We start from the raw sequence: 57,671 nt of genomic DNA on the forward strand, positions 1-57,671 counted from the left end.
TAAATGGTGGCAAAATCAGGGTAGCCGGAAAAGGGGCATTTACAGGTAAATTCGGGCAGGGTAATGCGAATCCAATAATGCCGACCGGGGCGAGGGTTGGGAAAGGTGAGCAGTTCCCCTTCCCGGATCAATCGCTCGCCGTAGGGTTCCGAGGTGGTGGTCATCGGGGCAAAAGGGCATAGACTTTATCACTATAACAATCCTGGGCAATGGATGGGAATATGGCAATCCGATTCGATGAACAAACAGAAATTTTTCAGAGTCAAATATGGGGACAACGCCCTTGTAACCCTTGATTTTTTAAGTATAAAATTTACTCACAATGCCAAGGAGTGAGAAGTGAGGAGTGAGAAGCGAGATTCCCCAGAACCAAGGCCGGGGGCGGTGCCCCTGTGACCCCTGTTCTAAACTCAGTTAGGATGGCTATATTGCGTAATCCATTGAAGATTGCTACAGGATTTCCATTAGTTCAATCGGTAACCCATCGTAGTCTTGAATAAACGCCACTCGATAATTTTTTTGCCCAATGGTTTGGGGTGTTGGTGCAAGTAATACTTTTGGTGGCTCGGGTAATTGTTCCCTCAGTTGGTTGAGAAGATTTTCCAAGTTTTCGACCCGAAAAGAAAGATGATAATAACCCACATAATGTTCATCCCCAAAGGCATCGGGAGCGGGACGGGGCAGGGGTACTTGCATCAATTCCAAACGGGTGCCCAGCCCTTCCAACCAACAGGCTAACGTGATCCCCGCCGTAAATCGCTCAATGACTGCAAACCCCAAGACTGTATAAAATTCCATCGCCCGATGAATATTGCCGGTGCGAATCGCAATATGATGATATTGGATTAACTTTGACATTACCAATCCCGCAAGGGTCACTAAAATCATTCCCGCCCACCATTATCCACCAGTTTATGGTGCCATGCGCTAGGGTGGATGGGAGTATCACGACCTGCGACCCATGACCGATGCTTTTGCCCGCCGCCATTTGGGGCTGACTTCTGAGGATCAAGCCATCATCCTGCGCTTTTTGGGCTGTCCTGACCTCGATACCTTGATTGACCAGGTAGTACCGGCACAGCTACGCACCCAAACACCCCTGCATACCCCAGCGGCACAGACGGAGTATCAAGCCCTGAAAACCCTCAAAGCCCTGGCACAACAGAACCAACTTTGGCAAAGTTTTCTGGGAATGGGTTATTACAATTGCATTACTCCGCCCGTCATTCAGCGCAACATTTTAGAACATCCGGGTTGGTACACGTCCTATACGCCCTATCAGGCGGAAATTGCCCAAGGTCGTCTGGAGGCGTTGTTCAATTTTCAAACCTTGATTACGGAATTGACGGGGTTAGAAATTGCCAATGCGTCCCTGTTGGATGAGGCAACGGCGGCGGCGGAAGCGATGATTTTGAGCTATCAGGTGCATCATCAACAACGGCGGGTCTTTTGGGTGGATCAGCACTGCTGGCCGCAAACGTTGGCGGTTCTGCAAACCCGTGCCACAGCCCTGGGTATGGATTTACGCATTGCCCCGCTGGCAGATTTTCATTTGGATGAAACCACCTGTGGTTGTTTGGTACAATATCCCAATTCCTATGGGGTTTTGGTTGATCCCCAGCCGGTTTTCGCTCAGGCGCAAGCAGTCGGGGCATTACGGATCATGGCCGCTGATGTGTTGAGTTTGGCACTGTTGAAACCACCGGGGGCTTGGGGAGCGGATATTGCGGTTGGCAGTACCCAACGGTTGGGCGTGCCCCTGGGCTATGGGGGCCCCCATGCGGCCTATTTTGCGACTCGCTCCATGTACAAACGGCAGGTGCCAGGACGGATGGTGGGTTTATCCAAGGATAGTCAGGGACGACCTGCGCTACGATTGGCTCTGCAAACCCGGGAACAACATATCCGCCGGGAGCGGGCGACCAGCAATATCTGTACAGCACAAGTACTGTTGGCGGTGGTGGCGAGTATGTACGGGGTCTATCACGGAGCCGAGGGGTTGCGGCGCATTGCCCAGCAAATTCATCATCAGGCGCAGGTGTTGGCGAAAGGCTGTGCCCAATTGGGTTATGCGGTGCGGTTGCAGGCATTTTTTGATACGGTTTTTTTGGAATTAAATTCTGCCCAACGTCAGGCACTTCAGGAACGCTTTTACCAGGCTCAAATTAATCTAAATTGGTTTTATCCTGAAGGGGTGGGAATCAGTTTGGATGAAACCACTGAATGGTCGGATGTGGAACGGTTACTGCGTCTATTGAACGGGGGTCAGGAATTGCCCTTTGCGTTTCAGGAATGGGTGGATCAGACGGCATATGAGTACCCAGAAATGTGGGCGCGAACCGGGGATTTTCTCACCCAGGAAGTGTTTCGGCAATATCATTCGGAAACAGAATTTTTACGCTACCTTTATCGCTTACAAAGTCGGGATTTGTCCCTCACAACCGCGATGATGCCCTTGGGTTCCTGCACCATGAAATTGAATGCCACGAGTGAAATGGTGCCGATTTCCTGGCCCGAATTTAATCAAATTCATCCCTTTGTGCCGTTGGAACAAACCCAGGGGTATCAACGCCTGTTTCGGGATTTGACCACCTGGTTGGCGGATATGACCGGTCTGCCGGGGGTGTCGTTGCAACCGAATGCGGGTTCCCAGGGGGAATTGACGGGGTTGTTAGTCATTCGTCAGTACCATCAACAGCGGGGAGAACCCCAACGCCGGGTGTGTCTGATTCCCCAGTCGGCGCATGGTACGAATCCAGCGAGTGCAGTGATGGCGGGGTTCCAGGTGGTGCCGATCGCCTGCGATAAACAGGGGAATGTGAATAGTGACGATTTACACACAAAAGCCAGCCAATATGCAGACGAATTAGCCGCATTGATGCTCACCTATCCCTCGACGCACGGGGTGTTTGAAACCGGGGTGCGGGAGTTGTGCCAGGTGGTGCATGCGTTTGGGGGGCAGGTGTATCTGGACGGGGCGAACCTGAATGCGCTGGTGGGCTTGTGTCGTCCGGGGGAATTGGGGTTTGATGTCTGCCATGTGAATTTGCATAAAACCTTCTGCATTCCGCATGGGGGGGGCGGGCCGGGGATGGGGCCGATTGTGGTGGCGGAGCATTTGCAAGCCTTTCTGCCCACTCATCCGCTGATCCCTACAGGCGGCGATCAGAGTATCGGGACAATTGCGGCGGCTCCCTGGAGTAGTGCCAGTATTTTGCCCATCTCTTGGATGTATATGGTACTGATGGGAGCAGAAGGTTTGACCCAGGCGACCCGTTTGGCGATTTTGAATGCGAATTACATTGCCCAACGCTTAGACCCCTATTTCCCGGTGCTGTATCGGGGCAAGTATGGCTGGGTGGCGCACGAGTGTATCTTGGATTTGCGCCCTTTGAAGGCTCAGACGGGGGTGGAGGTGGAGGATGTGGCGAAACGGTTGATGGATTACGGGTTTCATGCGCCGACCGTGTCCTGGCCGGTGGCGGGGACGATGATGGTGGAACCGACGGAAAGCGAATCCCTGCGGGAGTTGGACCGGTTTTGCGAGGCGATGATTGGTATTTACCACGAGGCGATGGCGATTGCCCAGGGGCAGGCGGACCCCCAGGATAATCTGCTCAAAAATGCCCCCCACCCGGCGGAAGTTGTCATTACAGATACCTGGCATCATCCCTACAGTCGGGAACAGGCTGCCTATCCGGTAGCGGGGTTACGGGCATATAAATTTTGGTCACCGGTGGCTCGGATTGACAATGCCTACGGGGATCGCCACCTGGTCTGTAGTTGTCCACCCCTACTGGATGACGACCATTAAGGAACTTTAAGGATGTCCGCCCCCTGGGTCGAGGTGCTGGTGGATGTCCCCGGCTCAACCGCAGTCCTGACCTATCAAGCGCTGGCGGGGGTCACCCCGGGGGATGTGGTGCAGGTGCCCCTGTCCGGTCGGTCGGTGGCGGGGTTGGTGCTGGGCTGGGCGGCGCAATTGCCCCCTGGGATAACGGCGGCGCAGGTGAAACCCATTACTGCCATTGTCCAGACCCAGTTATTCCCAGGCGATTACTTGCCGTTATTACAAAAGGTGGCGGATTACTACCAAACGTCCCTGGTCAATGTATTGCGTTTAGCATTACCGCCGGGGGTCTTTCGTCGCAGTCAAACCCGGATTAAGGTGACGGCAACCGAGGCTCCCCCTACCCTGTCAGCTAAGGCGCAAACGCTCTGGGAGGTGCTGAGTACCGGAAGCGGGGACTACAGCCGCCGGTATCTGGAGCAAAAGGTACCGGGTTGTGGGGCGGCACTGCGGGAATTGGCTCGGTATGGTTTAATTACAAGTTACTGCTATTTCCCCGGTTCCCCCCAGGCGCAGTACCGGAAGTTGGTGATGTTGGGGACGGGGGACACTACGACTTTGACCCCAGCCCAGCAACGGGTGGTGGAGGTTTTGCGGCACCGGGGGGGAGAACTCTGGTGGCATGAATTACAAAAGCAGGTCAAAACCAGTGCCAGCACCCTGGAAAAATTAGCCGAATTGGGGGTGGTGAGTTGCGAAAAACGGCAGTGGCTCCGGCGGGAGATGGGGGCGGTGACAGCGGATCAACCCCGCAGTTTGACCCCAGCCCAGCAACAGGCGGTGGCGCACATTACCCAGGCGATAGCGTCCCAACAATATACGGAAATATTACTGCACGGGATCACGGGTTCGGGCAAGACGGAAGTGTATTTACAGGTGATTGCCGGGGTGTTGGCGCAGGGAAAACAAGCCTTAGTCCTGATCCCGGAAATTGGTCTGACTCCCCAGTTGACGGAGCGGTTTCGGGCACGGTTTGGCGAGCGGGTGTGGGTGTATCACAGCGGGCTGTCGGAGGGGGAGCGGTACGATACCTGGCGGGCGGTTTGGCAGGGGTCAGCGGGGGTGGTGATTGGCACCCGGTCGGCGGTGTTTGCTCCGTTGCCCCGATTGGGGTTGGTGATTCTGGATGAGGAGCACGATGCCAGTTTCAAACAGAGCCAGATGACCCCTTGTTACCATGCCCGGACGGTAGCCCAGTGGCGGGCACAAGCCGTAGCCTGTCCGATGGTGTTGGGTTCGGCGACCCCCAGTGCAGAAACCTGGCAACGGTTGGCGGGGGGCATTCATTACCTATCCCTACCGGAGCGGGTGCCTGCTCGTCCCTTGCCGCCCATGCGGTTGGTGGATATGCGAGTGGAATTGGCGAAAAAAAATTTCTCCCTGTTCAGCCAACTGGTTCAGGAAAAACTCGGGCAATTGCGGGCGCAGGGGCAACAGGCGATTGTGTTTGTCCCCCGCCGGGGTCACAGTACGTTCGTATCCTGCCGTGCCTGTGGTTATGTCCTGCCCTGTCCCCGGTGCGATGTGTCCCTCACCTACCATCAGCCGGAAGCCAACCAGCAACCTTTATTATTTTGTCATTACTGCAATTGGCGGCAACTACAACCGCAACGCTGTCCCGCCTGTGGTTCCGCCTTTCTCAAACATTTTGGCTGTGGCACCCAGCGGGTGGTGCAGGAATTGGGGCGGTTGTACCCGGAGTTGCGGGTGTTGCGGTATGACCGGGACAGTACCACTACCAAAGGGGCGCATCAGGAAATCATGCAGGCGTTTCAGAACGGGGCGGCGGATGTGCTGGTGGGAACCCAGATGCTCACCAAGGGGCTGGATATGCCGAACGTGACCCTGGTGGTGGTGTTGGCGGCGGATGGGCTGTTGCACCTGGGGGATTACCGGGCGCAGGAGCGGGCGGCGCAAACCCTGGTGCAGGTGGCGGGGCGGGCGGGGCGGGGCGACCAACCCGGTGAGGTGATCATCCAAACCTATAGCTATGAACACCCAGTGCTATCCGCCGTTTGCCGCTATCAATACCCAGACTTTCTGGAGCAGGAATTGCAGTCCCGCCGGGAGTTGGGGTATCCCCCCTGGGGCAGGTTAATTCTCCTGCGCTTGAGTGGTCTGGACGCTGGCTTGGTTGAGCAAACCGCCCAGAAATTAGCATTACAATTGCAGGATGAAACCTGGGAATGTATTGGTCCAGCCCCCGCCTTTATCCCCCGCATCGCCAACCGCTACCGCTGGCAATTGTTATTAAAAAATACGGACAATTCCCCTCCGCCCAACCTCCAGCCCTTGCATCGCCTCTGTCCGCCGGGGGTGCAGTTGTTGATTGATGTGGACCCGCTGGAATTGCTGTAGCTGTCCTAGCCTTTAACAAAAAAATTGCCAATTTGCAATAAATTTATCTCGATGTGAAGCAAGGTATCAAATTGTTGCGGTCACGGGGCAGAGGGCAACGGCGGGGTGGGTTTTCGGTAAGAATACTCATAGACCAATTTGTGTGACAGCGACCTATGTTCACCTACGTCAAGCCTGCTATCCGTCAGTTAGAGCCAGAAAATGTGGAAAACCGTACTGTGATGCGGGTGGTGTATGTGTTATTGGAACCCCAATACCAAAGTACGTTGACGGCGGCGGCACGGGCAATCAACAGTCAGCCGGGGCATTTGGCGGTGCAATTGAGTGGTTATTTAATTGAGGAATTGCGTTCCCCGGAAAACTATCAACAATTTCAGGCGGATATTGCCCAGGCGGATGTGTTCATTGCGTCGTTAATTTTCGTAGAAGATTTGGCGCAAAAAATTGTCCAAGCGGTAACCCCTTACCGGGAAAAATTGCACGCCATTGTGGTGTTTCCTTCCCTGCCGGAGGTGATGCGGCTGAACAAGATGGGAACCTTTTCGATGGCGCAGTTGGGGCAGTCCAAAAGTGCCATTGCCCAGTTCATGCGGAAACGCAAAGAAGCCGCCGGGTCTTCCTTTCAAGATGGGATGTTGAAGCTGTTGCAAACCCTGCCCAAGGTGTTGAAATATCTGCCCCTGGATAAGGCGCAAGATGCCCGGAATTTCATGCTGAGTTTTCAGTATTGGTTGGGAGGGTCGCAGGAAAATATTCGCAATTTTCTGCTGATGTTGGCGGATAAATATCTGCCCCAGGTGGAACAAAAATTAACGTTTCAAGAGCCGGTAACCTATCCCGATATGGGGATTTGGCATCCCCTAGCCGACCGGATGTTTGAGTCTTTGCCTGAGTATTTACAATGGTACGATCAGCGGTGGGATATTAGGGAAGAATTGCGGGACCCCTTAGCCCCAACGGTGGGTTTGGTATTGCAAAGAACCCATTTGATCACCGGGGATGATGCCCATTATGTGGCGATGGTGCAGGAGTTGGAATGTTTGGGTGCCAGGGTAATTCCAGTATTTGCGGGAGGTTTAGATTTTTCCAAGCCCGTCGAAGCCTATTTTTATCATCCCAAACCCCCCCAAAAACCGCTGGTGGATGTGGTGGTTTCCTTAACTGGGTTTGCCCTAGTGGGGGGACCCGCCCGACAGGATCATCCCAAGGCGGTGGAAGCCCTGAAAAAACTCAATCGTCCCTACATTGTTTCCCTGCCCTTGGTGTTTCAAACCACCGAAGAGTGGCAGGCGAGCGATTTGGGATTGCACCCGATTCAAGTGGCACTACAAATTGCCATTCCTGAGTTGGATGGGGCGATTGAACCAATCATTTTATCCGGGCGGGATGGGGCAACGGGGAAAGCAATTGCCCTACAAGACCGGGTGGAATTATTAGCCAAACGGGTACTGCAATGGGCAAATTTGCGCCGAAAACCCAAATGCCAGAAAAAAATTGCCATTACCGTGTTTAGTTTTCCACCGGATAAGGGCAATGTGGGGACGGCGGCTTATTTGGATGTGTTTGGTTCCATTTATCGGGTATTAGAAGCTCTGCGTAATAATGGCTATCACGTTGAGGAAATGCCTGCGGATGCGGAAGCCCTGATGGAAGCGGTTTTACATGACCGGCAAGCCCTAATTGGTAGTCCGAATTTGAATATTGCCTACAAAATGTCCGTGCCGGAATATGAGCGGTTTACCCCTTACTATGAACGGATTGTGGAACAGTGGGGACCAGCGCCGGGGCAATTAAACAGTGATGGGCAGAATTTACTCATCTACGGGAAACATTTTGGGAATGTATTTATCGGGGTACAACCCACCTTTGGGTACGAGGGTGACCCGATGCGTTTGCTATTTTCCCGTTCGGCGAGTCCCCATCATGGTTTTGCCGCCTATTACACCTATTTGAATCACATTTGGCAGGCGGATGCGGTTCTGCATTTTGGGACGCATGGTTCCTTGGAATTTATGCCGGGGAAACAGATGGGTTTGTCGGGGGATTGTTACCCGGATAATTTGATTGGGGAATTGCCGAATTTCTATTACTATGCGGCGAATAATCCTTCCGAAGCTACGATTGCCAAGCGGCGGGGTTATGCGACCACCATTAGCTACCTCACCCCGGCGGCGGATCAGGCGGGGTTGTACAAGGGGTTGCGGGAATTAAAAGAACTGATCAGTTCCTATCAAACCCTCAAAGATTCCGGGCGCAGTGAGGCAATTATTAATAGCATCATGGAGCAATGTCGGCTGGTGAATTTAGACCAGGATGTGCCCTTACCCGATCAGGAGGCGGCGAGTTTAACACCAGCACAACGGGATGAATTGGTGGGGAAAATTTACCGGCAATTGATGGATATTGAGTCCCGTTTGTTGCCCTTTGGATTGCACGTGATTGGGCAACCCCCATCGGCACAGGAAGCGATTGCAACGTTGGTGAGCATTGCTAAAGTGGATCGCCCGGAGGATGGTTTAGAAAGTTTACCCCGAATTTTGGCACGTAGTTTGGGGCAGGATTTGGATGATATTTATCGCCTGAGCAACCAGGGCAATTTAGAGGCGGTCACACTACTCGAAAAACTGCAAAATCACACCCAAAAAGCGATTGAGACCCTGGTGCAAACCGTGACGGATCAGGAAGGGCGAATTGGGCGCACCTCTCGCTTTAATTTCTTTGGTTTGGGGGCGCAGGAACCCTGGTTTCAGGTGTTAAAAACCGATTACCCCCAATTGGAACAGGTGCAGTTGCAACCCTTGATGAATTATTTGGCGCAATGTTTGGAATTGATCGTCGCCGATAACGAATTGGGCGCATTATTAAAAGCCCTAGAAGGCGAATATATTGTCCCTGGTCCCGGCGGTGACCCGGTGCGTACCCCGGAGGTTTTGCCCACCGGGAAAAATATCCACGCCCTCGACCCCCAATCCATTCCTACGGCGGCAGCGGTGGCACAGGCGCAGGTGATTGTGAATCGGTTGTTGGACCGCTATCGTCAGGAGTCGGGGGGGGCATTCCCGGAGAGCATTGCCTGTACGTTGTGGGGCACGGATAATATCAAAACCTACGGGGAATCCCTGGCGCAAATTTTCTGGTTGGTGGGCGTAAAACCCCTGCCGGATGCCCTGGGGCGGATGAATAAATTGCACCTGATTCCCTTAGAAGAATTGGGGCGACCCCGGATTGATGTGGTGGTGAATTGTTCGGGCGTGTTCCGGGATTTGTTTTTGAATCAAATGTATTTGATTGACCAGGCGGTGAAATTAGCCGCTGAAGCGGAGGAACCCCTGGAATTGAATTTTGTCCGCAAACACGCTTTGGAACAGGCGCAAGAGTTAAATATTCCCCTACGGCAGGCGGCAACCCGGGTGTTTTCCAATGCGTCGGGTTCCTATGCGGCGAACGTGAATTTGGCGGTGGAAAATAGTACCTGGGAGCAAGAAAAAGACTTGCAAGAAATGTATCTAAGTCGCAAATCCTACGCCTTTGATGCAGATGCCCCAGGGACGATGCGCCAAAATGCCCAACTCTTTCAAAGCAGTTTGCAACGGGTGGATGTGACCCTGCAAAATTTGGATTCCTCGGAAATTTCCCTCACGGATGTGTCCCATTACTTTGATTCTGACCCGACCAAAGTTGTCGCTGGGTTACGCAAGGATGGCAAACTTCCCCAAGCCTATATCGCCGATTCCACCACGCCGGATGCCCGGGTGCGGAGTTTGAGCGAGACGGTGCGCCTGGATTCCCGGACTAAGTTGCTCAACCCCAAATGGTACGAGGGGTTATTACAACATGGGTACGAAGGGGTGCGGGAAATTGCCAAGCGGTTGAACAACACCCTGGGCTGGTCGGCGACGGCGGGGGCGGTGGACAATTGGATTTACGAGGATGCCAACAACACCTATATCAACGACCCCCAAATGCGGGAACGGTTGATGAACCTGAATCCCCACTCCTTCCGGCGGATGGTGGGCACCCTCTTGGAAGTGCATGGGCGGGGCTATTGGCAGACCAGCCCGGAAAATATCCAACGCTTACAACAGCTGTACCAGGACATCGAAGACCGGATCGAAGGGGTGTCCTAGTTGCGGTTTCTGGGGATTGACCTGGGCTGGAGTTCCGGCGCATCGGGTCTCTGCTGTCTCGCCTGGGAGGGTAATGCACTTGTCCTGCGGGATTTAGACCGTAAGCAAGCGACGGAAGCAATTTTATCTTGGGTGGACACCTGGGCACCCCCAGGGCAACCCGCAGCCATAGCGGTGGATGCGCCCACGGTGATTACGAATGGGACGGGGATGCGCTTGGCGGATCGGTTGACCCATCGCTATTTCCGTCGCTACCATGCGGGGTGCTACCCGGCGAATTTAAGCCGTCCGTTTGCCAGCCGTACGGTGGGGTTTGGGCAAGCTCTCGTTCAACGGCAGTTTCGGCATGGCACCCACATCATTCCCCAAAAGCCCGACCGTTGGCAGATCGAGGTGTTTCCCCACCCAGCCGTCGTGCATTTATTTGATTTAGAAAAAATCCTCAAGTACAAAAAAGGGGCAGTGGCGGAGCGGCAGAAGGAATTAAATAAATTACGCAATTTACTACTAACCTTAATTACCTCGGAACCCCCATTAAATCTATCAAGATCATTACCGGATATTCCCGACAAAACCACCCAATTAAAAATCCTGGAAGACCAACTGGATGCCCTGGTGTGCGCCTACGTGTGCGCCTACTGGTGGTACTGGGGGGAGGCGAAAAACCAGGTGTTGGGCAATGAACAGGAGGGGTACATTGTCGTACCCCATCGCCGTTGTCGCCCTGATGCCTAGCTCGCCAGGTATTCCCGGATGTTGACCCGCCGCCGCCGCAGGTGTTCGAGTGCCTGCTGTTCCAACTGGCGCACCCGCTCCCGGGACAGGTTCAACCGTTTGCCCACCTTAGACAGGGACAATTCCTTGCCGTCCTGCAGACCGAAGCGCAGGCTGATCACCTCCCGCTGCTGGGGCGTGAGTTCCGCCATCAACCGCTCCAAATCCCCCCGCAGGGCTTCCCGGGTGGTGAAATCCTCCGGCGAAATCCCCCGGTCCTCCAGCAATTCCCCCAGTTCCGTGTCCTGGTTGTCCCCGATGCGTAAATCCATCGAGATGGGCTGGCGGGACATGAGCAGGTATTCCCGAATCTGGGCTGGTTCCAACTCCAGGGCTTGGGCAATCTCTGAGGGCGTCGCCGACCGCCCCAACTGCTGGGACAACTCCCGCTGGGTTTTTTTGATCTTGTTCAGCTTTTCGGTGATGTGAATCGGCAAACGGATGGTGCGGGCTTGCTGGGCAATCGCCCGGGTGATGGCTTGGCGAATCCACCAATAGGCATAGGTGGAGAATTTGTAGCCCCGGGTCGGGTCAAACTTTTCCACCCCCCGCTCCAAGCCCAGGGTGCCCTCCTGGATCAAATCCAGCAGTTCCAGGTTGCGTTTCTGATACTTTTTGGCAATCGAGACCACCAAGCGCAAATTCGCTTCGATCATCCGTTGTTTTGCCCGTTGCCCCCGGCGCAGGGTGTCTTGCAGAGCCGTCACCGTCATCCCGGCTTTTTCCGCCCAGAGTTCCATATCCGGGGTTTGCCCGGTTTCGGCGGCAATTTTATCCCGCAGTTCCAGCAACTGCATCATCTGTTGCACCTGCTTGCCAAAGACAATTTCCTGCTCATGGGTCAACAGCGGCACCCGCCCAATCTCCTGCAGGTAGGTGCGAACCATATCCGGGGTCACCGCTCCCCGCCGCCCACCCGTCGGTTCCAAGTCACCGGGGGAAGTCAGGGGGCTGTCCAAATCAGTGAGGGCTTCGGTGTAGTCAGTCATGGGTTCAATCATAGTTGGGGCATTCAGGGGCGAGGTGGATGAAAACTTTTCCCAGGGGTCGCGGTTCAGTTGAGCCAATCAGCAATAGGTTCCCGTCGCAGAAACGAGCAAATAGACCAAGAACCAGGAATCCCAATAGGTCTCTAGGAACGGGAGCACCACAGGGGAATGGGGACGGTAGCAGTAAGTGTTTCTATTAACATGGTAAACCAAATGTATCCTTATGTAAACTGATACGTTGGGCGGGAGCGGTTGGATTGAGTCCCAGACGAAGTTTAACCCTTCTCATCCTTCAGTATCTCAGAAATGCATAGTCACCTGGGGGGTGGGTTCCCACACCTAGTCTTTTAAGAAACGTTCTCCCAGGGGCAAAAGTTCCCTAGAAGCCCAAATCCCGGCGGGCGGACTGGGCACGGGCAAGGATTTTGTCCCGATCCCGTTGGGTATCCAGGTACCCCAATTCCTGGTAAAAGGTCATGTCGTAGGGGCGAGTCTGCACCACCACCGGCATGGGCACCGCATGACCCAGCACCAGTGCCTGTTGTTTGGAATCTAATTTCGCCAGCACCGAACGCAGTCCCTGACCGCCGGAAACCCCGGTAAAAATCGCATCAATGTCCTTTTCATCATTTAATAACGCCGTGATCCGGGTGCCAATCTGGGACATCACCTCGTTGTCAATCCCAGAAGGGCGTTGATCCACCACCAACAACGTGACAAAATACTTCCGCATTTCCCGGGCGATGGTGCCAAAAATGGTCTGGTGTGCCACCCCTGGGTTCAAAAACCGGTGCGCCTCCTCAATGGTGATCACCAACTGCCGGGGACGGTCGCTGGGGTCTTTACTTTGCAGAAATTTCTCCGCTTTTTTCACATAGGAACTGTGAATCCGGCGGGTAATGATATTGGTCGCCAACATATAAGCCAACAGGTTAGACTGGGAGCCAAATTCCACCACCACATGGTGCCCGGCATCTAGGTCCCGCAGGATTTGGTTCACGTAATTGTTCGCCGAACCGGAACGGATATAGGTGAGATTTTCCAACCGTTGGAGTTTGCGTTGTAGTGCCATGATTGCCGCCGGACTGCCCCGTTTGGTCTGGCAAAATTCCTGAATGTCATCGTTCGACATTTGCAGTAACTGGGCAATCCATTGCTTATTAAATTCCGCCCGCAGAATGTTGGCATTTTCCAAACTGGCTTCGGAAAGATTTAACACCTCCCGCAGAAGTTCCAAATCCTCTACTTCAATTTGGTCTAAACTAATCCACAATTCCTGGGCATGGCGCACCCCCCGCCGTTGGGTCGAAGCCGGGTCAAGGGTGTAGATTTTAATCTGGTCAGGAAATAACTGCTGTAACCCCTTCACCATCGAGACATCTTTACCTTCTTTCATCGCCTCCCAGCCGTACTCCGAGTGCATATCAAAAATCAAGTTCACCGCCGCCTGTTTGTGAATAATGCCGCAGAGTAATAGGCGGGTCAAAAAGGATTTCCCCGTCCCCGATTTCCCAAAAATGCCATTGCTCCGCTCCACAAACCGGTCTAGATCAATACAGATGGGCACATCCATATCCAGGGGGCGACCGATGGCAAAATTGCGCCGGTGCGGGTCATCCTCCCACCCAAAAACCGAGCGAAAATCCTGCTCCGAAGCATCATAAACCTGGCTGAAATGGCTGGGTACGGTTTTCACCGGTAGAAGTTCCATTGGCTGATCCCCATCCCCGGTAATCAGGGTCAACATGGGGCTAAGATTCACCGTCGAATAGGTGCCCGTCCCCGCCAAAACCTGAGTGAGGAATTGATTGTGGGGTGCGGGGGGATCGGCGAGAATCCGGGGGCTGGCGGTGCCCAAGACCACATCCGTGAGCATACAAAAAAACCGTGCCCTGCGTCCTTGCACCACCAAAAATTTGCCCACCCGTAAATCCTCAACGGAAATATCAGGATGTAACCGCACTTCTAAACCTTGGGTGAGTGACCCTTGAATGACAGAACCGAGCGGAGGCATGGTGGTCATAAATTCTTTTCGTACCCAGAATAAATTGGTTCTATACTAATCCGAATTGCCCTCTTTTGGGGATAATTCAACCCAAAGTAACCCCAATTTACCAAAATTTTTTTGTTACCCCCAGGTAACTAAGCGGGGAAACGGCTTCTGCTATGGTAAGGATGCAGTGACCCAGGAGGGCAAAATGGCAGTCCTAGAGCGTGTACCGGATGTGGTGTTCAAGACCCGGGTGCGGGATGAGTCGGTGGGTGGTCCCAACCCCTTTCGGTGGCAAGACCTGACCACCCAGGATATTTTTGGCGGCAAAAAGGTAGTTTTATTCGCCCTACCGGGAGCCTTTACCCCCACCTGTTCCAGCACCCATTTACCCCGCTATGAAGAACTTTACGATGAGTTTCGTGCCCTGGGGATTGATGCGGTGATTTGCCTGTCGGTGAATGATGCCTTTGTCATGTACCAATGGGGCAAACAACAGGGGGTGAAAAATGTATTTTTATTGCCCGATGGTTCCGGGGAATTTACCCGCAAGATGGGAATGTTAGTACGCAAGGATAATCTGGGGTTTGGGATGCGTTCCTGGCGTTATTCCATGTATGTGAATGATGGGGTGATTGAAAAAATGTTCATCGAACCCAACTTTAGCGATGATTGCCCGATTGACCCCTTTGAAGTCTCCGATGCGGATACCATGTTGAATTATCTCAAATCCCTAAAATCCTAAGGCAATGGGCTGGCAAGGGGGATTTTATTTATGAACTTAGCATGATGAAATTCCCCTAGCCCTGCTTGTAAAATCTTGCCTAATACCGCATTATCTTGGGGGATAAAATTCATGCTCAATACCCTCTACGAAACTGATTTTTACGCCTGGACGCAGGAACAAGCTACTCTGCTCAAACAGGGTAAATTTGAATGTTTGGATGTTGGTAATCTTATCGAGGAAATCGAGTCCTTGGGCAAACAACAGCGGCGGGAATTAAAAAATCGGCTGGGTATTTTAATCGGGCATTTACTCAAATGGCATTTCCAACCCAAAAACCGGAGCAAAAGTTGGCGGGTAACCATTCGGAATCAACGCCGGGAAATCATGGACATTCTGGCAGAAAATCCCAGCCTCCAATCCTATTTACCTGAAGTTATCCCTAAAGCTCATCAGATGGGTTTAGACTTGGTGGTTTTAGAAACACCCTTAGACTATGCCGACTTGCCCGCAACCCCCATCTACACCGTCACCCAACTGCTTGACCCCAATTTCCCCGAGGATTTACATCCCCACCCAACCTGCCCTTAAAATCCTATCCTATACTTGTATCGAACCATAATTGATTCCCCATGAAACTCACCAGCAAAAACCTCGACCAACGTTTGGATACCCTCTACGATGCCGTGATTGCGGGGGGGGGAGCCGGGGGGCTGTCGGCGGCAATTTATCTGGCTCGCTACGGGTTGAAATGCTTGGTGATTGAAAAGGGCAAAGGACGCTCGCTCTGGATGCAAGAATTGCGGAATTATGTGGGACTTGACCCCCACACGCCGGGGCGGGATTTGCTCAAACATGGGACGGATACGGCTTTGCATTGGGGAGCAGACCACCTGCGGGCATTTGTGGATGGGGTAAAAGACCAGGGAGACTATTTAGAAATCCAGGTAAAAGTGGGGAAAACCAATCCCATGTATGTGACCTTTAAGGCTAAATATCTGGTCGCCGCTACCGGAATTATTGACATTCTGCCCCAACTTGAAGATATGCAAAATGTCTATGATTATGCGGGCTATACTTTGCACGTCTGTATGATTTGTGATGGGTTTGATATGTGGGATCAAAAAGCGATTTTAATTGCCGGTAAAGAATCGCAAATTGAAGCCGCCTTTGTTCTGAATTGGTTTACCCCTTACATCACCGTATTAACCAATGGTAAATTCCCGGTTAGTGAAGCGATGAAAACCCGTTTGCGGGAACATGGTTATCCCCTGATTGAAACCCCGATTGCCCGCTTTTTGGGGGAAAATCATCAACTCCAAGGGGTAGAATTTACCGATGGGAGCCGGATTGCAGTGACCACCGGCTTGATTAATATGGGTTCGATTTATCACAACCATTACTTAAAATCTATTCCCGAACTCACCTGGGATGGGGAAAATTTGGTCACGGATGAATTTTGCCAGACCACTCACCCCCGGATTTTTGCGATTGGGGATTTGAAAAAAGGGGTCAATCAGGTGGCGGTGGCGGTAGCGGATGGCTGTTTGGCGGCGACCAAAATCTGGCGACTGATCCGCCGTACCCATCCCCCCCGGGTGTGGACAGAACGGGTGGTTGCCCCTGAACCCCTACCAGCAGGTTAAAAGCTGATATTTTATAATACAGCAGATGTAGTGTAAATGAACATACAAAAGCAACTTGAAGTATTGCAGGACTGGTTCCAACCTTGGGAGCGGGTGGTGGTCGCTTACTCCGGCGGGGTGGATAGCAGTTTGGTTGCTAAAATTGCCTACGATGTGCTGGGGGAAAACGCCCTCGCCGTAACTGCCGTATCCCCTTCCCTGCTGCCGGAGGATTTGGCGACAGCCCAGGAACAAGCCCAGTACATTGGCATTACCCATGAATTGCTTTTTACCAATGAATTAGCGAATCCCAACTATGCCGCCAATCCGGTCAACCGCTGTTATTTTTGCAAAAGTGAACTGCATGAGCGGCTCAAAGTTTTAATACAAAATTACGCTTCAGGGCAGATTGTAGATGGGGTGAATGCGGATGATGAACGGGATTATCGCCCGGGGATTCAGGCGGCGAGGGAACGGGGGGTGCGCTCGCCCTTGAGTGAATTAAATATCAGTAAATTGGCAGTACGGGAACTGTCTCGCCATCTGGGGCTACCCTGGTGGGACAAACCGGCGCAACCTTGCCTGAGTTCCCGATTTCCGGCGGGGGAGGCGATTGATGCGGCAAAACTCTACCGGGTGGGACGGGCGGAACAATACCTGCGGCAGTTGGGCTGGCGGGTGGTGCGGGTGCGCTCGCTGGGGGAAACCGCCCGGATTGAAATTCCCGCTGAGCAGATTGTCCCCTTTGTGCAGACGATGGATCTGCCCGCCCTGGTCAGCTATTTCCAGGAGTTGGGATTTCGCTGGGTAACTCTGGATTTGGAGGGGTTTCGCAGTGGCAAATTAAACCCACCTCACCCGGTGAATATAACTGATTGAAAACTCGTATTACGTTTTATTAATTCTGTAAAAAATTAAATAAAGTAATTGCCCGTAAGTCCGGTGAAGTGGGGATTTTTGTGGAAAATGTAGTCTAAGTCACCTGCAACCGTGTGGGGAATTTTTTAGTATGGGTTATAGGTTAAACAGTGGGGTTTATCTACTTGTATGCCCCATTGTAATCCGCATTTTTTACCCGCATGGGTGGTTTCGGAAGTAGTCATGGCTTGCTTCTCACCCCATGTTCTTCTATGTGAGGTTGTCCATGCCTGTGGATTCTTGGTTGAAGCTGTGGATGCCTGTGAAACGTTGGCTGAATGGGTTGGAAATTCATGACCCCCAAATGGCGCACCGTCTCTGCCGTTGGATTCCGGCTCAGTGTCCCTTCGAGCGGGAAATCTGGTTCCGGGGGCGGCGGATATTGCGGATTCCGGCACTGTGTCATTTGAATCCGGTGTACGGGGAACTGATGCAATTACGCTGGCGGGCGTTGTGTTTTTTGGCGGATCAGTGCGGGGAGGATGTGAGTTGTTATTGCCATTGATTATTGATTACTGATTCATAAGGACGGGCGATGGCAACAGGGGTGATTCCCCCGGGATTTACTTTTCCAAAAATATTTGTATAATGGGTGTCTCTATAGAACCTGTTTGCAATTATACTGGGAGAAAGAAATTACAGGTAGAGCAATGACATACACAACCAATTTAAGCGCATCACAATTTGAGATTTTAGACCAATATCTACCAAAGAGTAAGACAAAAAAGCATGTAGTTTCAAGGCATGCCATCGTGAATGCCATCATGTATCAGCTCAAAAATGGCTGTCAATGGCGAGACTTACCTCGAGATTTCCCCAAGTGGCAGACTGTGTACTCTCAGTTTCGGCGATGGCAAAATAATGGTACTTGGGAAAGGGTATTGGTAGCATTGGAGAAAATTGAAAGAGAGAGATTAAAAAAAAGAATATCCTAGCTTGCTCATAGGGGACTCTATGTGTGTGAAGAACACAGATACAGCAGGCATTGAAACGAAAGGATTTTGTCACTATAAATGCACTAACGGAATCAAACGGCATTTATTGGTGGATACTTTAGGGAATCCCTACTTTATCTTATGTAGTAAAGCAAGCCTGAGCGACAATCATGGATTATTAGAAATAATAAGAGAGCATAAACAATTCTTTTTAGAACTGCCTCAAGAGGTAACAATTTTACTAGATAACGGCTATCAAAAAAGATATTTAGAAGAAGAGATAGAAAAAATGGAACCACTTTTGCGGAATAAGATAATCATTGAGATATCAAAAAAAATTACACCGGAACAGAAAGCCAAATCGAAGAAAGAGAATCCACAGAAGCAAGGATTTGTGGTGATTGCGAAGCGATGGATAGTAGAAAGAACCAATGCGTGGATAAATCAATGCAGAGTATTATGGAAAAACTGTGAAGGCTTAATCAAGACAAGTCAAACAAAAATCAGAATTTGTGCCATACGCTTAATCCTACGTAGAATCGCTTAAAATGATTGCAAACAGGTTCTATAAATTCAAAGTTAGCGGTCGCAGGGGGGAACCCCCCGCCCTTGGTTCTGGGGAATTTCTGTTTGCCAATTCAGGAGGATTGCTATAAATATAGATTTATTTCCACTAACTGCATAGGAGTATTACAGATTGACTTAGCCTGACGGATTGTAAATATTTTGTCATTTCTCTAGGATTATTCCTAGAATCAAGGTTGTAGCATAGTTCTAGGTATAATTATCCAATCGCCATGTCCCTGATGCCCTTGTTTTGCTCCTGTTTTTGGTGATGTTCATGACAGAATATGATCAGACCCATGTGTTGCCCTCCGGGGCGGTGAACACCTCTCCCCAACCTATGCAACCAAAAGTGCCTTTTCCGCCGGAAGTGCGGGAACTAATTGCCAGTTTGAAATTTCATTTCCGCAAAAGTTTAACCGAGATGCCCTTAGAAGTAGCTTTGCTGGCGATGCGGGAGGCTTGGAAGGGATGTAATGGGGAACAGGATGCCCCTCCACCGCCACCCATGCGTCGTTAAATCATGGCATTAGCATTTACGGACATGACCGCTCTACCAACCCTCGCCGAGGTGGATATTTTGGTGGTCGGGGGGGGAACCGCAGGGGCTGTAGCGGGGATTGCGGCGGGGCGCACGGGGTATCGGACGCTGGTGGTGGAGCAGTTGGGGTATGTGGGGGGAACCCAGACCGGGGCGTTGGTGACACCGATGATGCCCAATCAGGTGGAGGGGGTGCCGCTCAACGGGGGGATTGATGCGGAAATTAACCGGCGCATGAATGATTTGTACGAATCAGGGGTCTGGTCGGACGGCAACCGGGGCTGGTTTAACCCGGAGTCCCTGAAGTGGGTGTTGGAGGAAATGCTGTTGGCGAGTGGGGCACAGCTTTTGTATTACAGTTTTTTTGAGGATGTGATTCTCGCTGAGGGGCAGGTGGTGGGGATTGTGGTTACCAATAAGGCGGGGCGGGTGGCAATTTTCGCTCAGCGTACCATTGATGCCACCGGGGATGGGGATGTGGCGGTTCGGGCGGGGGTGCCCTTTGCCAGTGGCGACCCGGAGACGGGGGTGAATCAGCCGTTTTCGGTGCGGTTTCACCTGGGGAATGTGGATTTACAGCGGTTGGCGGCGTTTTTGCGTTCCCTGGGGCGGTCGGAAATTCTCCCGGAGGCGGAGGGTTCCCAGGTGCCTTTGCTCCATACGGCGATGGTGTGGGGGCGGGGCTGGACTTTGGAGCCGTTGTTTCAGCAGGCGGTGGCAGAAGGGGTGCTCCTGCCGGAGGATGGGGAGTATTTCCAGGTGTTTACGATGGCGGGTCGTCCGGGGGAGTTGGCGTTTAATTGCCCTCGCATCAGTGGGCAGGTGGATGGGACGAATCCCTGGCATTTGACCCAGGCGCAAATTTTGGGGCGGCGGGCGATGCGGCGGTATTTGGCGTTTTGTCGGCGGTATTTGCCGGGGTGTGAAAACGCTTATCTGGTGCTGAGTGCGCCCTTGGTGGGGGTGCGGGAGTCCCGGCGGATGGTGGGGGAATACGTGTTGACGGAGGCGGATGTGTTGGGGGCACGGAAGTTTCCCGATGGCATTGCCCGCAACAATTACCCGATTGATATTCACCGTCCCACCAAGGATCAGCGTCCGGGGTTGACCCGTCTGCCGCCGGGGGAGTACCACGAAATTCCCTACCGCTGTCTGGTGCCCCTGGGGGTGGAGCAGTTGTTGGTGGCGGGGCGGTGTCTGTCGGCGACCTTTGCGGCCCAGGGGTCGGTGCGGGTGCAGTCCAACTGTCGGGCGATGGGGGAAGCGGCGGCGGTGGCGATGGGAATGTCCTTGGATGCTCAAATTCCACCCCGGCAGGTGGATGGGGTGCAGTTACGCCAGAAATTGATTGCCCAAGGAGCGTGTTTGTAAATGCCACGTTATTATCAAGTAATTATTCACGACCGGCAAAAAAATGCCATCTATCGGGCGCAGGTGCCTGGGGATCAGTATTTATTGACGAGTTTAGAAGCCCAGGGGATTGCCCTGCCCTTTGCCTGTCGCAATGGCTGTTGTACCACCTGTGGGGTGCGAGTGTTACAGGGGGAGGTGTACCAACCGGAGGCATTGGGGATTTCGTCAGCACTGCGGGCGCAGGGGTATGCCCTGACCTGTGTGGGCTATGCCCGGTCGGATTTGGAGTTAGTGACCCAGGACGAGGACGAATTATACGAGTTGCAGTTTGGGCAGTATTTTGGCAAAGGGCGGGTGCGGGTGGGGTTGCCTTTGGAAGAGGAATAGGCGTTGCATCATGGGCGCATGAATTGGGATGAGCAGAAGGTTTATCCTAACAAGTACTTAAAACGCCACTTATAGCCGATTTCAATGGAATAGGGGTGGCAGGGGCACCGTCCCCGTCCTTGGTTCTGGAGAATTCTTGTTTGTTAATCAAGTAGGATCGCTATAGTTGTTATTTGGTGATCCTGCATCACATGGGCACCGTTTCATTCAGCAATTCCAAATGCTCCTGGATGGCTTCCAAGATTAGCACTCGCACTTCATCTTCAGATTCAGCAACGGCTACGCATCCCGGCAATTCGGGAACGTATGCACCCCAACTGGTTTCCCCTTGCTCAATCACATAGTCGTACATGGTGTTAATCCTCTTAGAATGCGACACTTTTTAGGTATTTGCAATCGTCCTATCCCCTTCTAAGACAGGGTTTACAGGTAAAGGCGAATGTCGCAAACTTGTTTGAAATTACTATGATTTTCCCGCCACCATCACCAGTCCTGCTTTAGTCGGATGTCGGAAGTGCCTATGGCTCCCCTTCGTTCGCACCTGATACCAGCCATCTGCTTCTAAACGCGCGATCACCTCCCTAACTTTCATAGTCAGGCATTCGCACCTTGGATACCAAGTGCCCGTAGGTTTGACTCACCATGCGTAAATTGGCGTGATCCGCTACCGCCGCCGCCTGCGCTAAACTCCATTCCCCTGATCCAATTTTTAGCCAGTTTTTATACTCCCAACATACCCTAACACCACCCAAACTGATCCTAACTCAGACTATGTGTACTAATGGGATGACGGTGGAATGCGGTGTCTGGCGGGTGAAAGAGGCTTTTAATGCCTATCGGAGCGGCGGGATTTGAACCCACGACCCCCACTACCCCAAAGTGGTGCGCTACCAAGCTGCGCTACGCCCCGAAACTAGCTTCATCATCATAACCTAAATCTATCCCTTGCCGCCGTCTCCCCCTACCCCTTATACTGTTATTCATAGTCGTTATGAGTTTGAATTAGCATGGATACCCCAAGGGTGGAAAATGTGGTGATTATTGGTTCGGGACCGGCGGGTTACACGGCGGCGATCTATGCGGGACGGGCCAACCTCAAGCCGGTGGTCTTTACGGGGGTCGAGCGGGGCGGACCGGCGGGGGGGCAGTTGATGACCACGACGGAGGTGGAAAATTTCCCCGGTTTTCCCGAGGGGTTGACGGGGCCGGAACTGATGGAACGGATGCGGGCGCAGGCGGTGCGCTGGGGAGCGGAGTTGATCCCGGAGGATGTGCTGGCGGTGGATTTGCAACAGCGACCCTTTGTCCTGCGGTCGGCGGAGCGGGAGGTGCGTGCCCATGCGGTGATTATTGCCACGGGGGCGACGGCGAAACGGTTGCACTTGCCCTCGGAGGAGAAGTTTTGGAATTTGGGCATTTCCGCCTGTGCGATTTGCGATGGGGCTTCGCCGCTGTTTCGGGGGGTGGATGTGGCGGTGATTGGCGGGGGGGATACGGCCTGCGAGGAGGCGGTTTATCTCACCAAGTTTGCCCGCCATGTGCATTTGTTGGTGCGTTCGGAGCGACTGCGGGCGAGTAAAACCATGCAGGAACGGGTGTTGCGCCACCCCAAAATTACGGTGCATTGGCACACGGAGGCGGTGGATGTGTATGGGAATGGCACCTTGCAGGGGGTGCGGGTGAAAAATAACCAAACCCAACAAGAGCAGGATTTGCCGGTGGGGGGCTTGTTTTACGCCATCGGGCACACCCCCAATACGGATTTGTTCCAGGGGCAGTTGGCCTTGGATGCGGCGGGTTATATTGTCACCGAACCGGGTACGGTGGCGACGAGTGTGCCGGGGGTGTTTGCCTGTGGGGATGTGCAGGACCATGAGTACCGGCAGGCAATTACGGCGGCGGGCACGGGCTGTATGGCGGCATTGTTGGCGGAACGGTGGTTGACGGAGCAGGATTTAGCCCAGGAGTTTGCCAGTGCCCCAGCAACCGCAACGGCTACCCCAGCGGCACCAGCCCCATCGGTTGCCCCGGCATCCCCATTTGACCCGCACCAGCCGATCCAAACCGGCAGTTATGCCCTGCGGAAGCTGTACCACGAAACGGACAAACCCCTGTTGGTGATGTACAAGGCTCCCGGTTGTGGTCCCTGCCGTTCGTTGAAACCGATTCTGGAAAAGCTGGCTGGGGAATTGGCTGACCAGATGTACCTGGTGATCATTGATATTGAAGAGGACCCGGAAATTGCCCAAGCTGCTGGCGTGACTGGGACGCCCACGGTGCAACTGTTCCACCGCAAGGAACGGCTCCAGGAATGGCGGGGGGTCAAGCCCAAAAGCGAGTACCGGGAGGCAATTCAGCGGTGTCTGTCCGTCACATCGGGGTAAAATGGGGGCATTTCCTTGCGTGGGGGGCTTATGGCGGCAACGCTGGCGCAGATTGTCAGCTATCTGGATGGGATTGGTTGGGCATACGATGTGAGGACGGAGGAGGGTCGGGTCGTCACGGGTGTCCAGGCAACCCATTTGGAAAATTTACTCATCGTGATTGCCCTGGAGGAGGCGGGGGAATTTTTCAAAATTTATGCCCCCCAGGTGCTCAGTGGGTTAAAAAATCATCCCCATTTGGGGGCGGCTTTGCAGACCCTCCTGACGATTTCCTGGGAAACCAAAATGGTGCAGTGGGAATACGACCCCAGCGACGGGGAAGTGCGCGCCATGATTGAATTTCCTTTGGAGGATTCCTTGCTCACCCAACGGCAGTTCTTGCGCTGTTTGGATGCCCTGGTGAGGATTGTGGATGAAAAAGCCTTTCCCCGGTTGCAAAAAACCCTGCTCACCGGTCAAGACCCCGGGGATGAGGCGGACGATGAACGGTTCTTGCTGGAATTTGAACAGCATTTGCCGGGGGTCGCCGAACGGATTTACCGGGCGGTCAGCCGTCGCAAACAACGGATTCAGAGTTTTCCCCCTGGGGAAGATTAACCCGCTAACCAATCCAAAAGTAGGGGATTGACCAACTCCGGGGCTTCATCCTGGGGACAATGCCCCACCCCAGGCAGGGTGACAAAGGGGTGAATTTGGGGAAATTGCTCAGCCAAACGTTTGCCCAACGCCAACGGCTCCCAGGGGTCTGCTTCCCCCCAAACCAGCAGTACCGGGCAGGTGACCTGGGGCAATAAATCTTCCAGCAATGGTCCATCGCTGTAGCGCACAAACGCCAAAAATACCTGCGCCGCCCCTGGGTCTTGGGAGGGTTTGTACAGCATTTGGACTAAATCATCCGTAATGGCTTCCCGGCGGGCATAGGCTTGCTGGAGAATGCGGCGAATCACCTGGGGTTGCGCCAACCGCTGGAAAAACCAAACCCCAAACGGCTCCCAGCCCAGGAGATTTTGGAATACGGGTGCCCCCCACCGGCGATACCAGGGCAGTTGTGCCCGTTTGCGCCGATGCAGTAACCGCAAAGAGGGGTTGAGCAGTGCCACCCGCGTCACCCATGCCGGAGCCTGTACCGCCGTCTGCAGTGCCACGATCCCGCCGATGGAATTGCCCACCACCGCCGCCGGTTCCCCCACCACTTCCCGGATAAAATCCGCCACCAACGCCCCCCAAGTTTCAAAGGTGTAGGCAATTTCTGCCCCTGGCGCGGGTTTCGCCGACCCCCCAAACCCCAGCAAATCCAGGGCAAACCCCCGATGCCCTTGCCCCAACACCCCCAAATTCTGCCGCCAATGGTCGCTGGAAGCCCCAAACCCATGCACCAACACCACCGGCGACCCCTGTGCCCCCGCCCGCTGGTAACGAATCCGCTGCCCCCGCCAAAAATATTCCATGATAACTGATGTAAATAAACTGTCATATCTTTTATAAAGTTTACTAAAGAAATTTATGTTTATGTAAATGCGAGTAAAGTTCCTGTGGGATGGGTATCGCAGGCATTGATGTAAGTACAAATTAAGTAGGGCACTGGGAATGAATTTATCTCCTGTCGGGGGTAAATGCGCGCAAAAGTCCCTATTTGATGGGGTTTATCGCCCGCCCCGGGGTGAACCGAATTGCCCCAGGATTACGAAGTTTTCTTAATGCCCTCTTTAGATTGTGCCAAGATGAAGGGTAGGGGGATAACCCCAATTCATTACATTGCAGGTACAGACCATGATGAAGTCAGTGGTGAACCTGAATGAGCAGTTGATCATCAGCGAAGTGGAAGCGGTGTTGGATAGCTATCCCCACCATCCCTATCAACAGGCGTTTGCCATTCCGGCGTTGCGGCAGGAGTTGGTCGCCTATGTGCTCAACCATCTGCCCGGTGCGGGGATGTATGTGGCGCAGGATCGGGATTGGGATGGGCGGCAATCCTGTACGGCACGGCGCTTGGAGATTGAAAAATTGCTCCACCAGGGGATTCAAGAAATACTGCAACAGCGGGGGGATTGGATCAGCCACCACATTCCCAGTGTGGCGGAAGCGGGTCGGGAACCCTCCCATTGGTTTGGTTAATTTCGGGCTGGTTGGATGAGTTAGTGGAAGTGCTTTAATTTCGCTCATCCGGTTTAATTTCCTGCCCCACCCGATGCAGATGCAGAATATCGCTGATTTTGCGGACGTGGCTGAGGGCGGTCTCCAACTGGGCGACGTTGTGGACATCCACCCGGAGGGTAATCACCGCCGTTTGGTTGGCACGGGTGGTCATGTGGACATCGCTGACATTGATCCGCTGGTCGCTCAACCGGCTGAGAATGTCTTTGAGTACCCCCACCCGGTCAATTACCGTGACTTGGATCACCGCCGGATAGGTTTGGTACTGCTGGCTGGTCTCGACCCCGGACCAGTTCACAGGCAACAGCCGTTCCACCGGGATGGCTTTCAAATTGGCACAGTCCTGGCGATGGATGGAAATCCCCCGTCCCCCCAGGGTGACCACACCGATAATCGGTTCGCCGGGGATGGGATGGCAACACTGCGCCAGATGGTGCGCCAACCCGTGTAATCCCGCCACTTCATGGGTACTGGTGGATTTCCCCAGGGCGGGAATGCTCTCTGGCTCCGGGGTTTGGGTTTGTTGTTGCACAACCTCCTGCCAGCGACCCACCACCTGCTTCAGACTCACCTCCCCATAGCCCAAAGCCGCCAGCAGGTCTTCCACCTGGGGATAATTGCACCGTTGGGCGACGGTTGCCATCACCTCGGATTTCAGCAAATTATCCAAGCCACTGCGCCCCAATTCCGCCTCCAGTAGCGCTTTCCCCTGGGCAATGTGGTCTTCCCGGTTGAGTTTTTTGTACCATTGGCGGATGCGATTGCGTGCCGTATTGGTGACCACAAAATTCAACCAATCCAAACTGGGGCGGGCGTTTTCCCGGGTGAGAATGTCCACGATGTCCCCATTCCGCAGAGGCGTATGCAAAGGCACCAACCGCCCATTCACCCGTGCCCCCCAGCAGTGGTTGCCCACCTCCGTATGAATCCGATAGGCAAAATCCACCGGCGTTGCCCCCGCCGTCAAGTCCACCACATCCCCCTTGGGGGTAAAGACATACACTTCCTGGTCGAAAAAATTATCCCGAACATTGTCCACGTATTCCTGGGCATCCTTCAGGTCGTGTTGCCACTCCAACAACTGCCGCAACCAGGTAAACCGTTCATCCGCCGGTTTGATTTTGGCACCACTGCCCGCTTCCTTATACTTCCAATGGGCGGCAATCCCGTATTCCGCCACATAGTGCATCGCCAGGGTACGGATTTGCACCTCCAAGGGTTTCCCCTGGGGGCCGATCACCACCGTATGCAGAGACTGGTAATGGTTGGGCTTGGGCAGACCCACATAATCCTTAAACCGCCCCGGCACCGGCGTAAAACTGTTATGCACCACCGCCAACGCCCGGTAACATTCATCAATCGTATTCACAATAATCCGCACGGCAGCCACATCCATAATTTCGTGGAATTCCTTTTGTTGCCGTTGCATTTTTTGAAAAATACCGTACAGATGTTTGGGTCGCCCGGTAATTTCCTGAAACCCAATCCCCATTTCCCGCAAACGCCCCCCCAACTGCCCCACCACCTGTTCAATTTGCTGTTCCCGATTCGCCCGTTTTTCCGTCACATACTGTTGCATCTGCCGGTAGGATTCCGGTTCCAGGTACTTAAACGCCAAATCCTCCAATTCCCACTTAAACCGCCAGATCCCCAACCGATTCGCCAAGGGAGCAAAAATATCCAACGTCTCCCGGGCAATCCGCCACTGCGCCTCCGGGGATAGATATTCTAATGTCCGCATATTGTGCAGACGGTCGGCGAGTTTGACCACGATCACCCGAATATCCTGCGCCATTGCCAAAAACATCCGGCGAAAACTCTCCGCCTGCCGCTCCGTCTTGCTGGAAAAACTAAATTTAGAAAGTTTCGTCACCCCCTCCACCAGGCGGGTCACCTCCGCACCAAATTCCTGGGTCAGGGTCTCCGCCGTCACCTGGGTATCTTCCAAAATGTCATGCAAAAAACCGGCAGCCACCATCTGGGCATCCCCCCCCAAATCCCAGAGCAGACCCGCCACCGCCACCGGATGGACAATATAATCTTCGCCGGATTTACGCTTTTGCCCCCGATGCAGTCGTTCCGCAAAGGTAAACGCCTTAGTCATCAAAATACTGTCCGCAGTCGGATGCTGGTTTAATGCCTGTAACCACGGAGGACAATCAACGGGTTGGGAAATCGTTGCTACCGCATCCACTCAAGCTATCCACCCAGATGAACTTATGTAAATTTTATTTTAACCGATCCCGACGAATTTGTTCCCTTTGCCGTTGACCCTTGCGCTGTTCCCACCGCCAGAGCCAGGTCATCGCCCCCACCAGCCCCAGTTGCAACAGGAGGTTCACCCCAGTGCGAAGATTCCCATCCCCAGCCAGGAGGTCGGTGGCAAAAATGAACGCCCCCGCCAACCCGGACAGGGCAAACGCCAGATAGACAAACTGCCTGAGACCCCGGTAGGGCGCCTGCGCCTCTGCTTGTAACCGGAGGAACTGCTCCTCGTCTCGGTTCGCCATAGGTTTTGCCGGTAAATTTCGGTGAAGTTTGATATTCTTATATTTTAAGTGCCGGTGTAGCTCAGTGGTAGAGCACTCGATTCGTAATCGAGCGGCCGTGAGTTCAAATCTCATCACCGGCTTACCCCTAATATAGCCCAAATACCCATAAACACGGCACTACAGGCGCTGTATTAACACTGTAAACAGTTGGGGCGATTTAGCCTAAACTTGGCATAAAAAGTGGTATGGCCATCTCAGACAGTTTGTGTACTTATTGGCTACCTAAGTGAATAATTAATGGACACCTCTAAAAATAGGTCGCAGGGGCACCGCCCCCGTGCTTGGTTCTGGAAACTTTTTGTTTATAAATCAAGGGACTTTTAGCTCTCTGAGTTGGATGATGTAACCCGTATGAGAAAATACTTTAATGGGGGTGCTGAATAGTCGGACTCCTGCTCGCCTGAACGCTGGCAAAATAATTGTTTGCCATCATTATTAAATCTCAGAACAAATGTGCCTCCTGTCTTTACGTTGACAGTAAAAAGCCCTAGCCTTCACGACTAGAGCCGACATTCCACAGGGAGTAACTAACATGGCGTATCGTAACCTATTTTAGAGGAAAGTGCCAGACTCATTCGTAACATTTCGCACCCAGTGCCAAAAACTGGGCTTGCGCCTTGTGCAGGGCTTCCCACCACTCCCGCTCCGGGTCGCTGTCGCTGACAATCCCGGCTCCCACTTGCCCCCAGGCGACCCCCGTTCCCGCCGGAAACAGCAAGGTGCGAATCAGGATATTCCAATCCATCCGCCCGTGTTGGCTCCAATACCCGCAGGAACCATAAAATAAATTGCGGGGATCGGGTTCCAATGTATGTAAAATCTCCATACATCGTACTTTGGGACAGCCGGTGATCGTGCCTCCGGGGAAAACGGCTTTTAGCACATCGGTTACCGTACACTCTGGGCGCAGGGTGCCGGTAATGCGGCTGACCAGGTGCATGACATGGCTGTAAAATTCTAGGGTCAAGAGTTCGGGGACCTGCACGGAACCCCATTGGCAGACCCGCCCCAGATCATTCCGCTCTAAATCTACCAACATAATGTGTTCCGCCCGTTCCTTGGGATGGTGGCGCAATTCCTCGGCAAGCATTTGATCCGCTGTGGGGGTGCGACCTCGGGGGCGAGTCCCAGCAATCGGTCGGGTTTCAATGTAGTTATCTTGTACTAAAACCAGGCGTTCTGGAGAACAGCTAACCACATGACCCCAAGGGGTTTGCCAATAACAGGCGAAGGGGGAGGGATTCAACTGGGTTAAATTTTGATATACCCGCCAGGGGTGGATGGGGGTGGGCACCCCAAAGCGCAGGGAGAGATTGGCTTGGAAAATGTCCCCCGCTTGGATGTGTTTTTGCACCTGCTGTACCCGCTGTTGGTACGCCTGGGGAGAAAGTTGCCATTGGACAGGGGCAAGGGGGGTTGGGTCGGGGACAGGGTCAGGGCAGGGGGTGTTGAGTTGGTGTATTAATTTTTGCAGTATATCATTAGCACTAGCCCCCAGGGAGAGTCGGTGCTGTTGATGATCCAAAATGGCGCACCAGTCGGGTTGAAACCAAAAGGCGACGGGAAAGGGGAGGGGGTCAGGGGCAAGGGGGGGCAACCGTTCCCATGCCCAGACAGCTTCGTAAGCCAGCCAGCCCCACCAACCGCCGGTGAAGGGGAGGGGAGGATCGGGGTTCGCACCCGGTTGGGGCACCAGATTTTGGGTCATCCAGGGCAGGAGTTCCGCCAAAGAGGGTGTCACCCAGCGGCTTCCAGCGGCACAGAGGGAATAGCGTCCACCGCTCCCAGGGGGGCTTTCCAGCAGGGCGGCGAGGGGTTCTGCCCAGGCGAGGTGGCGAAAGAGGTCACTGCCTGTGCGTCCGTTGCGGGGGAAATGCGCCCAAACCCAGTCAGTCCCAGCCATAGACCAGGCGCAGACCGCACAAACCCGCCAAACCCAATAGGGCAAGGCTATCTGCCCACCGCCAGCGGGAGGGATACCAATTCAGGGGGGGGGGTTGGGTCGGGGCATACCCCCGGGCCACCATTGCCACTGCCACCTGCTCCGCCCGCAGAAACAGGTTTAGGAGCAACCGGTCGGCTACCAGCAACCACAGGCGCACCACCTGCCGCAGTTTGAGCTTTGACCAGCGAATCCCCCGCATTTGCACCGACCGCACCAGATTTTGCACTTCTTCCAGCACCAGGGGGATAAATCGTAAGGACAGGGTTAAACATAAACTGATTTCGCCCACCGGCAAGCCCCAGCGTTTGAGGGGCTGTAAACACCAGGTCATGGCGGCGGCAATCGCTTCACTGGGGGTTGTCAATAGATATAAATGGGTGGCATAGACCAGGGTAAAAAACAAACTGCCCAGCCGGAGCGCCAACTGCCAGGAGCGTTGGGTGATGGTGAACCAGTGCCATTGCCAGAGAATGTAATGGTAATTGGTGGGGGGGGTGGCACCCTCGGGGGGCAGGCGGGGTTGGCTGGTCACGGAGAGTCCATCGGGAGCTAGGGCAATAATCACCAGCAGGAGCAGGGAAAAAATGCCCAAGCCCAGCAGTTGTTTCCCCCAGACCCGCCGGGGCAGACCGGCAATCAGGGTCAAAACCAGCAAAACCACCACCAGCATCCCCCGCCAAAAATTATTCGCCAGGATGGGGGTCAACAGTAACGCCATCAGCCAGCCCAGTTTCACCCGGGCATCCAGGCGGTGTACCCAGGTTTGGGGGGATTCTAAATACAACCCCAGGGGCAGGGAGCGCATTAAATCCATTGGTTCCCTCGCTCAAGGGCGGGTGACAAGAATGGTCATCTGGCGTTCAAAACCTTGGAGGGTTTCGCTGAGGCTCCGCAATTCCTGGAGTTGCTGTTGGTTGTGAATGTCAAACGTGCGGAGTTGGTTTTGCAATTGTTGCAGTATGCCTGCGGTATTTTGGATTAATGTCATCAGGGCGGTGACTTGGGCGATACAGGTATCCTGCCCCATCTGGGCATATTGAATATTGCGGACTAAGGTGGCTTCCAGTTGATCCAACTGTGCCCCCGCCAACTGACCGACCCGGCGTTTTTGCCTGCGTACCTGCGCCAGTTGTTTTTCCAAATCCTCCACCGAAAGCACCCCATCGAAGCGGGTTTGGTACAGCCGTTGCACCCGCTGATCCACCGCTTGGGGGAGGGTTTGCACCTGGTTGCAGACTTCCTGCACCGCCACCAGCAAATCCAAATCCGGGGCATCCACCAGCAACCGGGATGCCTGTGCCTGTACCTTTTGCGCCGCCTGTACCAAAAATCCGACCTGTTGCCGCAGTTCCCGAATCTCCCTGGACAAAGCCCCATCATCCAGGGGTGACTGTTGGCGTTCCCGCCAGTGCAAAACCCAACTGCCCCCCAGGGCAATCACCACCGCCACCGCTAACATCAACCAACGGGGCAACCAGAATACCCGTACCCCCACCACCAGCACCAGGGCGGCAGTGAAGATCGCCGTAGGATAATGGAGGGGATTGATCAGCGGCACGGAATTGACAGAAGTGAGCATTACTTTCCAGATTAAACGGTTGAGGCACTAGACTGGTACAGAGGATTCATTTACTGGTTTATGTCCCCGCTCAAAAAAAACCTTGCCCCCCTGGTGCGGAACACGTTGCTGGGATTCACGGCGGCAACGGCGGTTTTGGTGGTGGGTAGTGCGGTATTTTACCAAAGTTTACGGGCACAGCAACGTTCCGAAATGTGGGTGCGTCATACGGGCGAGGTGCTGAACCAGTTGACCCAAATTGAGGCTAAACTTGCCACCCTGAGAGTCCAACACCGGAGTTATTTACTCCTGGGGGACGTGACCTATTGGCAACGCTATGACCTGGCGCGCACGGAATTGCGGTTGGCACTGGATGAACTGCGGCGGTTGGTGCAGGATAACCCCGAGCAATTGACCCGCTGGGGGCGTTTGGACACTTTGATAACGAATAAACTGCTGTATCTTGACCAGAATATTCGGATTTATCAACAACAGGGGCAAAAGGCTAGTGTCAAAGCCCTGGGTTCCCAGGTAAATCGGAGTTTGGAGGATAGCCTCCGCAATCAGTTGGATTTGATGAAACAGACGGAGCGGTTTCTCCTGCGGGAGCGGCTGGATAACGTCACCCGCTTTAGTCGGCAGGCGCAGGGAATTTTTATTTTGGGTTTGGGCAACAATATCTTAATTCTGCTGGCAACGGCGCTGGTGGTGGTGCGGCAAATTCAAGCCCGTCAGATCGCCCAGCAGACGGCAAGTCAGGAAACCAGTTTTACCGAAGCGATTTTCCAGACCACCCAAGCCTTGATCCTGGCACTGGATGGGGATGGGCGGATCGTGCGCTGGAATCAGTTTTGTGAAACCCTGAGTGGGTACACCCTGGCGGAGGTGAATCCGCAACCTTTTTGGGAAATGCTGGTGCCGGTGGAGGAGCAAGCCCACCTGCGGGAGTGCTTTGCGAGAATTTTGCAGGGAACGGCAATCGGGGTACAGGAACACCACTGGCTGACCCGCACCGGGGAACGACGGCTGATCCGCTGGGTGAATACCCTGCTCACGGACCACCAGCAGGAGACGGAATATGTGATTGCCACCGGCATTGATGTCACGGAGGAACAGGAAGCCCGAGCCGCCTTGAGTGCCAGCGAAGCCCGCTATCGGGATTTGTTTGAAAATGCCCACGACCTGATCCAAAGTGTGGATATGCAGGGGCGGTTTCTCTACGTCAATCGGGCTTGGAAACGGGCGTTGGGGTATCAGGATGAGGAGGTCAAAAGTTTAACCCTCTGGGACATTATTCACCCGGACTCCCTAGAGCAGTGTCGGCAAAAATTCCAAACCCTGATCGCCACTGGCAGTCTGCCCTTTGTGGAAGTCAAATTTCGCACCCGGGATGGGGATACCCTGCTGTTGGAGGGCAGTACCAGTTGTTCCTACGATGACCAGGGGCGACCGGTGGCGACCCGGGGCATTTTTCGGGATGTAACTGAGCGCAAACGCACGGAGGCGGAACTGGCACGGCAAAACCGGCGGGCGCAGATTTTTAGTGAAATTACCCTGAAAATTCGCCAAAGTCTGGACTTGGGGGTGATCTTGGAAACCACAGTGCAGGAGGTGCAAAAAATCATTCACGCCGACCGGACGTTTATTTACCAACTCACACCGGGGGGAACTGGGCAGGTGGTGGCGGAAGCCCGCTTAGCCCATGTCCCTAGCCTGGTCGGTCAGGAGGGGGCTTGGCATGAATTGATCCAAACGGAACTGGCTTGGTGTCAGCAGGGGCAACCGCTGGTGGTGGACGATGTGGGGGGGCTGACCCTCACCCCGGCACAGGATGCGCTTTTGCGGGATTTGGGGGTGCAATCGCAACTGCTCGTCCCCCTGATGTGGAAGGCGGAATTGTGGGGGATGTTGGTCTGCCACCAATGTGATACGGCACGGATTTGGAGCAGTTTTGAACAGGATTTACTCACCCAGATTGCCGACCAGGTGGGGGTGGCGTTGACCCAGGTGTATTTGATCCAGGAATTGGAACAGGCACGGCGGGCGGCGGAGGAGTCTTCCCGGATCAAGAGTGCGTTTTTAGCCAATATGAGCCACGAAATTCGTACCCCCATGAATGCGGTGTTGGGCATGACGGGGTTGTTGTTGGATACCCCTTTGAATGCGGAACAGCGGGATTTTGTGAATACCATTCGCACCAGCGGGGATACCCTGTTGAATTTGATTAATGAAATTTTGGATTTATCCAAGCTGGAAGCGGGGCAGGTGCAGTTGGAGGAGTTGGATTTTGAAATTCTCACGGTCGTGGAAGAGGTGGTGGAACTGCTGGCACCCCAGGCACACATCAAGGGGTTGGAAATTGCCGCCCTGGTCAACCCACAGACACCCAGTTGGGTACGGGGGGATGCCACCCGCCTGCGGCAAGTGTTGATCAATTTGGTCAGCAATGCGATTAAATTTACCGCCAAGGGAGAGGTGGTGATCCGGGTACAGCCGGGGGCGCAGGCACCTTGGGTGGAATTTGCGGTGAGCGATACGGGGATTGGCATTCCCCCGGAGGTACAAGCCCGGCTGTTCCGTCCCTTTACCCAGGCGGATGTCTCTACCACCCGCAAATTTGGGGGCACCGGGTTGGGGTTAGCGATTTGCAAACAACTGGTGAATCTGATGGGGGGAGAAATTCACCTGGAGAGTACCCCGGGTCAGGGTTCCCGGTTTTTCTTTAACCTGCCCTTGCCCGTCGTCCCGGCACCGACCCCTCCTGAGGCGACCCCGGTGCTACCGGCGCAACCCATTGCCGGGAAATCCCTGTTGGTGGTGGACGACCATCCCATCAACCGGAAGGTGGTGCGGTATCAGGCGTGCCGCTGGGGGTTGCGGGTGGAGGAGGCGGCTTCGGCGGCGGAGGCTTTGGCGAAAATGCGCCAGCAGGACTACGCGGTGGTGTTGGTGGACATGAATATGCCGGAAATGGACGGACTGACCCTAGGACAGCAGATTAAACAAGACCCCCAGTTGGCGCAGGTGCCCCTGATTATGCTCACGTCCAGCCATTTGCGGGAGGAAGCCAAACAAGCCCTGGAGATTGGATTTTCTGCCCATTTGGTTAAACCGGTGAAGGCATCCCGCCTGCTGGATACGATCATGAATGCCCTGGAGGGCACGATTGCGGAAACTGCCACCGAAGTACCCTCGGCACCCGTGCTGGCTAACCCCTCGCCCCTGCGGATTCTGCTGGCGGAGGACAACCCGGTGAACCAAAAAGTGGCACTGAAACAGCTCGCCAGCCTGGGGTTTTCAGCGGATGTGGCGGCGAATGGGCAAGAAGCCCTGGAAATGATCCTGCGTTTTGCCTACGATGTGGTATTGATGGACTGCCAAATGCCCGTGTTGGACGGCTTTAGTGCCACCCGCCGCCTGCACGAACTCTATCAGGAAGGGCGTTTGCGCCAGCGACCGATTGTGATTGCCCTCACCGCCAACGCCATGAAGGAAGACCGGGAGCGCTGTATTGCCGCCGGGATGGACGATTACCTGAGCAAACCGGTTCACAAGGAGGACCTGCGCCAGACCCTCACCCATTGGCAGGAACGGTTACGCACCCAGCCGGAGGTGGTCGGGCAGTCATGAGGGAAATTGGGCGCATTTTATCCCCCCACGGCCTGCGGGGCGAGGTGAAAGTATTGTGTTTAAGCGACTTTCCCGAACGGTTCACCCAGCCGGGTCAACGCTGGTATTCCCTGCCCCACCAACCGGATTATTACCCCCTCACCCTGGTGCGCTCCCGGCCGGTACCGGGGAAAAATCTCTACATTGTCCAGTTTCAAGAATTGCCAGACTGCGACCAAGCAGGGGCATTGCGGGGGGCAACCCTGTGGGTGGAAGCGGCAAACCGTCCCCCCTTAGCGCCGGATGAATTTTATGTGCCGGATTTGATCGGGCTGACCGCCTGGCAGGGGGGGGAACCCCTGGGGCAGATTACGGGAGTGATCCCGGCGGGGAATGATTTGCTGGAGATCACCACCCCCACGGGGCGGGTGCATTGGGTGCCCTTTGTGCGGGAACTGGTGCCCCAGGTGGATGTGGACCAGGGGCGGCTGGAATTGCGTTTGCCCCCAGGGTTACTGGAATTAAACCATCCCCAATCCAAAACCCCAGGATTTGCGTAGTTTTTATGTAATTGTTTCACCACTCACACCGGAGTCCTTCCCATGAAACGGCGGCACGCACTGGCTCTCTTCGGTTTAGGTTTAACCAGCACCCTGGCGTTGCCCCATCGGACGTTCGCCCAGGAGGTGATTGACCTCGACCCCCGCACCCTGGGGTTTGACCCGGTGGACAAGATGGAAAACCTCTGGAAAAACCAGTACGCCCCCCAGTTGCAGATGGACTTTACCGCCCCGATGCTCAACCAACAGCAGGTGGGGGAGGATTTGCAGGCGGTGGTGAACCTGAAAAACCAACGGACGGGACTCATTTATCTCGTACCCCGCCCGACGGATTTGGAACTTTTGCTGGTGCTACCGGGGGGTGGCTCGGTGGTGAAATTGGTCACCGAAGCCGTGCCTGGGGTGTTGCAACCCACGGTGGAGACTTTTTTGCGGGAAATCCGTGACCCCCGTAAAGTCGGCACCCAGAGCTACCTCGCCTCGGCGCAAAAACTGTACCAATGGATGATCGCCCCCCTGGAACCCACCCTCAAGGCGGAGCGGATCAATGCGGTCATTTTCTGCGCTGGACCGGGACTCCGCACCCTGCCCTTTGCCGCCCTGCACAGTGGCGAGCAGTTTTTAATTGAACAATACGCCGTTGGTCGGATGCCCGCCTACAGCCTCACCAACCAGGATCACACCCGCTTGGCTAATTTACGCATCCTGGCGATGGGTGCTTCCGAGTTTCGCAACCAAGCCCCCCTGCCCGCCGTGCCTGTGGAATTGGCGACCATTACCACCCAACTCTGGTCAGGAAATCAGTTCTTGAACGAAGCCTTCACCATCGAACAACTGCAAGACCAAAAATTGCAGAACCGTTACAACGTGGTGCATCTGGCGACCCATGCGGATTTTCGCCCCGGGGCGATCAACAATTCCTATATTCAGTTTTGGGACCGTCCCCTGCGCTTGAACCAACTGGCGCAAATGCCCTGGAATAATTTAGACCTGCTGGTGCTGAGTGCCTGCCGCACCGCCGTCGGGGACAAGGGGGCAGAGATGGGGTTTGCCGGGGTGGCCGCCAAAGCCGGGGTCAAGTCCGTCCTGGCCAGCCTCTGGTATGTGAGCGATCAAGGCACGTTAGCCCTGATGACTGAATTTTACCGGCAGATGCGGGATGCCCCCATCAAAATCACCGCCCTCCAACGGGCGCAGGTGGCGTTACTCCGCAATCAGGTCAGCTTCCGGGATGGGGAACTGGTACGGGCGGGACAACGGGGGGGCATCAGCTTACCGCCAGCGCTGAATTTTGCCGGGGAACGCACCCTCAGCCATCCCTACTACTGGGCGGCGTTTACTTTGGTGGGAAATCCCTGGTAAAACCCTGCTAAGATGGATCAAACCTAATTTTTTACCCCAGATATGACTTATCGCCATGTGTGTCTTTCCATCTTTGTAGATGGGAATAATATGTTTTATGCCCAGCAGAAGAATGGTTGGTTTTTTGACCCCAAACGGGTGCTGGATTACTTTACCCGGGAGCCGGAAGTGCAATTGATCAATGCCTTTTGGTACACGGGGATCAAGGACTACAGCGACCAACGGGGGTTTCGGGATGCCCTGATCAACTTGGGCTATACGGTGCGGGTGAAACTGCTCAAGGAGTTTTACGACGAACATTCCAACCGTTATTTTCAAAAAGCCAACTTGGATATTGAAATCGTGGTGGATATGTTCAACACCGTAGAGCAGTACAACCGGGTGGTGCTCTTCAGCGGCGATGGGGATTTTGACCGGGCGGTGGAATTGCTCCGCTCCAAAAATACCCACATTATCGTGGTGTCCACGGAGGGGATGATCGCCCGGGAGTTACGCAATGCCGCTGACCGGTATATTGACCTGAATGAATTGCGCCCCTACATCGAAAAGGTGGACGCCCACCCCCTGCGCCCGGAATTTCCCCTCACCCGTAGCTCGGTACTGACGGAATGATCCGGGTGGGGTTGCTCTTTGGCGGTCAGTCGGCGGAGCATGAAATCTCGGTGCAGTCGGCTCGCAATATCCTGGCGGCTTTGGCACCGGAGCGTTACGAAGTGGTACCGATTGGGATTACCCGGCAGGGGCAGTGGTGGTTGGCTGACCCGGAATGGCTAACCCAAGCCAGTCCCCAGAAATTGCCACCCTTTGAGCGGGGGATCACGCCGGTGGGGGTTTTGCCGGGGCAAGGGCTGGTGCAATTCCGCAAGCACCAGTGGGAACCCCTCCCCCTGGCGGTGGTGTTTCCCGTCCTGCATGGTCCCCGGGGGGAAGATGGCACGGTTCAGGGACTGCTCACCCTGGCGGGGTTGCCCTTTGTGGGGGCGGGGGTGCTGGGTTCGGCGCTGGGCATGGACAAGGAGGTGATGAAACGCCTGCTGACCCAGGCGGGTTTGGCGGTGGGGGCGTACCACTGTTACCGGCGGGGGCAAGCGGTGGACGTGGCGAGGGTGGTGGGGGAATTGGGCTTACCCCTATTTGTGAAACCCGCTAATATGGGGTCTTCTGTGGGGGTGACCCAGGTGTGTACCGCCGAGGAATTGCTCCCTGCCCTCGCCAAAGCCTGGCAATACGACCCCAAAGCCCTGGTGGAACAGGCGATTCCTGGGCGAGAGATTGAATGTGCGATTTTGGACGGCGACCCCCCCCAGGCGTCCGTGCCGGGTGAAATTATTCCCCAGCATGATTTTTATTCCTACGAGGCGAAATATCTGGATGCCCAGGGGGCGCTCTTAAAAATGCCTGCGGATTTGACCCCGGCGGAGGTGGCGCAGGTGCAAGCCCTGTCCATTCAGGTCTTTCAGGTGTTGGAATGTGCGGGGTTGGGGCGGGTGGACTGGTTTTTGACCCCGGATGGTCAGTGGATTGTGAATGAAATGAACACCATCCCCGGTTTCACCCAGATCAGTATGTACCCCAAACTGTGGGAACTGAGTGGCATCAGCTACGGGGATTTGGTCAACCGGCTGTTGTCCCTAGCCTTGGGAACTTAAATTCGTCCAATTCGCCGCTTCAAGGAAACCGCCCCTGCAACCAGGGCAGTGGGTCAATGGATTGCCCGTGGACATACAACCCCCAGTGCAAATGGGGTGCCGTGGAAATCCCGGTTGACCCCACCGCCCCAATCACTTGCCCTGCCCGCACCCGTTCCCCTTCCCGCACATCAATCCGACTCAGGTGCAAAAAAATGCTCGTCACCCCCTGTCCGTGGTCCAGCCCAATGGTATTCCCGTGCAGGCGAAAGCCCTGGGCAACCAACCCCACCAAAGCCACCTGCCCCGCCGCCGGAGCCACCACCGGGGAACCCAGCGTCCCCCCATAGTCAATGCCCCGATGGTAATAATCCTGGGCAGATTCGCCATTATAATACCGTCGCACCCCAAATCCGGTGGTCACAGCCCCTGGATGCGGTCGCAGAAATGCCCCTTGCCAATAGCGTTCCGGGGTGGTCAACGCCTTAAATTCCCGCACCCGGTTGAGTTCCAGTTCCGTGGGTTCAAGGCTACTGCTGGCTGGTCCCAACCAGAGCCGTTGGGTGGGGAAAAACCGATTTTTGATCCACACGGCTAAATTCCGAGTCTCCCCTTCGCCGGTAATTCTCAATACCTTTTTGCCGGGGGTATCCAAGGGAGTGGTGGGCAGGAGGGCTTGCCATAATCGGGGTTGCATGGGAAAGGCGGGATAAGTTTTGCCCGCAAATACCACCGTGGGGGCTACGTCAGGGCTATCGGGCTGTTCATACCGGATGCGAATTTCCAAGGTATCGCCCAATTGCGGGGTTTCGGGACGCACCTGTACAGCCAAGGCGAGTACCGGCGTAACCTGCCCCACCCAGAAACCAAAGAGTAATAGCAATTCCCGCATCCTGGTCATGATCAATCACAAGCGTCTGGTGCAATGGTAAGGCAATTTTGAACGGTGATCCTAAAACACGTCTGTACTTGATTTTTCTGAACATTGGTTCGCCCAGTTGCCACGCCAGCCGTGCTAAAAGATGGGATTACCATCAGGGTATCCCGCAGGTGAACCAGAAACGAACCATTACTTATCATTTACTGATGATTACTTATTGGAAGGATCAGCGAGTTTTTGCCGCAATTCCCGCCGGGCTTTCTCAAGGGCTTGCGGCAGTCCCTGCGGGTCTTTGCCCCCGGCTTGGGCGAAATTGGGTCGGCCACCACCCCCACCGCCACAGCGTTTTGCCAAATCCCCCACCAATCGCCCGGCTTGTAGCCCCAACTGCACCACTTCCGGGCTAAAAGCGGCGACCAAGGTCACTTTATCTGTAGCAGGAACTGAACCCAACACCACCGCCCCTTTGCCCAATTTTTGCAGTAATTCCTGGGCGGCATTTTTCAGGGCTTCTCCTTCCACCTGCCCCAACTGACCGACGAGTAATTGATAGCCATTAATCGTTTCCGTTTGGTTGAGCAATTGCAGGGCTTGATAACGGGCTAATTGGGTGTTTAGTTGGTCAATGTGTTTGGTTTTGGCTTTCAATTCCTGTTGCAATTCTCGCACCCTTTGGGTGATTTCTTCCGGCTTAATTTTGAATAAATCGGTTAACTCTTTCACCACCGTATCCCGCTGGTTTAGATAATCCAAAACTCCTAAACCCGCTACCGCTTCAATCCGACGAATACCACTGGCAATGCCCATTTCCGCCACAATCTTAAATAAGCCAATTGCCGCCGTGTTGGTGACATGGGTGCCGCCGCACAATTCCATCGAAACCCCAGGAATATCAATCACCCGCACCGGGTCGCTGTACTTTTCCCCAAACATGGCAATCGCCCCCCGTGCCTTCGCCTCCGCCAAGGGTAGGGTCAACACCTGCGCCGGATGGGCTTCCGCAATCCAAACGTTGATTTGCCATTCCAACTGTTGCAATTCCGCCGGGGTGAGGGGACGGGAACAATTGAAATCAAACCGCAGGCGTTCCGCCGTCACCAGAGAACCCGCCTGGGCAATGTGGGGGTCAATCAGCTTTTGTAATGCGGCTTGCAGTAAATGGGTAGCCGTGTGATGGGCTTGGGTGCGATACCGCCGCCACCGATCCACCTGCGCCTGTACCGACATTCCGACGGCTAATTCCCCCTGTTCCACCCGCCCGTAATGCACCCACAGGTCGGCTTTTTTTTGCACATCCGTCACCCGGAATTGCAACGTGCCATCGGGACTGGTTAGGATGCCCGTATCCCCCACCTGACCGCCGGATTCGGCATAGAACGGGGTTTCCTGTAAAATCACCAACACATCCCCAGCCGTGGCATCACACCGACTGACCCGCTCCCCGGCTTGTAAAATCCCTTGTACTGTGGTTGTACCGGTAATATTTAAGTACCCTGTAAATACGGTTTTCCCCAATTCCTCGGCTAATTCCACCCATTGATTCGCCGCTAGGACATCTACCGTTTCCTGTCCTTCCCGGGAGAGTTCCCGGTGTTTGGTCATTTCCTGTTCGTAGCCCGCCATATCCACAGTGAGTCCCTGTTCGGCGGCAATTTCGGCGGTCAATTCCACTGGGAAGCCGTAGGTGGTGGCTAAATCGAATGCCACTTTGCCACTGATCCCCGCCGATTTTTGCGCCATGACATCAAAAAGTAATTGTTCCCCCACCTCCAGGGTTTTCAAAAATTGCTGTTCCTCCCGGTGCAATTCATTTTGAATGGTTACTGCCCGTGCCGCCACATGGGGATAGGCAGAGCCAGTTAAATTAATAGCAGTTTGCGCCAATTCGGCGGTAAACGGACGACGCAATCCCAACAAACGCCCATGCCGTACCAACCTGCGGATCAACCGCCGTAAAATGTAACCCCGGCGGACATTACTGGGAATCACCCCATCGGCAATCAAATGCACCACCGCCCGGATGTGATCCCCGATAATTTTTAAGGATAATTGTTGTTCTAAAGAGGCTTTGGGATAATTCACATTCACCCATTCCGCCATCTGTTGCATCAGGGGAAAAATCAAATCCGTTTCGTAATTGCTGGGGACATTTTGCAGGATACGGGCTAACCGTTCCAACCCCATGCCCGTATCAATGTTTTTGTGCGCCAGGGGGGTCATGTTCCCAGTAGCATCCCGGTTCAATTCCATGAAAACGAGGTTGTAAATTTCCACAAACCGTTCGTCATCCGTGAGGTCAACCGCACCGGGTTGGGGGGCAAAATCGTAGTAAATTTCCGAGCAGGGACCACAGGGGCCCGTCGGACCCGCCGCCCAAAAATTATCCTCCGCACCCATTTTTTGAATCCGTTCCGGGGGTAGTCCCACCACCTCCTGCCAGAGGGTCACGGTTTCCGTATCCTGTTCAAACACACTCACCGCCAGATGTTCCGGGGGTAGCCCAAACCCCTGGGTGACCAGTTCCCACGCCCAGGCGATGGCTTCGGCTTTGAAATAATCGCCAAAGCTGAAATTCCCCAACATTTCAAAAAAGGTGTGGTGGCGGCGGGTGCGTCCCACATTGTCAATATCATTGGTGCGTAAACAGCGTTGCGCCGTAGTGACCCGAGGGGCTGGGGCGGTCTGCTGTCCCAAAAACACCGGCTTGAAGGGCAACATCCCGGCAATGGTCAACAGCACGGTGGGGTCGCTGGGAATCAAGGACGCACTGGGCAGAACCTGATGCTGGCGCTGGGCATAAAAATTGAGGAATTGTTGCCGGATGGCATCACCGCTGAGGGGCATAGGGACTGGGGGAACGCTGAGATATGTCAATTCTACGGATTTTCCCCGGTCGCAGGGGCAATGCTTCTGGTGCTCAACAATTTTCTAGGGAGATCACCTGTTCCTGGTGTCCATGCCTTGGGATTGTCAAGAAAAATAGTGATTCCTCGGAAATTTTGCAATTCTGACAGGGGTGATATGGAGCAAGCCTCGCTGAGTTGGGCACCGGCTCCGTCCTTGGTTCTGCGGAATTGCCGTTCGTTGCCTGGCTTCAACCCACAAGCGAATAAATCGGATGACCATATAGTAATCACATTTGAATTGTGAGTGAAATTCTATTACCTAGAACATCAAAAGTCTTAGGATACTGATCCATCCTGGTTTTTAGAAATTTGATTATTCCCACAGATGCTGAAAAATTCCACAGTGGTAATCGGGGTATCCGGGAAGTGTCCTTAGGTTTACTTAATGTTTTCCCGCCAAAGTACGTTACAATGTTTAACAAATCACTTCTAGGTATTTATTCCTAATGGACACACAGATTCCTTGGCTGACGGTGGCGGTGCTGGTTCCGATGGGGGCGGCACTAGGAATGCCTTTTTTGCCCGCCAAATCGGGGCGCACGGTACGCTGGTATGCGCTGGGGGTGGGTTTGTTGGATTTTGCTTGGTTGGTGACGGGGTTGTGGCAGGGCTATGACCCGGCGCTCCAGGGGTATCAGTTGGTGGAGCAGTGGGCGTGGTTGCCCCAGTTGGGTGGGCATTGGGCGATGGCGGTGGATGGGTTGTCCCTGCCGTTGCTGGTGCTGGGGGCGTTGGTGACCACGTTGGCGATGGCGGCGGCGTGGCGGGTGGAACACCGTCCCCGTTTGTTTTATGCCCTGATGTTGGTGCTGTACGGGGCGCAGTTGGGGGTGTTTGCGGCTAAGGATGTGCTGTTGTTTTTCCTGATGTGGGAGTTGGAGTTGGTGCCGGTGTATCTGTTGATTGCCATTTGGGGTGGGCAACAACGGCAGTATGCGGCGACCAAATTTATCCTTTACACGGCGCTGGGTTCGGTGCTGATTTTGGTGGGGGGGTTGGCGTTGGCGGTGGCGGGGAGTCCCTTCACCTGGGATATGGCGGTTTTGCGGGAGCGGTCTTTGCCCCTGGGGTTGGAGATTTTTGCCTATCTGGCGTTTTTGGTGGCTTTTGGGGTGAAATTGCCGATTTTCCCGTTCCATACCTGGTTGCCCTTTGCCCACAGTGAGGCTTCAGCGCCGGTTTCGATGGTGTTGGCGGGGGTGCTGTTGAAGTTGGGGGGCTATGGGTTACTGCGGGTGAATGGGCAGATGTTGTCCCAGGCGCACCAGTTTTTGGCGCCGATGTTGGTGGTGTTGGGGGTGGTGAATATCCTCTACGGGGCGTTGACCGCCTACAGCCAGACCCATCTGAAAAAACGGTTAGCCTATTCCTCGATTTCCCACATGGGGTTTGTGTTGGTGGGGTTGGGAAGCTTGCATGATTGGGGGTTGCAGGGGGCGATGTTGCAAATGGTGTCCCACGGGCTGATTGCCGCCGTGTTGTTTTTCCTGGCGGGGGTGGCCTACGAACGGACGCATACCCTGGACATGGGGCAGTTGGGGGGGTTGGCGCCATCCGCACCCCGGATTTTTGCCCTGTTTACGGCGGCGAGTTTTGCATCCTTGGCCTTGCCGGGGATGAGTGGCTTTATCAGCGAACTGTCGGTGTTTTTGGGGCTGGTGGATGCTCCCTACAATGCCCTGTTCAAAGGGGTGGTGGTCAGCTTGGGGGCGGTGGGGTTGATTCTCACGCCGATTTATCTGCTGGATGCCCTGCGGCGGGTGTTTTACGGGGCACCGGGGGCGGCGGTTTGGACGGGCACCGATGCCAATCCCCGGGAGTTGTTCATCGCCCTGAGTTTGCTGGTGCCGGTGCTGTGGGTGGGCATTTATCCCCGCAGTCTCAGCGATTGGTCGAATCCCGCCACAACCCTGATGGCGGCTCAATGGCAAACCCCGGCTGTCATGGTGGCACAACCCCTCGCCGTGCCGCCGGTGCTATTCTCGACGATGCACCAGGAGGGCGTTGGCCTGGTCGGTGGGCAGTAGGGTGAGTTCCTGAATGTTGACATGGGGGGGACGGGTCAGGCAAAAGGCCACCGTCTCCGCCACATCCCGCCCGGTTAAGGGAGTCAACCCCCGATAGACCTGTTGTGCCCGCTCGGTGTCCCCCCGAAACCGTACCGGCGAAAATTCCGTATCCACCAGACCGGGGTTAATGGTCGTCACCCGCACCGGTGTCCCCAACAAATCCTGTTTCAGGGCATCCCCCAAAATCCGCACGGCGGCCTTGGTCGCACAGTACACATTCCCCCCCGGATAGGCGGCCAATCCGGCAATGGAAGCAATGTTCACCACATGACCCCGCCCCCGGTGGATCATGCCCGGTAGCACCAGGCGGGTCACATAAAGTAAGCCCTTGAGGTTGGTATCAATCATTTCCTCCCAGTCGTTTATATCCCCGTCCTGGAGCTTGTCTAATCCCCGGCTGAGTCCTGCATTATTAATGACAATATCAATATTTTGCCAGTCGGGCGGTAAATGCTCAAACCAGGTTTGCACCCCCAGGCGATCCCGCACATCCAAGGCTTGGGCGAAACAGGAAGCTTTATACTGCGTTTGTAATTCCTCTGCCAATGCCATCAACCGCTCATACCGCCGTGCCACCAGCAGTAACCGCACCCCCAGAGGAGCCAACACCCGGGCGCATTCCAACCCGATGCCGCTACTGGCGCCCGTGACCAATACCGTTTGTCCTGCCAGCATCCCCCTAGCTCTGCCCCTCCGAGGAACCCCCCTCAAAGCGCATCACCGGCGCAGGCTGTTCCGTGGGCGTGGGGGCAGGCGTTTCTGCCGGGGTTTCTCCTTCATCATCGGAGAAAAATTGCCGCTCCAGGTTTTTAATCACCACGTACAGCACCGGCACCAGGAATAAACTCAGCACCGTAGAAATCAGATAACCCCCAAACAAGGCCGTTCCCAAGGACCAACGGCTCATCGCCCCCGCCCCCTTCGCCACCAACAGCGGCGCAAACCCCACCAACCCGGAAAACACGGTCATCAAAATCGGGCGCAGTCGCTCCTGACAGGCATGAATGGCCGCCTGGGTGAAATTCATCCCCGTCTCCTTGTGGGACTGGTTGGCAAATTCCACGATCAAAATCGCATTTTTACTCGCCAACGCAATCAGCATCACCAGGGCAATTTGGGTGTACATATTGTTATTCACCGCCGGCCAGCCGCTCCAGGATTGCAGGAGATTCGCCCGCAGTTGGATCGCCCCCAACGCCCCCAGGATCGACAGGGGCACCGTCAGCATAATAATCAACGGGTCAATATAGCTTTCGTACTGCGCCGCCAACACCAAAAACACAATCACAAACGACAACCCAAACACAATGGGAGCCGCCCCCGCCGCCGCCCGTTCCTGAAACGCCATCCCCGTCCAGGCAATCGCAAACCCCGGTGCCAACTCCTCCTTGGCCACCTCCTCAATCGCCCGCATGGCATCCCCCGTACTATACCCAGGAGCAGGGCTGGCAAGAATGTCAATAGCTGTATAAATATTGTAATGCTGTACAATCGGCGGATAGGTAATCTTTTCCAACCGTACCACCTGGCTCAACTGCACCGAACGGCCATCCCGGGAACGCACATACAACTGGTCAATCGCCTGGGGGTCGGAGCGGTATTGGGCATCCGCCTGGGCATAGACCCGGTACAAAAAGCCGCCCAACACATACTGATTCACATAGGTCGCCCCCAGGTAGGTCTGCATGGTATTGAACACCGTATTGATGTCCACATTTTGAGCATTGGCTAAATTCCGGTCAATACTCACCTGCAGTAGAGGCGCACTGGGGGTGAAATTGGGAAAAATACTGGCAATTTCCGGGCGTTGCTTCGCCGCTTCCAAAAATTTCAGCCCATTGCCAATCAGGGCATCCATCCCCCGGTACGCCCGATCCTGGAGATAAAACTCCATCCCCCCCGTACTGCCCAACCCATCAATCGCCGGGGCATTCACCGCCGACACCCGCATCCCGGTGATTTCCGTCGCCATCAGCCGATTCGCCCAGCGCAGGAGACCAAACACGGATTTTTGAATCCCTTTGCGTTCCTCCCAGGGTTTGAGCTTCACAAAAAATAGCGCCTTATTGCTGGCATTCCCCGTAAAACTAAAACCGCTGATGCCCATCACACTCGCCACTTCCTCCTTCTGGAGCATCAGTTCCTCCACCCGCTTGACCTGCTCGGTGGTGTACTGCAAGGAAACGGTCGCAGGCGCTTCCCCCAGCATAAAGAAATAGCCCTGATCCTCCTCCGGGATAAACCCCTGGGGCGTGACCTGGTAAATCCAACCCGAGGCGATCAACCCCACCACAAAGACCGGGATCACGAACCAACGCCAGCGGATCACCTGGCTCACCAACCCCGTATAACCCTGTTTGACCCATTCAAAGCCCTGGTTAAATGCCTCAAAAAGACTCGCCAAGGGCCCGTGCATTCCCTGGTTGGGACGCATCAAAATCGCCGCCATCGTCGGGGAAAAACTCATAGCATTAAACGTCGAAATAATAATGGCAAATACAATAATCAGGGCAAATTGTTTATACACAATCCCGGTCGTGCCAGGGAAAAAGGTCACCGGGATAAACACCGCCACCAATACCAAGGATGTGGCAATAATCGCCCCCAACAATTCCCCCATCGAGTCCAGCGCCGCCTGCACCGGGCGCAACCCTTGCCCAATTTTGTGCGCCACCGCCTCCACCACCAAAATCCCGTCATCCACCACCAACCCGGTGGCCAAAATCACCCCAAACAAGGTGAGTTGGTTCATGCTAAATCCAAAAGCCAGGGCAAAGGCCATCGCCCCAATCAGGGAGACGGGAATGGCAATGGAGGGAATAATCGTGGTGCGCCAATCCTGCAAAAAGAGCAAAATCACCAAAAAGACCAGCAGAATCGCCTCAAACAGGGTCTTGAAGGCTTCCTGCAAGGCGGCGGCCACAAAGTCCGTATTATCCAACGCCACGGTGGCCTTGAGTCCCGGCGGAAAATCCCGTGCCAGTTCGTCCATCTTGGCCCGCACCAACTGACCCGTATTCCAGGCGTTGGAACCCGGCAACTGATACACCAACAAGGCCACCGCCGGGGATTGGTTGAAAATCGCCGTCACGCTGTAGTTCTGGGCACCCACCTCCGCCCGCCCCACATCCTTGATCCGGATCAACGCCCCATCGCTCCCCGTTTTCACCACAATCGCTTCCGCTTCCTGGGGTGTGGTAAATCGCCCCACCGCCCGCAAATTCAACTGGTACTGTTGCCCAAGGGGAGCCGGTTCTTGGCCAATCACCCCCGCCCCCACCTGAATATTCTGATTGTTAATCGCATTGATCACCTCCTGGGCGGTTACCCCCCGGGCGGCCAGGGCATCGGGATTCAGCCAAATCCGCATGGCGTACTGCCGTTGTCCCGCAATGGTGACTGCCCCCACCCCATTCAGGCGTTTGATTTCATCCGTAATATAACGGTCAACGTAATTGCTTAAAAATGTGTTGTCGTAGATAAATTCCCCTTGCTCGTTTTTCTCGGAATAAATCCCGTAGGCAATCGTGATACTGGGGGATTGTTTGGTGGTGGTCACCCCGGTACGGTTCACGGATTCCGGTAACTGGGGTTGGGCGGTTGACACATTGTTTTGCACCAAAACCTGGGCGATATTGGCATCAATTTCCACCGGAAAAGAAACATTAATCGTAGCATTGCCCGTACTATCCGTATAGGAAGACATATACAACATATCTTCCGTGCCATTGATTTGCCGTTCCAAAACCGTGGTCACATTATCGGTGGTGGTTTGGGCATCCGCCCCTTGGAAATTCGCCGTTACCTGCACCTGTTTGGGAGCCAAATCCGGCAATTTTGCCAGAGGTAACAGGGGAATGGCGATCCCCCCCAGCAAGATAATCAACAACGAGCAAACCGTGGTCAGTACCGGGCGTTTGATGAAACCAGCGGCAAGATTGAACATGAATCAACTCAGGGGGTAGGGTTGGTCGCAGTCTGGGCGGTGGGACGGATCGGGGCACCATCCACCAACCCCAACAAGCCGGAGACAATCACCTGTTCATTCGGCTGTAAACCGGAGCGGACTTGGTACTGTTGCCCCTGGATGGCTCCCAACTGCACCGGTTTTTTGCGGGCCACGGGGCGGCCCTCTTGCTCCCCTACGGTGAAGACAAAGGCTTGGGCCCCCACGGGGGTGACGGCGACCACAGGCACCAATAAACCCGGTTGCCGGTTCCAGACCAGCCGAGCCTGCACATATTGTCCATCCCGCAGTTGTCCCTGGGGATTGCGAAATTGCGCCTTGGTGAGAATGGTTTGTGCGCCCGTATCCACCTCTGGAGAAATGAAATACAATCGCCCTTGGGACAGGCGTTCACCGGTATTGGGGTCTTCTAAAATCACCGGCAAGTCCCGGCGCAGTTGGTTCAAGCGGCTGGTGGGCACGGCAATCCGCAAATCTAGCACATCATTTCTCACAATTTGGGTGATCTGTTGCCCGGTCTGGACAAAATCCCCTACCCGCAGGGGAATATCCGCCACCATGCCATCAATGGGAGACAAAACCGCCTTAAAATCAAAACTCACCCGGGCCGTACCCGCATTGGCCTGGGCTTGGCGCAAATTGGCATTGGCCTGTTCCAGGGCGGCTTCGGCGGCTTTCACCTGATCCGCTGTGGCTTTCAAATTCGCCTGCGCCACTTCCAAATTTTTGGTGGCCGTGTCCTTGGTTTGTTGGGCAATGACCCCTTCCGCCAACAATTCCACCGCCCGTTTGTACTCTAATTTTTGTAACTCTAGGGTGGCTTGAGCGGCATTCTGTTGGGAACGAGCCGCCCGCAAATTCGCCTGCGCTTGGCGCACCCCATCCTGAGCCGCCTGTACCCCAGCCAAGGCCCCCGCCAATTCTGTGGCGGTCTGATCCGGCTCCAAACGGGCAATGACCGTCCCGGCGCGCACCTGTGCCCCATTGGTCACGGGAATTTGGGTAATCCGGCCGTTGATTTGGGGACGTAGGGAGACCCGCGCCAGGGCTTCCAAATTGCCGACAAATTGGGAACTATCCTCCAATAGACCGCTTACCACTTCCTGGGTCTTGACGGGGATTTCCCTGGGACCAGCGGCTTTTTTGGTGCTACAGGCGGCGGTGACGAAGACCAATAGGCTCAAAACCCCGCCCCATGCTCCCCGTTTCCAGGTTTTCATAATCCCCACATGACCGACAACATACCTCAGTTACTATAACAAAGGGGTTCCTTGGTTTCCCGGTTTGCCGTAGTTTTCTTAATCAAATGTTTTGCATCCTATGATCTATCGCCATCTCAGAGGTTCCATGTGAGCCATCAGGTTACCCAGAACCAGAATGGGGCGGTGCCCTGCGACCCTTGCTCTTTTCGGTATGAAATTTTGCTCACAATTCAGGTGTAATTGCTATGTGTGAGTCATCAGGTTACTCAGAACCAGAACGGGGCGGTGCCCTGCAACCCTTGCTTTTTTCAATATGAAATTTCACTGACAATTCAGGTGCAACTGCCATAACAAACTGTTCCTATTCCCAGAATTGCCTACCCTCCGCCGCTTCAGCCCAGCAAAATCCTGAAAATCATCCCCAATTTGGTTCCCAAAGGTCAGGTCAACCAGCCGAGAAGTGGCATAATCAACCTGAAGACCAGTTGGGGTCAATCCAGTGGCGAAACCCGTGGTATTGGTGGGGGATATTGGCGGGACAAATACCCGTTTTGAACTGTTGCGTCTGGCTGACCCCCCCCAAGTTCTGCTGGTGCAAAATTACCAAAACGATGACTACCCGGATTTGGGTGCCATTGGTCGGGAGTTTTTGGGTCAAAGCCCTGTTTCGCCGGATTTGGCCTGTTTGGCTGTGGCTGGCCCTGTGGAAGATAATTCTATGAATTTAACCAACCGGGGTTGGCGGGTGAGCGGATCGGAGTTGGCAACACAGATGGGGATTCCCCACGTCCATCTGATCAACGATCTGGAGGCGGTGGGCTACGGGATTCGCTTTCTCCATCCCCAGGACTGGGTGGTACTCCAGGAAGGAACGGTTGTCCCCCAGGCGCCGATTGGGGTGGTGGCGGCGGGCACCGGGTTGGGGGAATGTTTTCTCACCTGGGATGGACAGAAATACCGGGTGTGGCCTTCCGAGGGGGGGCATACGGATTTTGCGCCCCGCAATGACCGGGAGTTGGGGTTATGGAAGTATTTACAATCCCAGTTTGGTCGGGTGTCGGCGGAGCGGGTCGTCTCGGGGCCAGGGTTGTGGAATATCTACAGCTATCTCGCCCAGGTTTTTCCCGAACAGGCACGCCCGGAAATTTTAGCGGCTAAGAACCCAGCTTTGATTACCGAGAATCTACACGACCCCCTGTGTAGCCAAACGGTAGATATATTCGTGGCGAATTATGGCAGTGAAGCGGGGAATCTTGCCCTCAAACTGCTCGCCCGGGGGGGGATTTATTTGACAGGTGGGATTGCCCCCCGTTTGGTGGAGCGGTTTCAGCAGGGAGGATTTATGCGGGCGTTTTTGGATAAGGGGCGGATGGGGCCGTTGTTGGTTAGCATACCGATATTTTTGGTAACAGCGACCCGGGTGGGTTTATTGGGGGCAATTGAGGCGGCACGGCAATATATTAAAGATTCTGGCTAAAATGACCTAGCCATCTTACTCGTTAGCCTGTGTGCTGGAGGTATTTAACCAACAGAAACTCTACAGAACCAAGTACGGGGTATTACCCTGCGACCCTTGACTTTCTAAACATAAAAAAATATAGAATTTTGAGAGTTTTAATTTACTAATGATGGCATGGAACATAATTTTAACAAACCCCTCTCTGTGAAAGGATTTTGGATGTTTATCGCAGTACAACATCAGGCACCTCTATCTATGGATTTTTGTACTTACACGGCGGGCTTGGAAGCCCCATTCTCCCGTTGGCAATTATCAATAATGCAGGGGTCATTCTCAATAGCCATGAATTAATAGAGGTGCCCATCATTATTTAAGGCACTTCTAAAAATAGGTCGCAGGGGCGTAGCCCCCGTCAAAGAAGCACCTGCGGTGTATGGTTCTCGATAGTATAGGTATTCTAGCGAGATAACCTTCCAGTAGTGCAAATAAATAGAGGTGCCCTTTATTTACTTGAGACTCTCAGAATTTTTATTCACAATTCAAGCGAAATTACTACAACTTTTGAACATTACCCAGCCGGAGCAAACTTTGCCGCTCCTGGTTATTCAATTCTCGCCAACACCCCGGTGCCAAGTCCTGCAAATGTAATTCACCGATTGCCACCCGCACCAATCGCAGGGTCGGATAGCCCACGGCTGCGGTCATACGGCGCACCTGGCGATTCCGTCCTTCCCGCAAAGTCAGGCGCAACCAAGTGGTGGGGATATGGCGGCGAAAGCGAATCGGCGGGTCTCGGGGCGGCACGTCCGGCTCCTGGGGCAACACCTGCACCACTGCTGGTCGAGTCATGTAGTCTTGAATCCGCACGCCCTGGCGCAACTCAGCCAACGCCTCCGGGGTCGGACACCCTTCCACCTGCACCCAGTAGGTACGGGGATGACCATAGCGGGGGTCGGTCAACCGATGTTGCAAACGCCCATCATTCGTCAAGAGCACCAACCCTTCGCTGTCATAATCCAACCGCCCAGCGGCATACACCCCCGGCACCGGCACATAATCCTTGAGCGTGGGTCGCCCTTGGGCATCCTGAAATTGACACAACACCCGATAGGGCTTGTTGAGGAGTAAATAGCGGTATTTCATGCCCTACAATTCCGTAATTTTTCCCAATAAAACCGGTCGTTTGGCACCCGTAACCGCTGGGATATTCGTAGGTTTATAATCAATTCGTTCCGAAGCTAAAATTGCAAATGCGAGGGCTTCTTTGCTATCAGGATCAATGCCATAGTTGGTGCTGGTGGACACAGGAATTGGATGAAATAGTTGGGTTAATTCTCGCATCAAAACCGGGTTATGCACCCCACCGCCGCTGACAATCACTTCCGTAATCGGTTGGTGAGGGTAAATCCACCGTTCGTAGTGAGAGAAAATCGCCATTGCCGTAAAGCGGGTCACCGTCGCAAACAGGTCATACCAGGAACGAGGCGAACCGGGATTGGTATGGTTCATTAATTCCTGCACAAATAGTCCACCAAACTGTTCCCGCCCGGCGGATTTGGGGGGTGGTTGCTGTAAAAAAGGATGCGCCATTAAATCATCTAACCATGCTTGGCGAACCTGCCCTTGAGCCGCCCAAGCCCCATCCCGATCCAGCCGCATTTGCCCCCGACTAAACAGGCTGGCTAATTCATCCAAAACCATATTCGCCGGGCCACAATCCAAAGCCATAACCGCCTGACCATCAGCGACCAAAGTAAAATTAGCAATTCCCCCTAAATTCAAAGCCAACACCGGGCGGTGCAAATAACCAAATAACTGGGCATCCACATAGGGAACCAACGGGGCACCACTCCCCCCCACCGCCACATCATGAATGCGAAAATCCGACACCACCGGACAGCCAAATGCCGCCGCCAAAAAAGCCACTTCCCCTAATTGCCAGGTAACTTTTTGATGCTCATGATAAATAGTTTGCCCGTGACTGCCAATTAAATGCAATTCCGTTGGAAAATCGGCTAAAATCTTCGCCAACGCCTCTCGAAAAGCTTCCCCAATCTGGCGATGCCAATGGGCAATTTGGGCTACATTTCCTTGGGTTTGCATTAGGGAAAATCGCAGGGATTCGGGATAGGAAATGGTTTGCGCTGTGAGCCAGTGACATTGCCAAGGCTGGGTCTGAATTTCACAAATACATACATCAATCCCATCCATCGAAGTACCGGACATCAGCCCCGCCACCCGTCGTTTGGTTAACTGCTGCACCTCAGTTAATTTCCACATCCCCAATCACCCGCCGTAAATGCCCTTGCGCTTCCTGAAGTAACTGTTGGGCGGTGGCAAAATCTACCCCCCGATGATACATCACCACTGCTGTTTTCACTTGACCTTGCGCTGTGACTAATAATTCCCGTGCCGCCGATAATTCTAACCCGGTTAAATATTGGACAAATCGTGTGCCCCGTTCCCACAATTTGCTATTGGTTGCCCGCAAATCTACCATCAAATTTCCATAGACTTTACCCAGTTTAACCATCACTGAAGTACTTAGCATATTCAAAACTAATTTTGTCGCTGTCCCCGCTTTCATCCGGGTTGAACCGGTGAGAATTTCTGCCCCTACGGGTAATAGGATCACTTGATCCACATCAATGAGTTTTGCACCTTCAGGATTACACGTAATGAAAACCGTAGGACTGCCTAAATTACCGGCATATTCCAGACCTGCCAACACATAGGGCGTAGTGGAACCAGCGGCAATGCCACACAGGACATCCCCGGTTTGAAACCCCCGTTTTTGCAAATCCAGCACCGCCTGTTCCCGGTTATCTTCCGCCCCCTCGACTGCCTGGATCAAAGCCAATTCTCCCCCGGCGATCACCCCCTGCACCATGCGCGGATCGGTGGAAAAGGTGGGGGGACATTCGGCGGCATCCAACACCCCCAAACGCCCACTGGTACCCGCTCCCAAATAAAACAGGGAATAGCCCTGGGCAAGCTGTTGCCAAATCAATTCAGCGGCGGCGGCAATGGCAGGAATCGCTTGTCCGACCACCATCGGCACCTGTTGATCCGCCTGATTAATGATGTGCAAAATTTCCACGAGGGAATGTTGATCCAGATTGGCACTGGCTGGGCAACGTTGTTCGGTCAACAAATGCCCTCGATAGGTCAAAGACATAGACGTTTTGGGAAGCGCAGGAACAAATTAGTACTTATTTATTAAACCATTGTTGGGGTCAGTCTGCATGGAATAGGGGTCGCAGGGGCACCACCCTTGTACTTGGTTCTGCAAAATTTTTGTATGCCTACGGCACGCCAGCTAACGTCAATCCAGTAGCATTCCTATATTTACATTCATAACCAATTTAATAACCGATGGCAGTCAGAAATTCCTGCACTTTTTCCCAACTATAGGCAATTAAATCCGCCCGGTCGCTATTGATAGAAACCAAACCCGTTTGTGCCCGGAACCAAGTCCTTTGCCGCTTGACCAACTGACAGGTGTGTTTGATAATCAGTTCTTCTGCCGTTTCTAAAGAATAATCCCCCGCTAAATAATGGCTAATTTCTTGATAACCAAGGGTTTTTAATAGGGGTAAATCAGCCCCATATTTCACCTGTAATCGCTGGGTTTCCTGAACTAATCCCAGGGCAAGCATTTTGCGGGTACGTTGGCGAATTCGGTGCGGCAGTTGTTCGCTGTCTAAATATAAATATAGAACTGGATAATCGGGAATTTTTTGCCCCTGGAGTTGGGATAGGGGTGTCCCCGTCACGTAATACACTTCCAAGGCACGCAGGGTACGCACCGGGTCATGGGGATGGATTTTGCTGGCACTCGCTGGGTCAATCTGCTGGAGCCATTCATACCGCTCCCGTTGACTATAAGTAGATAACTGCTGACGCAATTCCGGTTGGGGTGCTACCGGCGGAATACATAGTCCCCGAGTCACCGCCTGTACATACAGACCACTTCCACCCACCAACAACGGGATTTTCCCCCGCCCCTGCATCTGGGCAATCACCCCCTGGGCTGACCGCTGATACTGGGCAACCGTCACCGGGCTGGTGGGAGCCACCCAGTCAATCAAATAGTGGGGAACCTGGGCTTTCTGCAACGGGGTGGGCTTGGCAGTGCCAATATCCAACTCCCGATAGACCTGTCGGGAATCGGCATTAATAATGACACTGTCTAACTTTTGTGCTAAAGCAATCCCCAATGCGGTTTTCCCTGTCGCTGTGGGACCACTGATCACGATTAAAGCCAGGATTGCACCCCCTAACGAAAATTTGCCTTATTTCCATTCTGAGGGAGCTTTTAGGCGTTTTGTGCTAAAATTTGAGCAGATTTAATGTACACTCCATTTCCCATCGCTTCTAGGAGTTTTTGGCATGACCGCCGCCTACAGTGCTGAACAGATTCAAGTTCTTGAGGGGTTGGAAGCGGTACGCAAACGTCCGGGGATGTACATTGGTAGTACGGGACCCAAGGGATTACACCATCTGGTTTATGAGGTGGTGGACAATTCGGTGGACGAGGCACTTGCAGGCTTTTGTACCCACATTGAGGTGGATTTAGAAGCGGACGGTTCCGTGAGAGTGACGGACAATGGTCGGGGTATTCCGACGGGAATTCACGCCAAAACCGGCAAGTCGGCGTTGGAAACAGTGATGACCGTACTGCACGCTGGGGGGAAATTCGGCGGCGATAACGGCGGTTACAAGGTATCCGGCGGTCTGCATGGGGTGGGGGTGTCCGTGGTCAATGCCCTGTCAGCCGAGGTGGAAGTGACCGTGTGGCGGGAGGGTCATGAGTTTTGCCAACGGTTTGAGCGGGGCAAGCCGGTGACGGGTCTGTTGAGTACACCTTTGCAGGAGGAGCGGCGGGGCACATCGGTGCGGTTTCTCCCGGATGCGGAAATTTTCAAAGAGACAACGGAATTTGATTTTGCCACCCTCACCAATCGCCTGCGGGAATTAGCCTATTTGAATGCGGGGATACAGATCAGTTTGCGGGATTATCGCCGGGAATCGCCTCGAATTGAAACCTTTTGTTATTTGGGGGGCATTCGGGAATATGTGAGCTATTTGAACCGGGACAAACAACCCCTGCATGAGGAGATTATTTATATTCATGGGGAACGGCAAAATGTCACGGTTGAAGTAGCCTTGCAGTGGTGTGTGGATGCCTATGCGGACAACGTTTTGGGATTTGCCAATAATATCCGTACCGTGGATGGGGGCACCCATTTAGAAGGTCTCAAAGCGGTATTGACCCGCACGATGAATAATTTGGCGCGCAAGCGAAATAAACTTAAGGAACAAGATGCCAATTTAGCCGGGGAGCATATCCGGGAGGGCTTGGCGGGGGTAATTTCAATTAAAGTCCCCGACCCGGAGTTTGAGGGGCAAACCAAAACTAAATTGGGCAATACGGAAGTGCGGGGAATCGTGGATTCTCTGGTGGGGGAAGCGCTCATGGAATTTTTGGAAATGCGTCCCCAGGTTGCCGATGCGATTTTGGATAAAGCCATTCAAGCCTATCAAGCGGCGGAAGCGGCTCGCCGGGCACGGGAATTGGTACGGCGTAAATCGGTTTTAGAGTCCTCAACCTTACCGGGGAAATTGGCGGATTGTAGTAGCCGTGACCCGAAAGAATCAGAACTATTTATTGTGGAAGGGGATAGTGCGGGTGGAAGTGCCAAACAGGCGCGAGACCGGCGATTCCAAGCTATTTTACCCCTACGAGGTAAAATCATTAACATCGAAAAAACCGATGATGCCCGGGTGTATAAAAATGCGGAAATTCAAGCCTTAATTATGGCGATTGGTTTGGGCATTAAGGGGGAAGAATTTGATGTGGCAAAATTACGTTATCATCGGGTGATTCTTTTAACGGATGCGGATGTGGATGGTGCCCATATTCGCACCCTATTGCTCACCTTTTTCTATCGCTACCAGCGTCCCATTGTGGAACTGGGGCATATTTATATCGGTTGTCCACCGTTATATAAAGTGGAGCGTACCCGTCCCCGGCAGGTGATTTATTGTTACAATGACCGGGAATTGCAACAGGTCAAGCAAGAATTACCGAGCCATGCCAATTACATCATTCAACGTTTCAAAGGGCTGGGGGAAATGATGCCGGAACAACTCTGGCAAACCACAATGAACCCGGAAACCCGCACCCTGAAACGAGTCACGATTGAAGATGCCGCTGAAGCGGATCGACTGTTTACCATTTTGATGGGGGATCGGGTACCACCCCGGCGAGAATTTATTGAAACCTATGCTTCCCAAT

The 57,671-nt window shown here is 54.1% G+C and carries 45 protein-coding genes and 2 tRNA genes (2 of these 47 only partly in view); 25 read left to right on the plus strand and 22 right to left on the minus strand.

Features of this window, described 5'->3' with window-relative positions; translation table 11 throughout:
- Both queF and MLD66_RS08015 read right to left on the minus strand, forming a co-directional pair.
- Positions 1 to 164, minus strand: partial view of a preQ(1) synthase gene (gene queF / locus MLD66_RS08010; RefSeq protein ID WP_247216756.1) — the 5' portion only. It extends 241 nt beyond the left edge of the window; 164 of the gene's 405 nt are visible here — the first part of the coding sequence; its start codon is at positions 162 to 164; its stop codon lies off the left edge, out of view.
- A gap of 286 nt (positions 165 to 450) precedes the next feature.
- Positions 451 to 858: a VOC family protein gene (locus tag MLD66_RS08015; protein ID WP_247216758.1), complete on the minus strand. Its 408-nt coding sequence runs from the start codon at positions 856 to 858 to the stop codon at positions 451 to 453.
- Between the two features lie 103 nt (positions 859 to 961).
- Here MLD66_RS08015 and gcvP point away from each other — a divergent pair, with 103 nt between their 5' ends.
- From gcvP to MLD66_RS08035, 4 genes are all read left to right on the plus strand, one after another.
- On the plus strand, positions 962 to 3,814 hold the full coding sequence (gcvP, locus tag MLD66_RS08020) for an aminomethyl-transferring glycine dehydrogenase (protein ID WP_247216759.1): 2,853 nt from the start codon (positions 962 to 964) through the stop codon (positions 3,812 to 3,814).
- A 12-nt stretch (positions 3,815 to 3,826) separates the two neighbouring features.
- Entirely contained in the window at positions 3,827 to 6,208 is a 2,382-nt protein-coding gene (gene priA, locus MLD66_RS08025) for a primosomal protein N' (protein WP_247216761.1), read from the plus strand.
- 155 nt (positions 6,209 to 6,363) lie between these two features.
- Entirely contained in the window at positions 6,364 to 10,335 is a 3,972-nt protein-coding gene (locus MLD66_RS08030; protein ID WP_247216762.1) for a magnesium chelatase subunit H, read from the plus strand.
- Positions 10,336 to 11,070, plus strand: a complete 735-nt coding sequence (locus MLD66_RS08035) for a DUF429 domain-containing protein (RefSeq protein WP_247216763.1) — start codon at positions 10,336 to 10,338, stop codon at positions 11,068 to 11,070.
- Here the strand turns inward: MLD66_RS08035 and MLD66_RS08040 are convergent.
- Positions 11,067 to 12,098: an RNA polymerase sigma factor, RpoD/SigA family gene (locus tag MLD66_RS08040; protein WP_281438438.1), complete on the minus strand. Its 1,032-nt coding sequence runs from the start codon at positions 12,096 to 12,098 to the stop codon at positions 11,067 to 11,069. The genes MLD66_RS08035 and MLD66_RS08040 overlap by 4 nt on opposite strands.
- 379 nt (positions 12,099 to 12,477) lie before the next feature.
- Positions 12,478 to 14,121, minus strand: a complete 1,644-nt coding sequence (locus MLD66_RS08045; RefSeq protein WP_247216765.1) for an ATP-binding protein — start codon at positions 14,119 to 14,121, stop codon at positions 12,478 to 12,480.
- Positions 14,122 to 14,296: 175 nt separating this feature from the next.
- Between MLD66_RS08045 and MLD66_RS08050 the strand changes: the two genes are divergently transcribed.
- The 9 genes from MLD66_RS08050 to MLD66_RS08090 all read left to right on the plus strand — a co-directional run bounded on the left by MLD66_RS08050 (position 14,297) and on the right by MLD66_RS08090 (position 21,135).
- Positions 14,297 to 14,833: a peroxiredoxin gene (locus MLD66_RS08050; RefSeq protein ID WP_247216766.1), complete on the plus strand. Its 537-nt coding sequence runs from the start codon at positions 14,297 to 14,299 to the stop codon at positions 14,831 to 14,833.
- 111 nt (positions 14,834 to 14,944) lie between these two features.
- Complete coding sequence (locus tag MLD66_RS08055; RefSeq protein ID WP_247216767.1) at positions 14,945 to 15,403, plus strand: DUF29 domain-containing protein; 459 nt, start codon at positions 14,945 to 14,947, stop codon at positions 15,401 to 15,403.
- A 41-nt stretch (positions 15,404 to 15,444) separates the two neighbouring features.
- Positions 15,445 to 16,458, plus strand: a complete 1,014-nt coding sequence (locus tag MLD66_RS08060) for an NAD(P)/FAD-dependent oxidoreductase (RefSeq protein ID WP_247216768.1) — start codon at positions 15,445 to 15,447, stop codon at positions 16,456 to 16,458.
- Positions 16,459 to 16,494: 36 nt separating this feature from the next.
- Positions 16,495 to 17,316, plus strand: a complete 822-nt coding sequence (gene larE, locus MLD66_RS08065) for an ATP-dependent sacrificial sulfur transferase LarE (RefSeq protein WP_247216769.1) — start codon at positions 16,495 to 16,497, stop codon at positions 17,314 to 17,316.
- A gap of 265 nt (positions 17,317 to 17,581) precedes the next feature.
- A complete protein-coding gene (locus tag MLD66_RS08070; RefSeq protein ID WP_247216770.1) occupies positions 17,582 to 17,860 on the plus strand; it encodes a Mo-dependent nitrogenase C-terminal domain-containing protein in 279 nt (92 codons plus the stop codon).
- Between the two features lie 431 nt (positions 17,861 to 18,291).
- Positions 18,292 to 18,837: a transposase gene (locus MLD66_RS08075; RefSeq protein ID WP_281438412.1), complete on the plus strand. Its 546-nt coding sequence runs from the start codon at positions 18,292 to 18,294 to the stop codon at positions 18,835 to 18,837.
- A 294-nt stretch (positions 18,838 to 19,131) separates the two neighbouring features.
- Positions 19,132 to 19,374: a hypothetical protein gene (locus MLD66_RS08080; RefSeq protein WP_247216773.1), complete on the plus strand. Its 243-nt coding sequence runs from the start codon at positions 19,132 to 19,134 to the stop codon at positions 19,372 to 19,374.
- 3 nt (positions 19,375 to 19,377) lie between these two features.
- The gene (locus MLD66_RS08085; RefSeq protein ID WP_247216775.1) at positions 19,378 to 20,766 is read left to right on the plus strand and encodes an FAD-dependent oxidoreductase; all 1,389 of its coding nucleotides are present in this window, start codon (positions 19,378 to 19,380) and stop codon (positions 20,764 to 20,766) included.
- Positions 20,767 to 21,135 carry a 2Fe-2S iron-sulfur cluster-binding protein gene (locus tag MLD66_RS08090; RefSeq protein ID WP_247216777.1) on the plus strand — a complete coding sequence of 123 codons (369 nt, stop codon included), beginning with the start codon at positions 20,767 to 20,769 and terminating at the stop codon, positions 21,133 to 21,135.
- A gap of 187 nt (positions 21,136 to 21,322) precedes the next feature.
- On the opposite strand, the gene MLD66_RS08095 is transcribed toward MLD66_RS08090, so the two are convergent.
- The 3 genes from MLD66_RS08095 to MLD66_RS08105 form a co-directional block, all read right to left on the minus strand.
- Positions 21,323 to 21,487 (minus strand): type II toxin-antitoxin system HicB family antitoxin, encoded by a 165-nt coding sequence (locus tag MLD66_RS08095; RefSeq protein ID WP_247216779.1) that lies wholly within the window; start codon positions 21,485 to 21,487, stop codon positions 21,323 to 21,325.
- 229 nt (positions 21,488 to 21,716) lie between these two features.
- Positions 21,717 to 21,887 (minus strand): hypothetical protein, encoded by a 171-nt coding sequence (locus tag MLD66_RS08100; protein WP_247216782.1) that lies wholly within the window; start codon positions 21,885 to 21,887, stop codon positions 21,717 to 21,719.
- Between the two features lie 84 nt (positions 21,888 to 21,971).
- Positions 21,972 to 22,045 (minus strand) — tRNA-Pro (locus tag MLD66_RS08105).
- A 97-nt stretch (positions 22,046 to 22,142) separates the two neighbouring features.
- On the opposite strand from MLD66_RS08105, the gene trxB reads away from it, so the two are divergent.
- Both trxB and MLD66_RS08115 read left to right on the plus strand, forming a co-directional pair.
- The gene (trxB, locus tag MLD66_RS08110) at positions 22,143 to 23,519 is read left to right on the plus strand and encodes a thioredoxin-disulfide reductase (RefSeq protein WP_247216784.1); all 1,377 of its coding nucleotides are present in this window, start codon (positions 22,143 to 22,145) and stop codon (positions 23,517 to 23,519) included.
- Positions 23,520 to 23,549: 30 nt separating this feature from the next.
- On the plus strand, positions 23,550 to 24,116 hold the full coding sequence (locus MLD66_RS08115) for a hypothetical protein (RefSeq protein ID WP_247216787.1): 567 nt from the start codon (positions 23,550 to 23,552) through the stop codon (positions 24,114 to 24,116).
- On the opposite strand, the gene MLD66_RS08120 is transcribed toward MLD66_RS08115, so the two are convergent.
- Positions 24,113 to 24,967, minus strand: coding sequence for an alpha/beta fold hydrolase (locus MLD66_RS08120; RefSeq protein ID WP_247216789.1), 855 nt, complete (start codon positions 24,965 to 24,967; stop codon positions 24,113 to 24,115). The two genes, MLD66_RS08115 and MLD66_RS08120, sit on opposite strands and share 4 nt — an antisense overlap.
- 322 nt (positions 24,968 to 25,289) lie before the next feature.
- Here MLD66_RS08120 and MLD66_RS08125 point away from each other — a divergent pair, with 322 nt between their 5' ends.
- Positions 25,290 to 25,634: a late competence development ComFB family protein gene (locus MLD66_RS08125; protein ID WP_247216791.1), complete on the plus strand. Its 345-nt coding sequence runs from the start codon at positions 25,290 to 25,292 to the stop codon at positions 25,632 to 25,634.
- A gap of 34 nt (positions 25,635 to 25,668) precedes the next feature.
- On the opposite strand, the gene MLD66_RS08130 is transcribed toward MLD66_RS08125, so the two are convergent.
- Positions 25,669 to 27,867, minus strand: coding sequence for a bifunctional (p)ppGpp synthetase/guanosine-3',5'-bis(diphosphate) 3'-pyrophosphohydrolase (locus MLD66_RS08130; protein WP_339396944.1), 2,199 nt, complete (start codon positions 27,865 to 27,867; stop codon positions 25,669 to 25,671).
- A gap of 34 nt (positions 27,868 to 27,901) precedes the next feature.
- The gene (locus tag MLD66_RS08135) at positions 27,902 to 28,183 is read right to left on the minus strand and encodes a DUF3493 domain-containing protein (RefSeq protein ID WP_247216793.1); all 282 of its coding nucleotides are present in this window, start codon (positions 28,181 to 28,183) and stop codon (positions 27,902 to 27,904) included.
- Positions 28,184 to 28,233: 50 nt separating this feature from the next.
- Between MLD66_RS08135 and MLD66_RS08140 the strand changes: the two genes are divergently transcribed.
- Positions 28,234 to 28,305, plus strand: a tRNA-Thr gene (locus MLD66_RS08140).
- 491 nt (positions 28,306 to 28,796) lie between these two features.
- Here MLD66_RS08140 and MLD66_RS08145 read toward each other — a convergent pair.
- The 3 genes from MLD66_RS08145 to MLD66_RS08155 are packed head-to-tail and all read right to left on the minus strand — an operon-like array spanning position 28,797 to position 31,749.
- Positions 28,797 to 30,128 carry an anthranilate synthase component I gene (locus tag MLD66_RS08145; protein WP_247216794.1) on the minus strand — a complete coding sequence of 444 codons (1,332 nt, stop codon included), beginning with the start codon at positions 30,126 to 30,128 and terminating at the stop codon, positions 28,797 to 28,799.
- Positions 30,115 to 30,984 carry an energy-coupling factor transporter transmembrane protein EcfT gene (locus tag MLD66_RS08150; RefSeq protein ID WP_247216797.1) on the minus strand — a complete coding sequence of 290 codons (870 nt, stop codon included), beginning with the start codon at positions 30,982 to 30,984 and terminating at the stop codon, positions 30,115 to 30,117. The genes MLD66_RS08145 and MLD66_RS08150 overlap by 14 nt, the downstream gene beginning before the upstream one ends.
- 12 nt (positions 30,985 to 30,996) lie before the next feature.
- Entirely contained in the window at positions 30,997 to 31,749 is a 753-nt protein-coding gene (locus tag MLD66_RS08155; protein ID WP_247216800.1) for a hypothetical protein, read from the minus strand.
- A gap of 60 nt (positions 31,750 to 31,809) precedes the next feature.
- Here MLD66_RS08155 and MLD66_RS08160 point away from each other — a divergent pair, with 60 nt between their 5' ends.
- Genes MLD66_RS08160 through MLD66_RS08180 form a run of 5 tightly spaced genes read left to right on the plus strand, consistent with a single transcriptional unit; the run spans position 31,810 to position 38,908 of the window.
- Entirely contained in the window at positions 31,810 to 35,358 is a 3,549-nt protein-coding gene (locus MLD66_RS08160; protein ID WP_247216801.1) for a response regulator, read from the plus strand.
- Positions 35,355 to 35,897: a ribosome maturation factor RimM gene (gene rimM / locus MLD66_RS08165; RefSeq protein ID WP_247216804.1), complete on the plus strand. Its 543-nt coding sequence runs from the start codon at positions 35,355 to 35,357 to the stop codon at positions 35,895 to 35,897. The genes MLD66_RS08160 and rimM overlap by 4 nt, the downstream gene beginning before the upstream one ends.
- A gap of 42 nt (positions 35,898 to 35,939) precedes the next feature.
- Positions 35,940 to 37,259: a CHAT domain-containing protein gene (locus MLD66_RS08170; protein ID WP_247216807.1), complete on the plus strand. Its 1,320-nt coding sequence runs from the start codon at positions 35,940 to 35,942 to the stop codon at positions 37,257 to 37,259.
- A 42-nt stretch (positions 37,260 to 37,301) separates the two neighbouring features.
- Entirely contained in the window at positions 37,302 to 37,871 is a 570-nt protein-coding gene (locus MLD66_RS08175) for an NYN domain-containing protein (protein WP_247216810.1), read from the plus strand.
- Positions 37,868 to 38,908, plus strand: coding sequence for a D-alanine--D-alanine ligase family protein (locus tag MLD66_RS08180; RefSeq protein WP_247216813.1), 1,041 nt, complete (start codon positions 37,868 to 37,870; stop codon positions 38,906 to 38,908). The genes MLD66_RS08175 and MLD66_RS08180 overlap by 4 nt, the downstream gene beginning before the upstream one ends.
- A gap of 19 nt (positions 38,909 to 38,927) precedes the next feature.
- On the opposite strand, the gene MLD66_RS08185 is transcribed toward MLD66_RS08180, so the two are convergent.
- Both MLD66_RS08185 and alaS read right to left on the minus strand, forming a co-directional pair.
- A complete protein-coding gene (locus MLD66_RS08185) occupies positions 38,928 to 39,788 on the minus strand; it encodes a M23 family metallopeptidase (RefSeq protein ID WP_247216815.1) in 861 nt (286 codons plus the stop codon).
- 189 nt (positions 39,789 to 39,977) lie between these two features.
- Positions 39,978 to 42,611 carry an alanine--tRNA ligase gene (gene alaS, locus MLD66_RS08190; RefSeq protein ID WP_247216818.1) on the minus strand — a complete coding sequence of 878 codons (2,634 nt, stop codon included), beginning with the start codon at positions 42,609 to 42,611 and terminating at the stop codon, positions 39,978 to 39,980.
- Between the two features lie 508 nt (positions 42,612 to 43,119).
- Between alaS and MLD66_RS08195 the strand changes: the two genes are divergently transcribed.
- The gene (locus MLD66_RS08195; protein ID WP_247216834.1) at positions 43,120 to 44,700 is read left to right on the plus strand and encodes an NAD(P)H-quinone oxidoreductase subunit 4; all 1,581 of its coding nucleotides are present in this window, start codon (positions 43,120 to 43,122) and stop codon (positions 44,698 to 44,700) included.
- On the opposite strand, the gene MLD66_RS08200 is transcribed toward MLD66_RS08195, so the two are convergent.
- From MLD66_RS08200 to MLD66_RS08210, 3 genes are read right to left on the minus strand one after another with little or no spacing between them, the layout of a single operon-like run.
- Positions 44,650 to 45,417, minus strand: a complete 768-nt coding sequence (locus tag MLD66_RS08200) for an SDR family NAD(P)-dependent oxidoreductase (protein ID WP_247216837.1) — start codon at positions 45,415 to 45,417, stop codon at positions 44,650 to 44,652. The two genes, MLD66_RS08195 and MLD66_RS08200, sit on opposite strands and share 51 nt — an antisense overlap.
- Before the next feature lie 4 nt (positions 45,418 to 45,421).
- Positions 45,422 to 48,688: an efflux RND transporter permease subunit gene (locus MLD66_RS08205; RefSeq protein ID WP_247216839.1), complete on the minus strand. Its 3,267-nt coding sequence runs from the start codon at positions 48,686 to 48,688 to the stop codon at positions 45,422 to 45,424.
- An 8-nt stretch (positions 48,689 to 48,696) separates the two neighbouring features.
- Complete coding sequence (locus tag MLD66_RS08210) at positions 48,697 to 49,929, minus strand: efflux RND transporter periplasmic adaptor subunit (protein WP_247216841.1); 1,233 nt, start codon at positions 49,927 to 49,929, stop codon at positions 48,697 to 48,699.
- Positions 49,930 to 50,410: 481 nt separating this feature from the next.
- On the opposite strand from MLD66_RS08210, the gene MLD66_RS08215 reads away from it, so the two are divergent.
- Positions 50,411 to 51,388 carry a glucokinase gene (locus MLD66_RS08215; protein WP_247216843.1) on the plus strand — a complete coding sequence of 326 codons (978 nt, stop codon included), beginning with the start codon at positions 50,411 to 50,413 and terminating at the stop codon, positions 51,386 to 51,388.
- 534 nt (positions 51,389 to 51,922) lie between these two features.
- Here MLD66_RS08215 and MLD66_RS08220 read toward each other — a convergent pair.
- The 4 genes from MLD66_RS08220 to miaA all read right to left on the minus strand — a co-directional run bounded on the left by MLD66_RS08220 (position 51,923) and on the right by miaA (position 55,626).
- The gene (locus MLD66_RS08220) at positions 51,923 to 52,513 is read right to left on the minus strand and encodes a pseudouridine synthase (protein ID WP_247216845.1); all 591 of its coding nucleotides are present in this window, start codon (positions 52,511 to 52,513) and stop codon (positions 51,923 to 51,925) included.
- A gap of 3 nt (positions 52,514 to 52,516) precedes the next feature.
- Complete coding sequence (locus tag MLD66_RS08225) at positions 52,517 to 53,650, minus strand: anhydro-N-acetylmuramic acid kinase (protein WP_247216847.1); 1,134 nt, start codon at positions 53,648 to 53,650, stop codon at positions 52,517 to 52,519.
- Positions 53,634 to 54,548, minus strand: coding sequence for an N-acetylmuramic acid 6-phosphate etherase (gene murQ, locus MLD66_RS08230; RefSeq protein WP_247216849.1), 915 nt, complete (start codon positions 54,546 to 54,548; stop codon positions 53,634 to 53,636). Before murQ ends, MLD66_RS08225 begins: the two co-directional genes overlap by 17 nt.
- A gap of 187 nt (positions 54,549 to 54,735) precedes the next feature.
- Positions 54,736 to 55,626: a tRNA (adenosine(37)-N6)-dimethylallyltransferase MiaA gene (gene miaA / locus MLD66_RS08235; protein WP_247216851.1), complete on the minus strand. Its 891-nt coding sequence runs from the start codon at positions 55,624 to 55,626 to the stop codon at positions 54,736 to 54,738.
- Positions 55,627 to 55,762: 136 nt separating this feature from the next.
- Between miaA and gyrB the strand changes: the two genes are divergently transcribed.
- Positions 55,763 to 57,671: the 5' portion of a DNA topoisomerase (ATP-hydrolyzing) subunit B gene (gene gyrB / locus MLD66_RS08240; protein WP_247216853.1), read on the plus strand. The gene runs 26 nt beyond the window's last position; 1,909 of the gene's 1,935 nt are visible here — the first part of the coding sequence; its start codon is at positions 55,763 to 55,765; the stop codon falls past the right edge of the window.

It is taken from the genome of Synechococcus sp. C9 (genome assembly GCF_022984075.1).
Classification (GTDB): Bacteria; Cyanobacteriota; Cyanobacteriia; order Gloeomargaritales; family Gloeomargaritaceae; genus Gloeomargarita.

What these genes read in the sequence shown, in the direction of transcription:
- MLD66_RS08015 (WP_247216758.1), bottom strand. Translation starts at nt 858, where the DNA reads ATGTCAAAGTTAATCCAATATCATCATATTGCGATTCGCACCGGCAAT.
- gcvP (WP_247216759.1), top strand. Translation starts at nt 962, where the DNA reads ATGACCGATGCTTTTGCCCGCCGCCATTTGGGGCTGACTTCTGAGGAT.
- priA (WP_247216761.1), top strand. Translation starts at nt 3,827, where the DNA reads ATGTCCGCCCCCTGGGTCGAGGTGCTGGTGGATGTCCCCGGCTCAACC.
- MLD66_RS08030 (WP_247216762.1), top strand. Translation starts at nt 6,364, where the DNA reads ATGTTCACCTACGTCAAGCCTGCTATCCGTCAGTTAGAGCCAGAAAAT.
- MLD66_RS08040 (WP_281438438.1), bottom strand. Translation starts at nt 12,098, where the DNA reads ATGACTGACTACACCGAAGCCCTCACTGATTTGGACAGCCCCCTGACT.
- MLD66_RS08045 (WP_247216765.1), bottom strand. Translation starts at nt 14,121, where the DNA reads ATGACCACCATGCCTCCGCTCGGTTCTGTCATTCAAGGGTCACTCACC.
- MLD66_RS08050 (WP_247216766.1), top strand. Translation starts at nt 14,297, where the DNA reads ATGGCAGTCCTAGAGCGTGTACCGGATGTGGTGTTCAAGACCCGGGTG.
- MLD66_RS08055 (WP_247216767.1), top strand. Translation starts at nt 14,945, where the DNA reads ATGCTCAATACCCTCTACGAAACTGATTTTTACGCCTGGACGCAGGAA.
- MLD66_RS08060 (WP_247216768.1), top strand. Translation starts at nt 15,445, where the DNA reads ATGAAACTCACCAGCAAAAACCTCGACCAACGTTTGGATACCCTCTAC.
- larE (WP_247216769.1), top strand. Translation starts at nt 16,495, where the DNA reads ATGAACATACAAAAGCAACTTGAAGTATTGCAGGACTGGTTCCAACCT.
- MLD66_RS08070 (WP_247216770.1), top strand. Translation starts at nt 17,582, where the DNA reads ATGCCTGTGGATTCTTGGTTGAAGCTGTGGATGCCTGTGAAACGTTGG.
- MLD66_RS08080 (WP_247216773.1), top strand. Translation starts at nt 19,132, where the DNA reads ATGACAGAATATGATCAGACCCATGTGTTGCCCTCCGGGGCGGTGAAC.
- MLD66_RS08085 (WP_247216775.1), top strand. Translation starts at nt 19,378, where the DNA reads ATGGCATTAGCATTTACGGACATGACCGCTCTACCAACCCTCGCCGAG.
- MLD66_RS08090 (WP_247216777.1), top strand. Translation starts at nt 20,767, where the DNA reads ATGCCACGTTATTATCAAGTAATTATTCACGACCGGCAAAAAAATGCC.
- MLD66_RS08095 (WP_247216779.1), bottom strand. Translation starts at nt 21,487, where the DNA reads ATGTACGACTATGTGATTGAGCAAGGGGAAACCAGTTGGGGTGCATAC.
- trxB (WP_247216784.1), top strand. Translation starts at nt 22,143, where the DNA reads ATGGATACCCCAAGGGTGGAAAATGTGGTGATTATTGGTTCGGGACCG.
- MLD66_RS08115 (WP_247216787.1), top strand. Translation starts at nt 23,550, where the DNA reads ATGGCGGCAACGCTGGCGCAGATTGTCAGCTATCTGGATGGGATTGGT.
- MLD66_RS08120 (WP_247216789.1), bottom strand. Translation starts at nt 24,967, where the DNA reads ATGGAATATTTTTGGCGGGGGCAGCGGATTCGTTACCAGCGGGCGGGG.
- MLD66_RS08125 (WP_247216791.1), top strand. Translation starts at nt 25,290, where the DNA reads ATGATGAAGTCAGTGGTGAACCTGAATGAGCAGTTGATCATCAGCGAA.
- MLD66_RS08135 (WP_247216793.1), bottom strand. Translation starts at nt 28,183, where the DNA reads ATGGCGAACCGAGACGAGGAGCAGTTCCTCCGGTTACAAGCAGAGGCG.
- MLD66_RS08145 (WP_247216794.1), bottom strand. Translation starts at nt 30,128, where the DNA reads ATGGCTGGGACTGACTGGGTTTGGGCGCATTTCCCCCGCAACGGACGC.
- MLD66_RS08150 (WP_247216797.1), bottom strand. Translation starts at nt 30,984, where the DNA reads ATGGATTTAATGCGCTCCCTGCCCCTGGGGTTGTATTTAGAATCCCCC.
- MLD66_RS08155 (WP_247216800.1), bottom strand. Translation starts at nt 31,749, where the DNA reads ATGCTCACTTCTGTCAATTCCGTGCCGCTGATCAATCCCCTCCATTAT.
- MLD66_RS08160 (WP_247216801.1), top strand. Translation starts at nt 31,810, where the DNA reads ATGTCCCCGCTCAAAAAAAACCTTGCCCCCCTGGTGCGGAACACGTTG.
- rimM (WP_247216804.1), top strand. Translation starts at nt 35,355, where the DNA reads ATGAGGGAAATTGGGCGCATTTTATCCCCCCACGGCCTGCGGGGCGAG.
- MLD66_RS08170 (WP_247216807.1), top strand. Translation starts at nt 35,940, where the DNA reads ATGAAACGGCGGCACGCACTGGCTCTCTTCGGTTTAGGTTTAACCAGC.
- MLD66_RS08175 (WP_247216810.1), top strand. Translation starts at nt 37,302, where the DNA reads ATGACTTATCGCCATGTGTGTCTTTCCATCTTTGTAGATGGGAATAAT.
- MLD66_RS08180 (WP_247216813.1), top strand. Translation starts at nt 37,868, where the DNA reads ATGATCCGGGTGGGGTTGCTCTTTGGCGGTCAGTCGGCGGAGCATGAA.
- MLD66_RS08185 (WP_247216815.1), bottom strand. Translation starts at nt 39,788, where the DNA reads ATGACCAGGATGCGGGAATTGCTATTACTCTTTGGTTTCTGGGTGGGG.
- alaS (WP_247216818.1), bottom strand. Translation starts at nt 42,611, where the DNA reads ATGCCCCTCAGCGGTGATGCCATCCGGCAACAATTCCTCAATTTTTAT.
- MLD66_RS08195 (WP_247216834.1), top strand. Translation starts at nt 43,120, where the DNA reads ATGGACACACAGATTCCTTGGCTGACGGTGGCGGTGCTGGTTCCGATG.
- MLD66_RS08200 (WP_247216837.1), bottom strand. Translation starts at nt 45,417, where the DNA reads ATGCTGGCAGGACAAACGGTATTGGTCACGGGCGCCAGTAGCGGCATC.
- MLD66_RS08205 (WP_247216839.1), bottom strand. Translation starts at nt 48,688, where the DNA reads ATGTTCAATCTTGCCGCTGGTTTCATCAAACGCCCGGTACTGACCACG.
- MLD66_RS08210 (WP_247216841.1), bottom strand. Translation starts at nt 49,929, where the DNA reads ATGAAAACCTGGAAACGGGGAGCATGGGGCGGGGTTTTGAGCCTATTG.
- MLD66_RS08220 (WP_247216845.1), bottom strand. Translation starts at nt 52,513, where the DNA reads ATGAAATACCGCTATTTACTCCTCAACAAGCCCTATCGGGTGTTGTGT.
- MLD66_RS08225 (WP_247216847.1), bottom strand. Translation starts at nt 53,650, where the DNA reads ATGTGGAAATTAACTGAGGTGCAGCAGTTAACCAAACGACGGGTGGCG.
- murQ (WP_247216849.1), bottom strand. Translation starts at nt 54,548, where the DNA reads ATGTCTTTGACCTATCGAGGGCATTTGTTGACCGAACAACGTTGCCCA.